General features: G+C 61.7%; 47 protein-coding genes and 4 tRNA genes (1 of these 51 only partly in view). 31 read left to right on the top strand and 20 right to left on the bottom strand.

The genetic code is table 11. The features are described 5' to 3' along the window. Positions 1-211: 211 nt before the first annotated feature. The gene (locus CQ012_RS16460) at positions 212-706 is read right to left on the bottom strand and encodes a hypothetical protein (RefSeq protein ID WP_219844377.1); all 495 of its coding nucleotides are present in this window, start codon (positions 704-706) and stop codon (positions 212-214) included. Between the two features lie 266 nt (positions 707-972). Between CQ012_RS16460 and CQ012_RS16455 the strand changes: the two genes are divergently transcribed. From CQ012_RS16455 to CQ012_RS16425, 7 genes are all read left to right on the top strand, one after another. Beyond that, complete coding sequence (locus tag CQ012_RS16455) at positions 973-1,530, top strand: dihydrofolate reductase family protein (RefSeq protein ID WP_105662675.1); 558 nt, start codon at positions 973-975, stop codon at positions 1,528-1,530. Between the two features lie 210 nt (positions 1,531-1,740). Beyond that, the gene (locus tag CQ012_RS16450; protein ID WP_105662674.1) at positions 1,741-2,610 is read left to right on the top strand and encodes a glycerophosphodiester phosphodiesterase; all 870 of its coding nucleotides are present in this window, start codon (positions 1,741-1,743) and stop codon (positions 2,608-2,610) included. Between the two features lie 5 nt (positions 2,611-2,615). After that, entirely contained in the window at positions 2,616-3,302 is a 687-nt protein-coding gene (locus CQ012_RS16445; protein ID WP_105662673.1) for an alanyl-tRNA editing protein, read from the top strand. Continuing rightward, positions 3,283-4,014 (top strand): AzlC family ABC transporter permease, encoded by a 732-nt coding sequence (locus tag CQ012_RS16440; protein WP_286134236.1) that lies wholly within the window; start codon positions 3,283-3,285, stop codon positions 4,012-4,014. The genes CQ012_RS16445 and CQ012_RS16440 overlap by 20 nt, the downstream gene beginning before the upstream one ends. After that, positions 4,011-4,328, top strand: a complete 318-nt coding sequence (locus CQ012_RS16435) for an AzlD domain-containing protein (protein ID WP_105657874.1) — start codon at positions 4,011-4,013, stop codon at positions 4,326-4,328. Before CQ012_RS16440 ends, CQ012_RS16435 begins: the two co-directional genes overlap by 4 nt. 53 nt (positions 4,329-4,381) lie before the next feature. Then, positions 4,382-4,702 (top strand): thiamine-binding protein, encoded by a 321-nt coding sequence (locus tag CQ012_RS16430; RefSeq protein WP_105662672.1) that lies wholly within the window; start codon positions 4,382-4,384, stop codon positions 4,700-4,702. Beyond that, entirely contained in the window at positions 4,699-5,388 is a 690-nt protein-coding gene (locus CQ012_RS16425; protein WP_105662671.1) for an O-methyltransferase, read from the top strand. The genes CQ012_RS16430 and CQ012_RS16425 overlap by 4 nt, the downstream gene beginning before the upstream one ends. Here CQ012_RS16425 and CQ012_RS16420 read toward each other — a convergent pair. Further along, the gene (locus CQ012_RS16420) at positions 5,385-5,765 is read right to left on the bottom strand and encodes a hypothetical protein (RefSeq protein WP_105657877.1); all 381 of its coding nucleotides are present in this window, start codon (positions 5,763-5,765) and stop codon (positions 5,385-5,387) included. The genes CQ012_RS16425 and CQ012_RS16420 overlap by 4 nt on opposite strands. A 152-nt stretch (positions 5,766-5,917) precedes the next feature. On the opposite strand from CQ012_RS16420, the gene CQ012_RS16415 reads away from it, so the two are divergent. Further along, a complete protein-coding gene (locus CQ012_RS16415; RefSeq protein WP_286134237.1) occupies positions 5,918-6,424 on the top strand; it encodes a GNAT family N-acetyltransferase in 507 nt (168 codons plus the stop codon). Beyond that, a complete protein-coding gene (locus tag CQ012_RS16410; RefSeq protein WP_286134706.1) occupies positions 6,417-7,244 on the top strand; it encodes a spermidine synthase in 828 nt (275 codons plus the stop codon). Before CQ012_RS16415 ends, CQ012_RS16410 begins: the two co-directional genes overlap by 8 nt. On the opposite strand, the gene CQ012_RS16405 is transcribed toward CQ012_RS16410, so the two are convergent. Next, complete coding sequence (locus tag CQ012_RS16405; protein WP_181149090.1) at positions 7,241-7,750, bottom strand: DUF2087 domain-containing protein; 510 nt, start codon at positions 7,748-7,750, stop codon at positions 7,241-7,243. The two genes, CQ012_RS16410 and CQ012_RS16405, sit on opposite strands and share 4 nt — an antisense overlap. Before the next feature lie 92 nt (positions 7,751-7,842). Beyond that, positions 7,843-9,294 carry an NCS2 family permease gene (locus CQ012_RS16400; RefSeq protein ID WP_181148871.1) on the bottom strand — a complete coding sequence of 484 codons (1,452 nt, stop codon included), beginning with the start codon at positions 9,292-9,294 and terminating at the stop codon, positions 7,843-7,845. A 169-nt stretch (positions 9,295-9,463) separates the two neighbouring features. On the opposite strand from CQ012_RS16400, the gene CQ012_RS16395 reads away from it, so the two are divergent. After that, a complete protein-coding gene (locus tag CQ012_RS16395; RefSeq protein WP_105657882.1) occupies positions 9,464-10,441 on the top strand; it encodes a universal stress protein in 978 nt (325 codons plus the stop codon). Between the two features lie 78 nt (positions 10,442-10,519). Here CQ012_RS16395 and CQ012_RS16390 read toward each other — a convergent pair whose 3' ends face one another. Both CQ012_RS16390 and CQ012_RS16385 read right to left on the bottom strand, forming a co-directional pair. Further along, positions 10,520-12,214: an NlpC/P60 family protein gene (locus tag CQ012_RS16390; RefSeq protein ID WP_146112984.1), complete on the bottom strand. Its 1,695-nt coding sequence runs from the start codon at positions 12,212-12,214 to the stop codon at positions 10,520-10,522. A gap of 778 nt (positions 12,215-12,992) precedes the next feature. Beyond that, on the bottom strand, positions 12,993-13,364 hold the full coding sequence (locus tag CQ012_RS16385) for a metallopeptidase family protein (RefSeq protein WP_105662666.1): 372 nt from the start codon (positions 13,362-13,364) through the stop codon (positions 12,993-12,995). Between the two features lie 138 nt (positions 13,365-13,502). Here CQ012_RS16385 and CQ012_RS16380 point away from each other — a divergent pair. The 4 genes from CQ012_RS16380 to CQ012_RS16365 all read left to right on the top strand — a co-directional run bounded on the left by CQ012_RS16380 (position 13,503) and on the right by CQ012_RS16365 (position 13,961). Further along, a tRNA-Glu gene (locus tag CQ012_RS16380) sits at positions 13,503-13,575 on the top strand. Between the two features lie 55 nt (positions 13,576-13,630). Then, positions 13,631-13,704: transfer RNA gene (locus tag CQ012_RS16375), tRNA-Asp, on the top strand. A 49-nt stretch (positions 13,705-13,753) separates the two neighbouring features. Continuing rightward, a tRNA-Phe gene (locus CQ012_RS16370) sits at positions 13,754-13,826 on the top strand. Positions 13,827-13,887: 61 nt separating this feature from the next. Continuing rightward, positions 13,888-13,961, top strand: a tRNA-Asp gene (locus CQ012_RS16365). Between the two features lie 52 nt (positions 13,962-14,013). Here CQ012_RS16365 and CQ012_RS16360 read toward each other — a convergent pair. Both CQ012_RS16360 and CQ012_RS16355 read right to left on the bottom strand, forming a co-directional pair. Continuing rightward, on the bottom strand, positions 14,014-14,868 hold the full coding sequence (locus CQ012_RS16360) for a DUF8083 family protein (RefSeq protein WP_286134704.1): 855 nt from the start codon (positions 14,866-14,868) through the stop codon (positions 14,014-14,016). Positions 14,869-14,870: 2 nt separating this feature from the next. Further along, positions 14,871-15,671 (bottom strand): exodeoxyribonuclease III, encoded by an 801-nt coding sequence (locus tag CQ012_RS16355; RefSeq protein ID WP_105657885.1) that lies wholly within the window; start codon positions 15,669-15,671, stop codon positions 14,871-14,873. A gap of 105 nt (positions 15,672-15,776) precedes the next feature. Between CQ012_RS16355 and CQ012_RS16350 the strand changes: the two genes are divergently transcribed. Together CQ012_RS16350 and mmsB are read left to right on the top strand one after the other, a co-directional pair. Next, entirely contained in the window at positions 15,777-16,829 is a 1,053-nt protein-coding gene (locus CQ012_RS16350) for a 3-hydroxyisobutyryl-CoA hydrolase (protein WP_105662665.1), read from the top strand. Then, positions 16,826-17,722: a 3-hydroxyisobutyrate dehydrogenase gene (mmsB, locus tag CQ012_RS16345; RefSeq protein ID WP_105662664.1), complete on the top strand. Its 897-nt coding sequence runs from the start codon at positions 16,826-16,828 to the stop codon at positions 17,720-17,722. Before CQ012_RS16350 ends, mmsB begins: the two co-directional genes overlap by 4 nt. Here the strand turns inward: mmsB and CQ012_RS16340 are convergent. Further along, positions 17,717-18,220 (bottom strand): MarR family winged helix-turn-helix transcriptional regulator, encoded by a 504-nt coding sequence (locus CQ012_RS16340; protein WP_105658003.1) that lies wholly within the window; start codon positions 18,218-18,220, stop codon positions 17,717-17,719. The genes mmsB and CQ012_RS16340 overlap by 6 nt on opposite strands. Positions 18,221-18,292: 72 nt before the next feature. Between CQ012_RS16340 and CQ012_RS16335 the strand changes: the two genes are divergently transcribed. From CQ012_RS16335 to CQ012_RS16320, 4 genes are all read left to right on the top strand, one after another. Beyond that, positions 18,293-19,435, top strand: coding sequence for an acyl-CoA dehydrogenase family protein (locus CQ012_RS16335; RefSeq protein WP_105662663.1), 1,143 nt, complete (start codon positions 18,293-18,295; stop codon positions 19,433-19,435). A 116-nt stretch (positions 19,436-19,551) separates the two neighbouring features. Then, positions 19,552-19,755, top strand: a complete 204-nt coding sequence (locus tag CQ012_RS16330; RefSeq protein ID WP_105657889.1) for a hypothetical protein — start codon at positions 19,552-19,554, stop codon at positions 19,753-19,755. Continuing rightward, positions 19,752-20,192, top strand: a complete 441-nt coding sequence (locus CQ012_RS16325; protein WP_105662662.1) for a hypothetical protein — start codon at positions 19,752-19,754, stop codon at positions 20,190-20,192. The genes CQ012_RS16330 and CQ012_RS16325 overlap by 4 nt, the downstream gene beginning before the upstream one ends. Continuing rightward, the gene (locus tag CQ012_RS16320; RefSeq protein ID WP_105657891.1) at positions 20,189-20,488 is read left to right on the top strand and encodes a winged helix-turn-helix domain-containing protein; all 300 of its coding nucleotides are present in this window, start codon (positions 20,189-20,191) and stop codon (positions 20,486-20,488) included. Before CQ012_RS16325 ends, CQ012_RS16320 begins: the two co-directional genes overlap by 4 nt. Before the next feature lie 3 nt (positions 20,489-20,491). On the opposite strand, the gene nadE is transcribed toward CQ012_RS16320, so the two are convergent. Next, the gene (gene nadE, locus CQ012_RS16315) at positions 20,492-21,316 is read right to left on the bottom strand and encodes an NAD(+) synthase (RefSeq protein ID WP_105662661.1); all 825 of its coding nucleotides are present in this window, start codon (positions 21,314-21,316) and stop codon (positions 20,492-20,494) included. Between the two features lie 92 nt (positions 21,317-21,408). Beyond that, positions 21,409-21,846 (bottom strand): MarR family winged helix-turn-helix transcriptional regulator, encoded by a 438-nt coding sequence (locus tag CQ012_RS16310; protein ID WP_105657893.1) that lies wholly within the window; start codon positions 21,844-21,846, stop codon positions 21,409-21,411. 39 nt (positions 21,847-21,885) lie between these two features. Here CQ012_RS16310 and pyrE point away from each other — a divergent pair, with 39 nt between their 5' ends. Continuing rightward, entirely contained in the window at positions 21,886-22,443 is a 558-nt protein-coding gene (gene pyrE / locus CQ012_RS16305) for an orotate phosphoribosyltransferase (RefSeq protein ID WP_181149089.1), read from the top strand. A gap of 81 nt (positions 22,444-22,524) precedes the next feature. Here pyrE and CQ012_RS16300 read toward each other — a convergent pair whose 3' ends face one another. Further along, the gene (locus tag CQ012_RS16300) at positions 22,525-23,595 is read right to left on the bottom strand and encodes a LacI family DNA-binding transcriptional regulator (protein WP_105662659.1); all 1,071 of its coding nucleotides are present in this window, start codon (positions 23,593-23,595) and stop codon (positions 22,525-22,527) included. 216 nt (positions 23,596-23,811) lie between these two features. On the opposite strand from CQ012_RS16300, the gene CQ012_RS16295 reads away from it, so the two are divergent. The 4 genes from CQ012_RS16295 to CQ012_RS16280 are packed head-to-tail and all read left to right on the top strand — an operon-like array spanning position 23,812 to position 29,416. Next, positions 23,812-25,110 (top strand): ABC transporter substrate-binding protein, encoded by a 1,299-nt coding sequence (locus CQ012_RS16295; protein ID WP_105662658.1) that lies wholly within the window; start codon positions 23,812-23,814, stop codon positions 25,108-25,110. Between the two features lie 8 nt (positions 25,111-25,118). Then, entirely contained in the window at positions 25,119-26,156 is a 1,038-nt protein-coding gene (locus tag CQ012_RS16290) for a carbohydrate ABC transporter permease (RefSeq protein WP_105658004.1), read from the top strand. Then, on the top strand, positions 26,153-27,040 hold the full coding sequence (locus CQ012_RS16285; protein WP_105662657.1) for a carbohydrate ABC transporter permease: 888 nt from the start codon (positions 26,153-26,155) through the stop codon (positions 27,038-27,040). Before CQ012_RS16290 ends, CQ012_RS16285 begins: the two co-directional genes overlap by 4 nt. A gap of 45 nt (positions 27,041-27,085) precedes the next feature. After that, complete coding sequence (locus tag CQ012_RS16280; RefSeq protein ID WP_105662656.1) at positions 27,086-29,416, top strand: glycoside hydrolase family 3 N-terminal domain-containing protein; 2,331 nt, start codon at positions 27,086-27,088, stop codon at positions 29,414-29,416. Positions 29,417-29,419: 3 nt separating this feature from the next. On the opposite strand, the gene CQ012_RS16275 is transcribed toward CQ012_RS16280, so the two are convergent. From CQ012_RS16275 to CQ012_RS16260, 4 genes are all read right to left on the bottom strand, one after another. Then, positions 29,420-30,145 (bottom strand): ABC transporter permease, encoded by a 726-nt coding sequence (locus CQ012_RS16275; RefSeq protein WP_105662655.1) that lies wholly within the window; start codon positions 30,143-30,145, stop codon positions 29,420-29,422. Further along, a complete protein-coding gene (locus CQ012_RS16270) occupies positions 30,142-30,867 on the bottom strand; it encodes an ABC transporter ATP-binding protein (protein ID WP_105662654.1) in 726 nt (241 codons plus the stop codon). The genes CQ012_RS16275 and CQ012_RS16270 overlap by 4 nt, the downstream gene beginning before the upstream one ends. A gap of 35 nt (positions 30,868-30,902) precedes the next feature. Beyond that, a complete protein-coding gene (locus CQ012_RS16265) occupies positions 30,903-31,541 on the bottom strand; it encodes a TetR/AcrR family transcriptional regulator (protein ID WP_181149088.1) in 639 nt (212 codons plus the stop codon). 79 nt (positions 31,542-31,620) lie between these two features. After that, positions 31,621-32,463 (bottom strand): HAD-IIA family hydrolase, encoded by an 843-nt coding sequence (locus tag CQ012_RS16260; RefSeq protein ID WP_105662652.1) that lies wholly within the window; start codon positions 32,461-32,463, stop codon positions 31,621-31,623. Between the two features lie 139 nt (positions 32,464-32,602). Here CQ012_RS16260 and CQ012_RS16255 point away from each other — a divergent pair, with 139 nt between their 5' ends. From CQ012_RS16255 to CQ012_RS16230, 6 genes are all read left to right on the top strand, one after another. Further along, positions 32,603-33,259: a TrmH family RNA methyltransferase gene (locus CQ012_RS16255; RefSeq protein ID WP_105662651.1), complete on the top strand. Its 657-nt coding sequence runs from the start codon at positions 32,603-32,605 to the stop codon at positions 33,257-33,259. A gap of 105 nt (positions 33,260-33,364) precedes the next feature. Next, entirely contained in the window at positions 33,365-34,741 is a 1,377-nt protein-coding gene (locus tag CQ012_RS16250; RefSeq protein ID WP_146112983.1) for a peptidoglycan DD-metalloendopeptidase family protein, read from the top strand. 196 nt (positions 34,742-34,937) lie between these two features. Further along, entirely contained in the window at positions 34,938-35,960 is a 1,023-nt protein-coding gene (gene fbaA, locus CQ012_RS16245) for a class II fructose-bisphosphate aldolase (RefSeq protein ID WP_105657905.1), read from the top strand. 2 nt (positions 35,961-35,962) lie between these two features. After that, positions 35,963-36,379: a DUF3151 domain-containing protein gene (locus tag CQ012_RS16240; protein WP_105657906.1), complete on the top strand. Its 417-nt coding sequence runs from the start codon at positions 35,963-35,965 to the stop codon at positions 36,377-36,379. Positions 36,380-36,665: 286 nt separating this feature from the next. Next, positions 36,666-37,334 carry a DUF4956 domain-containing protein gene (locus tag CQ012_RS16235; protein ID WP_105657907.1) on the top strand — a complete coding sequence of 223 codons (669 nt, stop codon included), beginning with the start codon at positions 36,666-36,668 and terminating at the stop codon, positions 37,332-37,334. Beyond that, on the top strand, positions 37,334-38,152 hold the full coding sequence (locus CQ012_RS16230; RefSeq protein WP_105657908.1) for a polyphosphate polymerase domain-containing protein: 819 nt from the start codon (positions 37,334-37,336) through the stop codon (positions 38,150-38,152). Before CQ012_RS16235 ends, CQ012_RS16230 begins: the two co-directional genes overlap by 1 nt. An 18-nt stretch (positions 38,153-38,170) precedes the next feature. On the opposite strand, the gene CQ012_RS16225 is transcribed toward CQ012_RS16230, so the two are convergent. The 4 genes from CQ012_RS16225 to CQ012_RS16210 all read right to left on the bottom strand — a co-directional run. Then, a complete protein-coding gene (locus CQ012_RS16225; RefSeq protein ID WP_105657909.1) occupies positions 38,171-38,839 on the bottom strand; it encodes a response regulator transcription factor in 669 nt (222 codons plus the stop codon). Next, the gene (locus CQ012_RS16220; protein ID WP_286134703.1) at positions 38,836-40,287 is read right to left on the bottom strand and encodes a sensor histidine kinase; all 1,452 of its coding nucleotides are present in this window, start codon (positions 40,285-40,287) and stop codon (positions 38,836-38,838) included. Before CQ012_RS16220 ends, CQ012_RS16225 begins: the two co-directional genes overlap by 4 nt. Continuing rightward, on the bottom strand, positions 40,277-40,702 hold the full coding sequence (locus tag CQ012_RS16215) for a hypothetical protein (protein ID WP_105662648.1): 426 nt from the start codon (positions 40,700-40,702) through the stop codon (positions 40,277-40,279). The genes CQ012_RS16220 and CQ012_RS16215 overlap by 11 nt, the downstream gene beginning before the upstream one ends. A gap of 72 nt (positions 40,703-40,774) precedes the next feature. Further along, positions 40,775-40,868, bottom strand: partial view of an Lrp/AsnC family transcriptional regulator gene (locus CQ012_RS16210; RefSeq protein WP_105662647.1) — the 3' end only. Its footprint extends 392 nt past the window's final position; the window shows 94 of its 486 coding nt (coding positions 393-486); its start codon lies beyond the right edge, outside the window; its stop codon occupies positions 40,775-40,777.

The raw sequence follows: 40,868 nt of genomic DNA, 5'->3' as shown, positions 1-40,868 counted from the left end.
GGTCACCGCCGGACTTAACTTGAGTAGATGGTTTGAGGCCCTGGTACCGTTTGGTGCCGGGGCCTCACCTGTTTAACCCGTGCAGGGGCCAGGCATGAAAGCCTGGCCCCTGCACTTGTTTAAGCACTGTTCCTGTTGGCTTGCGGCCTGCCTATTATCGAAGCATCGCAATCGCTTTGAACCGCTTCAAGCAGTCCAAGGAGTGAGAAGACTAGTGGGCTGCTTCTTCGGCTTCAATTATTGACGCGAGTACCAGGTCTTCGATGGTGAGCATCACGGTGCTATCCGACCGGTCAAATAGCTGCAGGGTGATGCTCCGGCCATTACAGCGCCACATGCCCACCGACTGATCTTCGTCGTCCCAAGGGCGCTCAGGAGTGCCATACAGTTGGGAAAGCTGCGCCTGCAGGGCTTCGTAGCCATACTGGGCCACCGGGTCCTGGGCGTTCAGCGATCCGTAGAGGTGGGTGCAGACGCTGAGGAATTGCTGACGGTAAGTATCCCAAAAACTCACCATTTTTCCTGGCAGGCCGAGGTCTAGGCTCATCATTTGATGTGGTGAATCGTGGTCTTCGGCATCAACGTTGTTTCCGGAAACGAATCCAAGGGCACCGAACAGGACTTCACGCTCGACTTCGGTCTTTGGCCAGGGGCCTTGGACCAGGCCCTGGACAATGGGCATGAGGTCGCGGGGACCAGGGGACAAACTTGGGGATGAGTCTGGTGGCGGCATACTGCGAGCCTACCTTTGACGCTTAGTCTCCCGGAAGATGAGTGTGAAATTGTGTTTCGCTTACAGGTTCTGCATCCAACGCAGATGCTGGGCGGACATCGCCGATGCGAACGGGCCTGTCTCTGCTTTCGCACCGGTTGCCTGATGATGCATCGTCGCTGCTTGACGTGGCTGGCCGGCAACCCTACAGTCAAGGCACCGGGGACCTGGTGGTGAGGCTATAGCTACAGGAGCTTGCGATGGGACAATTGACATTCAGCATCAACGTCACGCTGGATGGCTGTGTAGATCATCGCGAAGGCATCGCCGACGACGAATTGCACGACTACTTCACACGACTGATGAATGCGCACGGAGCGATGCTCTGGGGGCGTGCCACCTACGAGCTGATGGAAGATTACTGGCCGGCCGTCGCTCATGGAGATATCGCAGCGCCACCAGCGCTGCTTCGCTGGGCGCAGCAGCTGGAGGAGAAGCCCAAGTACGTTGTCTCAAGCACCCGCACCGCGTACTCGTGGAAGAATTCGCACTTGCTAAGCGGCGACCTACGCGCCTCGGTGCAGAAGCTGAAGGACCAGTACCCCAATGGAGTGCTGCTCGGTAGCGGCAAATTGGCAACGGTTCTGGACCGGATGGAACTTATCGACGAATACCACTTCCTAGTCCATCCAGTCATCGCCGGGCATGGACCAACCCTGCATGAGGCAGGATTGCAGGATTCCCGTCACCTCCAGTTGATATCAGCGCAGCCGCTGGCCAGCGGGGCAATCGCAGCCAGCTATCGGCGTGCAGGCTGATTCCCATGACGATGGCGATTTTGCCTTGGAATTCCGGGGCAGAATCAGGAAAGCGGACACCTTTTCTTGCCGGGTAACTTCGTGTTTTGCACGATGGCAGCAAGTGCTTGCATCCGCAGGCCGAAGCCACGAAAGCAGTCGAAGAAATAAGCGTCTTGGCAGAGGGCAATCTGCGTTGCCAAGGAGCGATGATCGCGTAGCGTAGGAATTATGGATACGCTTTTTTTCGCCCATCGTGGCAGCTCCCATAAATATTCGGAGAACACTCGTGCTGCCTATCTGCAGGCCATCGACGAAGGCGCCGATGGAATCGAATGCGACGTCCATCTGAGCAAAGACGGAATCGTCGTCTGCCACCACGATCCAACAGTCGACCGCACCTCTGATTCAGCCGGTCTGGTTGCCGGATTTACCTTGGCCCAGATGAAAGCCATGGACTTCACTGGAGTCGTTCCGAGCCTGGTCCCGGCCGAGTACGGGGCGGAGAATGAACAGCTCCTGAGCCTCGGCGAACTTTTCGAGCTCATTGAAGCACGCGGCAAGCCAATTGGCCTGGCTATCGAAATCAAGCATCCAAGCCCCTATGGCCACCTGCTCGAAAAGGGTGTGCTGCAGGTCTTGGCAGCCCATGGCTTCGACCCGCAGACGGGCACGGCCGGCTCGCAAGGGCAGATCGCGGTGACCCTGATGAGCTTTGAGCCGAATTCCCTGCGCTATCTGGCACGCACCGTCAGCACTTCACTATTGTGCCAGCTGATGACCGAGGTCAACCCGGACTATGTCCGGCAGCTCATTGATTCCGGCGACCTGGGGCGAGCAGGTGTCTACGATGTTCTTTACCGCTCCGTGCCTGAAGGAATCGAACTGATCAACGCAGGGGGAGCTGGCATCATTGGATCCGGGGTCGCCTGGACCCGAGCCAATGAGCATCTTGTGCGCCGATGGCTGGAACAAGGGCTGAAGGCGCGCATCTGGACGGTTGACCGTCCCGCGGATGCGCAATTCCTGGTGGACCTGGGTGTCGGGGAATTGACGAGCAACCGCCCGGCAGAACTGCGCAAAGAATTGGAGCTGAGCTAGGCCACATGAACACCGGAGAAATCGCACAGGTCAACCTGTACCTGCAGGACACGTACATTTTTGCTGCGGAGGCCCGAGTCATTGCAACGGGAAGCGGCGAAGACGGGCAGTGGATTGCCCTGAGCCCCAATATCTTCCATCCCCGTGGTGGAGGCCAGCCCGAAGACTCAGGCACCGTGGACGGGCTGCCTGTCTCAGTCCAGCGCGACGCGAATGCACTGGTGGTCTTGTACGGCGCCGGCGCCCGGCAGGTGGGTGATCAGGTCCTAGCTGAGATCGATGGCGAGCTGCGCCTTTCCCATGCCGCATTGCACACCGCAGGGCACGTCCTGGGCTTCGCTGGCGAAGACCGCGGCTGGCAGCACCAGGGCCACTCGCACTTCCCTGGGCAGTCGCGCCTCGACTTCGATCCGGCCAGCCTCGACCTGCCATTGGGCGATGAGAACGAACGGGCCGCCGCCAAGGCCTGGCTCCAAGGACGCGTCGATGAACTCATCGCTGGCGGCGGAGAAATCACAACGGCCACCGATGCTCAGGGCATCCGTACCGTGAGCATCGCCGGGGTGAATGCCGAACCTTGCGGTGGCACCCACGTGAAGCACCTGAACCAGCTGCAGCACGTCGAGATCGGCGACGCAAAGGTCAAGCGCGGTGTCTACAAGGTCAGGTACGATGCACGCCACGTCCGCTAGCTGGTTCACTCCGGCGACCAGGATGGGCCTTTCCATCGCGATCGCCACCGGGCTCTACGGCATTTCCTTCGGGGCCCTGTCCATTGCTGCAGGACTGGATCTGTGGCAAACCGTTGCCTTGAGCGCCTTGATGTTCACCGGCGGATCGCAGTTCGCCTTTATCGGCGTGATCTCAGGCGGAGGTGCTGCCTCGGCAGCGTTCTCCGCCGCTTCGCTGCTGGGAATCCGCAATGCCGTGTACGGGATGCAGATCAAGCAGGCATTGCGGCCTTTGGGACGGCATGTGCCCTGGATGGCCCAGGTGACCATCGATGAATCCACCGCAGTCAGCTTGGGGCAATCGGACCTGGCCGAGAAGCGCCGTGGTTTCTTCACCGCCGGGGTGGGCGTCTACGTCCTGTGGAATCTGTTCACCCTCGTCGGAGCCTTGCTCGGAGAACGCATGGGGGACCCCGCGGCTTGGGGGCTCGATGGCGCCGCGGTCGCCGCCTTCATCGGTTTGCTCTGGCCGCGCTTGAAGTCAGTTGAACCGGTCATGATCGCGATTGCGGCCGCAATCCTCACCGCGCTGGCTGTGCCGGTCACCGCGCCGGGCTTGCCGATTCTGGTAACCGCGGCCTGCGCTGCGATCTACGCGGTGGCCACCGGCCGCCGGACCCCGGCTGCGACCGAGCACGGCGATCTGGAAAGCATTGAGGAGGACCAGCCTTGAGCGAATTGAGCTGGTGGATTCTGGGAGCCTGCCTGACGGCCTACGCAATCAAGCTCTGCGGCTACTTTGTGCCACGCAAGGTTCTGGACTCGCCGACCATGTCCCATGTCGCGGCCACGCTGACCATTGCGTTGCTCGCCTCGTTGGTGACGGTCAACGCCTTCACCTCCGGGCAGGAACTGGTGATTGACGCCCGTATCGGTGCGCTCGCGGCGGCGATTATCGCCCTGGCTTTCAAGGCACCCTATCTTGTCGTCGTTGTCGTCGGTGCGCTGGCGGCCATCGTCTTGAGGGCGAGCGGACTAGCTGCCTAGATATTGCCTGCAAGGCGGATGACAAGCACAAGGCGTAGTGGGACAGTGGAAGCATGATTGTAGCTTTCTCCGTAGCCCCAAGTAACGACAACCCCAACGGTTCGGTCCACGATGCAGTGGCCGAAGCGGTTAAAATCGTCCGCGATTCTGGCCTCCCCAATCGCACCAGCTCCATGTTCACCGAGATCGAAGGTGAATGGGACGAAGTCATGGAGGTAGTCAAGCAAGCCACCATGGCCGTTGGCCGATTTGGTTCGCGCGTCTCGCTGGTGTTGAAAGCCGATATCCGCCCCGGTTACGACGGCGAGCTCGATGGCAAAATCCAACGCCTGGAGAAGGCTATTGAGGATAGCGAGGAGAACATGCCGTCATGATCCACCATTCTGCAGAGCACCATGCCGCAGCCGTCGATGAATATTTGGAACAGGCGCTGGGGCTGCGCGTTGATGCCTTGGAGGCAGGCCGGGAGCATTCCCATAGTTCCGGGCTTCCGAGGATTGAAGTCAGTCCTGCCCAGGGAAAGTTCCTCCAGCTGCTCACCGAGATCACAGGTGCCCGGAGGGTCCTCGAGATCGGAACCCTCGGGGGCTACTCCACCAGCTGGCTCGCCCGGGGCGTCGGTGCAGCTGGTACCGTCATCAGCTGCGAATTTGAACCCCTGCATGCCTCGATTGCGCGTGAGAACTTGCAGCGGGCAGGGCTTTCAGAACGTGTTGAAATCCGGTTGGGGGCCGCTCAGGGTTCCATGGATTCGCTGATTTCCAAACGCGTTGCACCATTTGACCTGATCTTCATAGATGCCGATAAGCGCAACAACGTGCCCTACCTGGAACGCGCACTGGAGCTGGCGCATTCAGGCACCGTGCTGGTGCTCGACAACGTGGTGCGCAGCGGCGCGGTCTTGGATGACCCATCCCGGAATGGGACGCAAGAAGCCGATGTTCGCGGAATCCAGGACTCTTTGCGGTGGTTGCGCGATGACCCGCGCGTATCAGCCACGGCGCTGCAGACTGTAGGCGTCAAGGGGTGGGACGGGTTCGCGCTAGCGCGAGTCCTCTAGCGCGTTGGATAGCGCTCGGGGCGCTCGAATTCGAGTTCCCCGGCTTCATCGTGCTTGAACGGCGGCGACTTCAGGATCAAGAAGTACACGCCCAATCCGCAGAGAATGCCCATCGGCGGTCCGACCCACAGGGCATAACCGGTATTGCGCACCAGCCCCGCAACTACCGGGCCAACCAGCATGGGAACGATGTAGTAGTAGTGGTCCGGTTCGGCCGGGCCCCAGAAGCGTTCGAACCTGGCCAGAATGCTGAAGCCGGCGGCTAGGAGAACGCAACCGAGCAAAATCACCCAGAAGGTCGAGGAAAGGCTGATGGTCAGGGTCAGGGAACCGACAAGGCCACCAGTCAAGGCAGCGTATTTTGTATTCCGGTTCAAGTCCGACCCTCCTTTGAGCCAAAAAGTTTACGACTACGTGAATATTTTTTCAAGCATTTGGACAGTCCGCAATACTACTTTAGTAGGAGGGGGCCTTGGTGCGTTGGAAGAAAATAGCGAAGTCACTGCCGTAGGCTAGAGAAGTGCCGCAAATGAACGACTACCGAATCCGACTGGCTACTGAACAAGACGTCCGCCCAGCGCTGCAAATGAAATTGCAAGCCTGGCGAGAAGCGTACGCCACACTTCGCGATGAGTCCTTTTTCGCCCACCATGAAGGCCAACTTGATGGCCAGACAGCCTGGTGGGAACGCGGGCTGGCATCCGGAGCGCAATTCTTCATCGCGGAAGACCGTGATGGCCGCATCATCGGGCTAGCCGGTGGAACTCCGGCCATCGAAGAAGACCAGGATGCCGGAGTGGACGTCGAATTGGGCATGCTCTATGTCCTGGAAGAGTACTACGGTACCGGACTGGGCCAGCACCTCTTCGATGTTGTCCTTGGACAGCACGACGCCCTGGTCTGGGTCCTGCAAGGCAACGAGAGGGCCCTGGCCTTCTTCGCGAAGCAGGGATTCACGCCTGATGGAACCAGTGAAGCCCTGACTGGCAGCTGGGATGGCTTAATCGAACAACGAATGGTGCGCGCGCGTGGCTAGGGATGCCAAGGAATCAATGCTCGGAGAGTATCCGATCGACACCGGAACGGCGATCATTGAAGCTGATCCCTACGGCGCCAGCCGCTATATCCTGAAGGTCAACGGCGTGCCCTCCTCCCATGTGGACCTGGAGGACCCGGCCTACCTCGATTTCGAGTACATGCGCTGGATGGAACCGGTCTTCGCCATCGGTTTCCCGGCCGGGCAATACGACGGGCGCGCCCGCAAGCTGCGCGTGCTCCACCTTGGCGGAGGTGGCTGCTCCATGGCCCGCTGGGTCGCGGCCAGCTATGAAAACGCCCGGCAGGTCGTGGTGGAGCTGGATGCCAAGCTGGCCGAGCTGGTGCGCGTCCACTTCGAGGTTCCGCGCGCTCCGCTGGTACGCCTGCGCGTGGGAGACGCAGCCCAGGTGCTGCCCACCTTGAGCGATGCGAGCCGCGATGTGATCATCCGCGATGTCTTCGCCGGGAGCACCACCCCGCGCGTGCTGACCACGGCGGACTACGCCCGCGAAACCCAGCGCGTGCTGGATGCCGGGGGCGTCTACATCATGAATTGCGGCGATACCGCGGACCTGTCCGGCGCCAAGGCGGAAGCCGCGACGCTGCTGGAGGTCTTCGAGCATGTGGCCATGATCGCCGACCCGCCGATGCTCAAGGGCCGGCGCTACGGGAACATCGTGTTCCTGGCCAGCGACGAACCGCTCAAGCTCGGCCCTGCATTCGAACGCAGCCTGCGCACTGCGCCGTTGCCGGCGCAGCTGGTTTCAGGGGCGGCAGTGCAGCGCTTCGCCACCGGGGCCGTGCCGATTACCGGCTAGCTCCCGGGGCCCATCCGGTATCCGCTCCCGTCTGCTGCGCGCTGCAGCAGGCCGTGGTCAACCATGTAGCGGCGCAGCAGCGCGACGTCCGGGTGGAATACCCGCAGCCGTTCATTGAGCTGCTCTTCGCGCAGTTCGTCCCCGGCTCCTATCACCGCATTGCGCAGGTAGACCAGCACTTCATGGCGGTCCGCTGGTTTCGCCGGGAGGCTATGCAGCTTGTGTTCGTCGAAGAAGCGGCGGATCCCGACGCGGTCGGCCTTCGCGGCCGAGGCCGAAGCCAAGGTCTTCTCCAGCAGTTCGTCGTTCAGCGCCCAGCCGGACCCCTCTTGGCGCAGAAGCCCGATGCTGGCCCAGCGCTCCAAGTCCTTGCGTTCGGACTTATTGGCCTGCTCGGGTACCCCGTGCCCGCTCAATACCGCCCCGAGAAGCCGGCGCATCGAGGGGTTCTTCAAGCCTGCGGCCACCTGGATCCACTGCCCAGCGGTGTTCTGCTGATCGCTCATAGTGCCCATCCTAGCCAGTTCCCGCCGGGCCGGAGGCAAAAAACGCCCCGCCATCGCCGGAGCAATGACGGGGCGCCTGGAGGGCTTCGGGGCTATTTGACCCCGGCCCACATCTCAATCAGTCCGATGCCGAAGAACAGCACGAAAGCCGCGGAAACAACCCACATCAGCGGGTGGATTTCCTTGGCGCGGCCCTGCGTGGCGCGGATGAAGACGTAGGAGATGAAGCCGGCACCGATGCCATTGGCGATCGAGTAGGTGAACGGCATCAGGGTGAAGGTCAGGAAGGCCGGCAGCGCGATGCCCCAGTCGTTCCAATCGATCTTGGAGACCTGGGTGATCATCATGAAACCGACCACGACCAGTGCCGGCGCCACGGCTTCGAAAGGCACCAGGTAGATCAGCGGGCTCAGGAACATCGCGACGATCATCAGCAGGCCGGTGACTACCGAGGCCAGGCCGGTACGGGCGCCCTCGCCGATGCCGGCACCGGACTCCACGAAGATCTGCGCCGAGGAGCTGGAGGTGCCGCCGCCGACGATCGCGCCGGCCGCATCCACCAGCAGGACCTTGTCCACGTTGGGGATCTGCCCGTTCTCGTCCATGGAACCCGCTTCGGAAGCTAGGCCCACCATGGTGCCCATGGCATCGAAGAAGATCGAGAGCAGGATGACGAAGGCCAGCAGCGAAGCGGCGGTGGCGCCGATCTTGCTGAAGGCGCCGAATACGCTGACCTGGCCGATCAGCGACAGGTCCGGAAGGGTCCACTCGGGCAGCGACGGAACCACCAGCGACCAGGTATTGGTCTCCATCGCGCCGATGTGGAAGACGGCTTCGAGGATGTTGGCAAGGATCGCCGAAACGACGATGCCGATCAGGATCGCGCCCTTGACCTTGCGCACCACCAGGGCCATGGTCAGCAGCAGGCCGACCACGAAGACCAGGATCGGCCAGCCCATCAGCTCTCCGTCGAAGCCCAGGCCCACCGGAACGGTGGTGTTCGCGGCATCCGGGAGGCGCTGGACGAAGCCGGCGTTGACCAGGCCGATCAGTGCGATGAACATGCCGATGCCCACCACGATGGCGGTTTTCAATCCGGCTGGAACCGCATTGAACACCGCGGTCCGGAACCCTGTGAGCACCAGGCCGAACATGACCACACCCGCAATGAGCACCAGGCCCATGACATCAGCCCAGGTCAGTTCCGGGTTGGTTGCCACGGTGATAGCGACGAAGGCGTTGACGCCCAAGCCGGTAGCCATGGCGAATGGGTGGCGGGCCCAGATGCCCATCAGGATGGTCAGGATGCCGGCGACAAATGCGGTCACCGCGGCAACGCGCTGGATGCCCAACTCGCCGCCCGAGGAATCGGCACCGGAAAGAACCAGCGGGTTGAGGACGACGATGTAGCTCATCGCGAAGAAGGTGGCGATGCCGCCGCGAACTTCGGTGGAGAACGTTGAACGCCGTTCCGAAATCTTGAAGTATCGGTCGATGCGCGCGGCCATAGCATTCCCGGACGCGGTTTGTGTGGAGGAGGACATGGAAAAATTCTATGACGTTTCGGGCGCTGATTCATATCGATCCGAGTGTCCAGTAGGCTGTACGCGAAAACTTTAGACCCAACTCACACCTAGAACTGCGGAAGCAAGTACATTGGTGGTAAGGGAAATCACATCCCGTTATATCTGAGGTAGTTGAGGAGCGAGTCTGATGAGTGACGAAGCACCAGTCGCAGCAGAGAAGATTGAAGGAATTGTCGTTGGCGTGGACGGATCCCAGCAGAGCAGATGCGCTTTGCGCTGGGCCGAACGCGAAGCGGTACGCCGCGGCAGCGTGTTGAATATCGTGTCCGCCTACACCATCCCGGTGTTCGCCGCGTCCTCCATGGACGCAGGCTACTCGACCCTGGATGACGACCTGATCCGCGGGGGAGCCGAGGACATTGTGCGCCAGGCCCGCGCAGAGCTTGAAGGCAGCACGGCGGCCATCCGCACCTATATCGAATCCGGCGACCCGTCCGGCGTGCTGCTGGACCTGAGCCAGGACGCCGAATTGGTAGTGGTCGGAACCCGTGGCCGCGGTGGCTTCGTTGGCCGCCTGCTCGGCTCGGTGTCCTCGGCACTGCCCGCGCACTCCAAGTGCCCGACCGTCGTGGTTCCGCTGGCCATGGCCAAGGAGCAGGAAGAGGCCGGTGCCGCCGCGGCGTCGAACCGCAACTGCATCGTGGTCGGCGTTGACGGTTCAGACCGCGCGCGTTCAGCGGTGCTGGCGGCCGCGGACGCGGCCATCGCCAGCGACCTGACGCTGCGCCTGATCTGCGCGGTGCCGCCGGTGGGGGCGGCGCTGGCATGGATGCCGGCGACCGTTGACCAGGAAGCCGTGCTGGAAGATGTGCGCTACCAGATGAGTGTGGGCTCCAAATGGCTTAAGTCGCACTATCCGTCGCTGAAGATGGAAACCGATGTGGTCTCCGGGCCTCCGGTCGAGGTGCTGATCCGCGAATCCGAGCATGCGGTACTGACCGTCACCGGCTCGCGGGGCCGCGGCGGCTTTACCGGGATGCTGCTTGGCTCAACCTCGCAGGGCGTTTTGCACCACTCCAAGGGCCCGGTGATGGTCGTGCCGGACTCGGATGACCCTCGCCTGGAGAACCGCAAGGACTTCGATACGCGGGCGCAGGAGCAGTGACCGCACGCCTGTAGCCAGAATGCAGGAAGGCCGCACACCCAAAAGGGTGTGCGGCCTTCGTGCTCGAGGGGGTGGCACTTAGTAGCGGGCTGCCTTCGGGTAGAGGTTGTTGACGTAGCTCAGTGGAGTCACCGAGATGCCGGCGTTCGGGTTGCGAGCGTGGACGACCTGGCCGTTGCCGATGTAGATGGCTACGTGGTAGAACGAGGAACCGCCGTTGGAAGACGAGAACACCAAGTCGCCTGGGCGCAGGTTGCTCAGCGACACGTACTGCGGGGCGCTAGCGAACTGCTGGGACGAAGTACGTGGCAGGCTGATGCCGGATTTGCCGAAAGCTCGCTGCGAGAAGCTCGAGCAGTCGAAAGCATCGGGACCGTTGGCACCGTAAACGTAGTACTTGCTGGGATCATCCGCGGTCTTCAAGGCCCAGGAAAACGCTGCTGAGTAGTTGCTGCCGGACTGCGGCGCGACTTCAGGCTTCGGCTCCGGCTTAGGTTCCGGCTTTGGCTCAGGCTTAGGCGCTGGCTTCGGGGTGACCTTCGGCTTGGGCTCCGGCTTTGGCTCAGGCTTGGGTGCCGGCTTCGGGGTAGCCTTCGGCTTCGGCTCGGCCTTTTTGGTGGGTTCCGGCTTCGGTTCGGCCTTTTTGGTGGGTTCCGGCTTCGGTTCGGCCTTCTTGGTTGGCTCTGGCTTCGGCTCGGCCTTCTTGGTTGGCTCCGGCTTCGGCTCGGCCTTTTTGGTCGGTTCCGGCTTCGGCTCGGCCTTTTTAGTTGGCTCCGGCTTCGGCGCTACGGGAGGCTCGACAGCTTCCGGTTCCTCTTCAACCTCCTCAGGCTCCGACTCGACCGTTTCCTCTTCAGGTTCGGCCTGCTCCAGCTCACGTGGCTTTTCAACCGAGAGCGGCTGAACGGAGTCTTGCTTCGTTTCGGGAACCTTGGCGGTTTCCTCTTCGGCGATGGCGTCCGCGAGAGCTTTTTCCTGCTCCTGCGTTTCGCGCTCTTCAACCGCCTGGCGAACCTCGGCCTCTTCCTTCTGCTTCAAGGTAGCGAGGTGGCCGATCAAGTCATCGCGCAGCTGCTTCTCAGGTGCGATAGCTGCTTCGTAGGTGGACAGGGTGCTGTTCGCGGTCGCTGCGGCTGCGTCATAGTTGGCTGCAGCTTCTTCGGCGGCGTTCTGTGCCGCATCAGCATATTCCTGCCAAGCCGAAACGAGGCCTTCGGCCTCGGTGGCGGTGTTGACGGACTGGACCTTCTGTTCGCTCAACGCGTCGATGGTAGCGGCCTTGTAGAACAGGTCGCCTTCCTGGTTGTCATCAAGGAGCAGGCTCAGGGTCGAGGTGCCTGCGCCATTGCGGTAGATATCCGAAGCGATAGCACCCAGATCGTTGCGGCTCTGCTCCAGGTAAGTCTTTGCGTACTCGAGCTGTTCTACAGCCTTCTCGGCCGCAGCGGTGCGCAGATCGCGCTCTTCGCCGGCGGTGAGCAGGGATTCCTGAGCCTGAGCGGCCTCAGTTTCAACGCGCTTCAGTTCGGCGCGGCTGGAAGCCAGGGAAGCTTCGATGCGCGCGATCATCGCGTTCGTCGAAGCCTTATCCTTCTTTGCGTCCTGGACCTCTGCGTCCGAAGGTAGCGCGGAAGCGCTAGGTGCGGCAGCGATGGCCACAGACTGAGGAAGCAGAGCTGAAGTAGATGCGGAAGCGGGCAAAGCGCCTGCAATGCAGGACACCGCTAGGGCTAGGGTGCTTGCAGCAACACCGAGCGTGTGGCGAGTAGCCATATCGTTCCTCACTAAGTACTTGGATGACGCGGAGTGCGTGAGTCGTGACCTTCACCGATGAGTAGGTCACGATTCGGATAAGACTCCAAATAGCACATTAGGCCAATTAAGACACGCTTGGCAACACTGTTCACATCAGTCACATGAATCCCATTCGTGTAATTCGCCTGGGTATTCGGCGGTGATCTGCGAAGATAGTGGCATTTGGGATCTGTGTGGCTGATCAAGAGTGGCTGGGAAATTACTCAGACATATATCTCGCCTCGTTACCAAGGTATCGATTGTCATGAAGCTTGGGTAACGTGCCGGAGGGGAATGTGCGGCTGCAAAAAGGTTTGCCTTTAAAAGGGAAAGGTACTCCGGGAGGGCGCAAAGCTCTGCTTCGCTGGGTCTGCCTCGGAGGCGCCGGCTCCAATGGCGAAATCCTTTTGAGGGGGTGCGGTGCCGTGCTCCCAATCGGGATCACCTCGCTGCCCTTGGTGGCGGAGGGGCCCAGAGTCGCTGGGTGGACAAGGGCAAGGGGCATGCCAGGTTCCTCCGGCTGGCTGCACCTGATCACGCCCGGATAAAGCAGCCGCCAGCGGGGCAACGGGAAACCGACCGGCGCGCGAATCGTTGAGAGCCGGCTTTTGGGCGGCTTGCCCGCCGGTCGACTGGACCCGGATGGCGATTCCAAGCGCCATGCCTGTGCTTTGGGTCTCTTTCGACCTCGACTCGACCACTGCATTCGAGTATTTTTGTGAGGCAGATCTCAAAAGAAGATTCTGCGGATTTGGGGCTATGACCACCCTAAATCGTGCAATTTCGCGTCGTCGATTCCGAAGTGATGGGCCACTTCGTGCATCACTGTAATCCCAATTTCCCGCACTACATCTTCACGTGTTTCGCAGGCTCGAAGCGTCGGATTCTTGAAGATCGTTATGCGGTCGGGAAGTGCGCCCGTGCCCCAGTCCAGGTCCCGTTCCGTGAGTGCAATGCCCTCGTATAACCCCAGAATTTCAGGGTTTTCTGATTCTCCTGGAAGCGGCTCATACTCGTCTTCGATGAAGAAAATGACGTTGTCCATCATGGCGAATGCAGCCTCCGGAATGGCGTCGATGGCCTGCTCGACCAGGGTCTGGAATTCGTCGTCATCCATCTCAAAAAGCATGCTTCCAGACTAGGCCCGCGCACCCGATTTGGCATGGGTGAAACTCGTCCAGGTGCCGATTTTGCAAAAGCAAAAAACACTGCGTATAGTTATTGGAGTCCGCTACGGAGAAGCAAGAAACCGAAGCGAACAACTTAGGCCCCCATCGTCTAGCGGCCTAGGACACTGCCCTTTCACGGCAGCGGCACGGGTTCGAATCCCGTTGGGGGTACAAACAACCATTATGTGGTTGTCAGATGGAGAAATCCATTGGCTTGCGAAAGCAAGGCCCTGTAGCGCAGTTGGTTAGCGCGCCGCCCTGTCACGGCGGAGGTCGCGGGTTCAAGTCCCGTCAGGGTCGCTCAATTTACTATTTCAATAGTAGATTTGGTGTCCACTTAGTGGTACCAGGCTCTGTAGCTCAGTTGGTAGAGCGTTCGACTGAAAATCGAAAGGTCACCGGATCGACGCCGGTCGGAGCCACGCAGGCCCTCGGTTTATCCCGGGGGTTTTACTGTGTGACTTGAATTTATTCAAAGCACTAGGCCCTGTAGCGCAGTTGGTTAGCGCGCCGCCCTGTCACGGCGGAGGTCGCGGGTTCAAGTCCCGTCAGGGTCGCACACTAAACAGAAGCTCCGGATTCCGGGGCTTTTGCTGTATCCAGGGGCAGTTAGTTCGCGCGGCCAAGATGCCGCGGACCAATCCAGCGATTGCTCAGCCGGCGGTATGCGGCGGCGGCGCTAGTCATGTCCTCGTCTTCCAACGCCTGAATGCCGTGCATCAAGTCGTTCGCGGAATCATCGGGCCACACAATTTCTGCCAACAGGCCATAATCCAGTTCAATGACCGATCTGTTGTCGAAGGATTCCAGCCATCCGCCAAGGCTGCCCAGCTCCTCGAAGAGCTGCGACTGCGGCGCATGGGATGCCAGCGCTTGGACTGCCCAAGCCAGGCGGTCAATGGCCTGTTCGAAAGTGGCGTACATGCGAACCGTCTTCAGCTGCTCACCGCTGTGAACCAGCTCGTGCTCGTCGTCCTCGCGGAAGAGGGCAAACCAGCCCAGCGGGATGCCCCATGAAGAGGTCCTCGTGTGCAGATGGGTCAGGTCATTGGCCAGGCGGTCGGCATCAACGCGTTGTGCGTTAGCTTGCCGCGCTGCCGGCGGTACCAGCAGGTCGAAAACCTCGGCCCGCATGGCTTCTTCGGCTTGTTCGGCAGCGAGCAGGCTGCGTGCCTGCAATTGCCCCGGGCAATAGCGCGTGTGCTCGGCCCCTTGGTAGTCCAAGGACTTCACGCTGCGGAAGAATTCCGGCTCATTATGCGGGAACGGGTCGGAGACATGGCGCAGGGTGCGGCTCCACAGCCGCTCGTTCTCGAAGTCATCCCACTGCTCCGCGGTGCGCCGCGGGGTACGCAGGATGATGGACTGGGCCCAATCCTCGAAAGCATCCAGCGGCTCGTAGACGCGCAGGTGCGCTGTAGCTGCGGTCAGCTCTGCGGCGGGCCCAATCATCTTTGCCGCCATGACTAGTCGGCCAGCTCCACGATGACCGGGGCGTGGTCGCTGGCGCCCTTGCCCTTGCGTTCTTCGCGGTCAATGCTTGCGCCGGTTACGCGTGCGGTGAGCGCAGGCGAGGTGAGCGAGAAATCGATGCGCATGCCTTCGCCCTTCGGGAAACGCAACTGCGTGTAATCCCAGTAGGTGTATTCGCCTTCGGTGTGCGGGCGCACGACATCGGTGAAGCCCAGCTCCTCGAAGGCAGCGAAGGAGGCGCGCTCTGGCGCCGAGACGTGGGTCAACTTGTTCTCGAGGAAGAAGTCGATATCCCACACGTCTTCGTCCTTTGGCGCGATGTTCCAATCGCCCATCAAGGCAATCTGCGCCTCGGGGTTTTCCGCCAGCCATCGGGCGGATTCCTGCTTGAGCACATCCAGCCAGTTCAGCTTGTAGCCCATGTGCTCATCATCCAACGCGCGTCCGTTGGGTACATACAGGCTCCAGACACGCACTCCGCCACAGGTTGCCGCGATGGCGCGAGGCTCCTGGATCGGATTCTTGCCGGCCTTGCCGAATTCCGGCTGCCCGGGGAAGGTGCGCTCAACATCCTCGAGGCCAACGCGAGAAGCGATGGCAACGCCATTCCACTGGTTGACTCCGAAGTGCGCTACCTCGTAATCGTTGTTCTCGAACAGTTCCCAGGGGAAATTGTCGTCTTTGCACTTAGTTTCCTGGATAGCCAGGACATCTACATCGGTACGTCGCAGCCAGTCCTCAACACGGTCGGCGCGGGCTCGCAGCGAGTTCACATTCCAGGTTGCAATCTTCACTAGTTCAACCTATCAAGTTTGCTGTCTTGTGCCACTTCAATTTAGTTGGAAGTCCGAGTATATTCGACACTAGTAGGTGACCTCAATCACTCAAAGGAGAGTCTGTTGCCTGAGATTCTGACCGAACGCCGGGGGCACCTGGGGCTCATTACGCTGAACCGGCCGAAGGCCCTGAACGCCCTCAACGCGGACATGTGCCGCGACTTCCTCGACGTGCTGCTGGAATGGCGCGATGACCCGGATATCGCTCAGGTAGCGGTTATGGGCGCAGGGGAGCGCGGCCTGTGCGCCGGCGGGGATATCGTGGCGATCTACCGGGATATCTTGGACCGCAGCGGTGCTTCGGCTGACTTCTGGCGCATTGAATACCAGCTCAACGTCCTGATCGACGAGTACCCCAAGCCGTACATTGCGCTCATGGACGGAATCGTCCTTGGCGGCGGCATCGGCATCTCGGCGCATGGCAGCCATCGCATAGTTACCGAAACCAGCCGTTGCGGCATGCCGGAAGTCGGTATCGGATTCTTCCCGGACGTAGGCGGAACGCATTTGCTGGCGCGTGCCCCGCATGCGGCCGGACGATTGGCGGCATTGACTGGAATGAAATTCGGCGCGGCCGACACCATCGCTTTGGGCCTGGCCGACTCGTATGTGCCCGAGGCCCGGATCCCCGACGTGCTCGCAGACCTCGAGGTCCAGCCGGCCGCGTCGGTGCTGGCCAGCTATGCCGAGACTCCGGAGCCTGGCTTCCTGCACGAAGAATGGGTGCAGGCCTTCGGCGAGGCAAGCACCCCAGCGGTCATGCGTGCACTGGAGCTGCACGAGTACCCGCAAGCCCAAGAGGCGTTGAAGGCATTGGGCGCCGCCTGCCCGAGCTCGGTGCGCTTGGCCGAAGAACTGATCCACCTGGCTGGAGCGGATTTGAGAAAAGACCTGCAGCGAGAGTATCGGGCTGCCGTTCACCGGCTTGATGACCCCGATTTCGCCGAGGGTATTCGCGCCGCAGTCATCGACAAGGACCGCACCCCGCAATGGACGGAAGCAGTCCCGGGGCTAAGCCCGGGCCAGCGCACGCAACGGCATTTGGAGCCCCTGTTCGGGTCAGAACTAACTTTCGCACTGCTCGGTGAAGATCTAGCGGAAAAGAGCCACTCATGAACGCAAAACCAGTTATCGGATTCCTGGGCATGGGCCATATGGGATTGCCCATGGCCATCAACCTGCACAAGGCAGGCTACCGGATCAAGGGCTTCGACGTGGTTCCTGATGCGGTGCAGGCCGCCCGAGAAGCAGGCATCGGCACCGTGGCTACCGGAGCCGAGGCGGCCGCCGGCGTGGACATCGTCATCACGATGTTCCCTTCGGGCAAGCACGTGCTCGATGCCTACCGCGAATACCTGCTCGATAGCGCCAAGCCCAATACGCTGTTCCTGGAGTGCTCCACCATCGACGTAGCGCAGGCCCGTGAAGCGGCGCAGCTTGCGGTCTCCGCGGGGCATCGAAGCGCCGACGCTCCGGTGTCCGGGGGCGTGGTCGGGGCAGAAGCGGGGACTTTGACGTTCATGCTCGGTGCGCAGGCCGAAGATCTCGGAGAGATCACCCCGCTGCTGGAGCACATGGGCAAGCGGATCGTGCACTGCGGCGGGTACGGCGCAGGCCAGGCCGCCAAGGTCTGCAACAACATGCTGCTGGGCATCTCGATGATTGGCGCTGCCGAGGCCTTCGTGCTCGGAGAACGGCTGGGCTTGGAGCACCAGGCGCTCTTCGATGTCATTTCCTCCGCGTCGGGGCAATGCTGGTCGGTCACCACCAATTGCCCGGTGCCCGGACCTGTGCCTGCTTCCCCTGCCAATCGCGATTACCAGCCAGGATTTGCCGCAGCGCTGATGGCCAAGGACCTCGGCCTGGCAGCTAGCGCGCTGGAGCATACGAGTACCGATGCCCAGCTCGGCTCCCTGGCCGCAGCGCTGTACCGCAAGTTCAGCGATGAGGGCGATGCGGGAACCGATTTTTCCGGGATCATCAACGCGATCCGCGACGGATCGCTATAGGAAGTCCCCGGAGGCCTTGCGGAATCGGGCCAGGATCTCGAAAATCTCGGTGGCGTCGGTGCCGGAGAGATCGCTCTGGGCAAAGAGCTTTTCGTTCAGATCGCCGCGGGCCGCTGGCAGCACTTGCTGGCCTGCGGCCGTGAGTTCCAAAAGGCGGGTGCGGCCGTCGGTCGGGTGCGGGATGCGCCGCACCAAACCGGTAGCTTCCAGGCGGTCTACCGAATTGGTCAGGCTGGTGGCGTGGACCTGCAGGAGCTGGCTGGCTTGGCTCATGGGCAGGGAGCCGCGCTTGGAGAAACCGAGCAAGGCGAGTACTTCGAATCGCGCAAAGGTCAGCCCGTGCGGCTTGAGGATGGCATCGGCTCGCTGCAGGTAAATCGATGCCGTGCGCATCACCGCGGTAATTGCGGCCATGGAGTCGGCCTCGGCTGACCATCCATGGGAAATCCATTGTTCCCTGGCTTGCGCGATTGGATCGCGTGAGAGCGGAGAAGTCATGTGCATACCCCCAAAAGAAGACTTAGTCCAACAATATACTTGGACATCCTATGGTTTGGAAGGAATCCCCGGATGGACCTCTTGAATGTGGCCGGAGAACTAAGTGGAACCGAACGGCAGCGACTGCTTGGAATCAGGCAGGTAGCGCAGCATCAGGTGCGCAAGCAGTCCGTTGGCTATTGGGACCGCGAAGAATTTCCGACCGAGCTGATCGGAAAACTGGCCGAACTCGGACTGGGCGGATTGCAGCTGGGGGACAGCTCGCATCTGCTGCGGGGGCTGATCCATGCAGAACTCGCCCGCGCCGATATTTCAATCTCATCCGTGGTCGGCATCCACAACGAACTGGTGCTCGGGATGATCCGCGATTTGGGGTCGGAGGAGCAGCGCGCGCAATGGCTGGGCAAGCTCGCCGGCTTTGAAGCCTACGGCGCATTTGCGCTGACCGAACCGGAACATGGATCGGATATCGCCGGCGGCATACGGAGCACCGCGCAGCGCGACGGGGACCAGTACGTTCTGAACGGGGCCAAGCGGTGGATCGGCATGGGCACCTTCAGCGATTTCGCGCTGGTCTGGGCCAAGGACGAGGAAACTTCGCAGGTCGGGGCCTACCTCGTTGAAGCGGACCGCCCTGGATATAGCGCCTCCAAGATCGAACACAAGATCGGGCTGCGCAGCATGCAGAATGCGGATATTCGGCTGGAGAATGTGCGGATTCCCGTCGCGAATAAGCTTCCAGGGGTGACCAGCTTCGCTGCGGCAAACCAGCTATTGATGCAATCTCGCGCGTGGGTGGGGTGGCAGGCTGTCGGCGCGATGATGGCAACGCTCGACATCTGCAGCGAGTACGTCGCGCAGCGCCAGCAGTTCGGGCAGCCGCTGGCCGCTTTCCAGTTGATTCAGCAGCCCCTGGCCGAAATTGCAGGCAACCTGAGCGCCTGCCTTTCCATGATGGGCGATATTGCCCGCAAGCAAGAGCGCGCGGAATTGCACATGGTGGATGCGGCAATGGCGAAGTCGACTGCCACCCGCCTGGCGCGGGATTCGGCCGCCTTGGGCCGAGCGATGCTTGGCGGCAATGGCATTGTGAGCGATTTCGAAATGGCCAAGGTCTTCTGCGATGTCGAGATTCTCCATACCTATGAAGGCACCTATGAAATCAATTCGCTGATTGTGGGACGTGCCCTGACCGGAGTCAGTGCCTTCGTGTAGCCGGGGCATCCGTCCGTTGGAATCTTTCCAGCTAATTCATAACAAGTACTTTCCAAAGTGGAAAGTACTTGTTATGGTTGGGGAACTCGGAAGATCAAAGCCAAAGGAGCAGGACAATGAAGATTCCATTCAGCACCTGGTACACCATCATCACCGTTGCGGCAGGTCTGGCCTTCGCGGCAATGGCCATGACCGCCTATGCCACGGGCAACAACTCCCTGATCTTCATTGGCATGGGCTTCTTCATGGCAATTTGCATGACCATGACGTCCGTCTACGCACAGCGCCAGCAGAAGGCTCGCAAGGCGGCCAGCAAATGAGTTCCGGCAAGAAAATGAGCCCTGAAGAGCAACTGGCCGCCCTGGGGTTGGCGCAGCAGGGAATGCAGCGTGCCGCCGGGTACGGAGCCAAATTGCTGGGCACCTATTGCATCATCTTGGGAGTGCTCATGGGCGGCCTGGCCGCACTGCTGCAGGTCTTTCGTCCCGATGCGGATTTTATCGGCTTCATCGTCATCATGGCGTTGTTCTGCGTATCCGTTGCAGCAATGTCCTTGGCTTACGGGAAGCTCTACCGCTCGCTGCCGCGCGGGCATTCCAAGATGTATCTTCGGGGGTTCATTGCGAGCATGGTGCTTTATGCGGTGGCAGTGGCCTTGCTCGGGGCGGGACCCATGGGCTGGGGCGCCATCGCGTTGATCTGGATTATCGTTGCCGCGCCGTTGTTCCTGACCGGAATTGCGATGGTGCGCAAGTGAATGCCCATGCTCGCGAACGGCTCAACGACGACTTCTCCAACCCGGTACGGCTTTCACTGATGGGCTCCTTGCAAGCCGTGGACGAAGCCGATTTCAAATCCTTGAAAGAAGCCATCGGCATTTCGGATTCGGTGCTTTCCCGGCATCTGAGCGCACTGGAAGCCGGCGGTTACGTGCAGATCAAGAAAGGGTATGTGGGCAAAAGGCCACGTACCTGGGCGAAGCTGACTTCAGCTGGGCAGGAGGCCTTTGCGCAACATGTCCAGGCGCTGAAGGAAATCACCGGCTTGGGGTAATCCTCAAGCGCGCCACCATTTATCCCAGTAGGTGGCCGGTACGGTGCGCTTGTGCCGGGATCCCACGAAGCGCCTTTCGATGACCTCGGCTGCCGCAGGGTCAATCTCGCGGCCTTCGAGGTAGTCATCAATCTGCGGATAGGTCAGGCCAAGTTCCTCTTCATCTGCGCGCAGCGGCTGGCCGTCCAGCAGGTCCGCGGTAGGCTCCTTGGCCCACAGCAGCTCAGGAGCCTGCAGCTCGCGCAGCAGTGCCTGGTTCTGGCGCTTATTCAGCCCGGCCAGGGGCAGGAGGTCCGCTCCGCCATCGCCGAACTTGGTGAAGAAGCCGGTGATCGATTCGGCCGCGTGATCGGTGCCCAGGACCAGCATCCCGCGGTCCCCAGCCATGGCGTACTGCATGATCATCCGGGTGCGGGCCTTGAGGTTGCCGCGGTTGAAATCGCTCAGCGCCGGGTGGCCCGCATCGGCCAGGGCTTCATCGAAAGCGGCGACAGGCTTTTGGATGTTCACCTCGAACTGCTCGTCGGCAGCCACGAAATCCATGGCCGCTTCCGCATCGGCCGCATCCTTCTGCACGCCATGCGGCAGGCGCACCGACACGAAGCGCGCCTCGCCGCCGGATTCGCGCACCTCTTCAACGGCCAACTGGGCCAAGCGCCCAGCCAGCGTCGAATCGATGCCGCCGGAGATGCCCAGCACGAAACCCCGGGCACCGGTAGCGGCCAGATAGTCCTTGAGGAAATCGATACGACGGCGAATTTCGTCGGCCGCGTCGATTTCCGGGCGCACGCCCAGCTCTTCAATGATCTTTGCTTGCAGTTCACGCATGCTTCTAATCCTAGGCATGAGCCCTCGCCGTGCGGTACCGCTGCACAGGCTGGGAACGAAAGTTAATCTGTTCTCAACAAATCCCGGAGGTCCTATTCGGAATCCTGGTCCGGGTTCCAGCCGAGATTGCGCGCGATCTTCTCCAAGGCCTCGACCACCGCGTCATATTCGGAACCGTCCAGATCCTGGCCGAACTGGGTGCGGATCTTTTCCACGAGCTCACTGAGCTTGAGCAACGAGGTGTGGCCCCGATCGGTGATGGAATACTCGCCGTTGATTGCCGTAACCCAGCCGGATTCGATCAACTCGGCAAGGTGCTCTCTCAATGATTGCGGTTCATCCGGCGAGGCGAAGAACGGGGAAAGCCCGGCGTCCAGTTGCGCCTCGGTGGCAGGTTGCTGCTCCAGCAGGTTGAGCACCTGCCATTGCCTGCGTGTCACACCGTGCTCTTCCAAAGTCGCTGCAAACTGCTCGTCAATCAGCGAATCCACCAATTTCAGCCAGTAACCCAAGGGGCGTTTTGCGTTCATGGAATCAGCCTAGCCATGATGCCGACTAGAATCGAGGGTATGAGCGAAACCAGCGCCCGTGAGCGACTAAAAGAACTGATCCAAGAACTAGCCATTGTGCGCGGCAAGGTCACCTTGTCCTCGGGCAAGGAAGCTGATTACTACATCGATCTGCGCCGTGTAACCCTGCACCAGGAAGCATCGGGCTTGGTTGGCGAAGTCATGCTTGGCTTGCTGGACGAGGCCAAGCTGGAATTCACCAATGTGGGCGGCTTGACCATGGGCGCTGACCCGGTAGGCACCGCCATCATGCACACCGCCCGGGCCAAGGACCGCGCCATCGACGCTTTCGTGGTCCGCAAGGCGCAGAAGTCCTACGGCATGGGCCGCCAGGTCGAGGGCCCGAGCGTCGAAGGCCGCGATGTCATCGTGCTCGAGGATACTTCCACCACCGGCGGTTCGGCGCTGACCGCTGTCGAGGGCGTGCGCAAGGCCGGCGGCAACGTGATTGCCGTGGCCGTGATCGTTGACCGCGACACCGGAGCCAAGGAACGCATCGAAGAAGAAGCCGGCGTACCGTACCTGTTCGCCTACGGCAAGAACGAGCTGGGCCTGTAGCCGGCAAGCGATTCCCTGTACAGCACCTCGTTGCCCACCGGTGAATTCCCGGTGCGCGGCGGGGTGCTCTGCTTTTCCCGGCTAGCTGGTGCGTGCGGGGCCCGTGGTCTCGCGCGGGACGAGCACGGCAGGCAGGTGGCCGGGGGAGCGGACGTCCTCGCCCGCAAGCAGGCCCAGCAGCATGTTCACCGCCTGGGCGCCCATCTCATGCAGCGGCTGGCGCACGGTGCTTAGCGGGGGAGAGGACTGTGCCGCGGCCGGGATGTCATCGAAGCCGATGATCGAAAGATCGCCGGGAACCTGCAGCCCGCGCTCGCCGGCCACCTGCAAGGCGGCCAGGGCCGAGAGGTCATTGGCCGCGAAGATTGCCGTGGGCGGCTGGGGCAGGTCCAGCAGGTCATGGGCGGCCTGCACCGCGGCATCATGCTGGTAATCGCCATCGTGCGACAGCTGCCCATCGAATTCCACGCCGGCCTCTTCCAGCGCTTGGCGGTAGCCCTGCTCGCGCAGGTGCGCGGAAGCCAGGTCCCCGCGCCCGCGGATGTGCCCGATGCGGCGATGGCCCAGATCCAGCAGGTGCCGGGTGGCCGTATAGGCCCCGGAATGGTTGTCCACGTCGATGGCGATCGGCATTTCCGGACCGGCATGCGGGTCAATAGCGACGACCGGCACCGAGCTGTGCGGGACTTCTACGGTGGGGGTGACGATGATGGCGCCGTCGATCAGCGTTCCGCCCAAGCGGGACAGGGAGCGGCGTTCCCAGCCGGCATGCCCTTCGGGGGAAAGATTGCCCGCGTAGGCCATTAAATCGTATTGGGTTCCGCGCAGGGTCGCGGAGATGCCGTTGAGCAGGCCCAGCGAGAAGGGCTCGAACTCCGCCACCAGGATGCCGATGATGTTGGTGCGGGTGCTGCGCAGCGAGGAGGCGACCAGCGAGGTCTCGTAGCCCAGTTCGCTGATGACCTGGTGGACCTTGGCGATGGTGGCCGGGGCGACCCCGTAGCGGCCGTTGACGACCTTCGAGACGGTGGAGACGGAGACCTGCGCAGCGCGCGCTACGTCGTTGATGGTCACGCGTGCGCTGGAAGGCTCGCCGGGGCTCTGCGGCTGCTGGGCATTGGCGATCCCGGGGATTCCGGTCTGAGGGGTCATCACTTCACTAACAGTAGCGCAAAATACTCCGGAATTCCGTGACTTCACGGGGGCATGACGACCGATTGCGGATCTTTCGACAACGTTTTCGCAATGGATTTCGAAAACGTTATCGAAAACGATTGACATGACCTGCGTCACGGTGCAATTCTTGGTGGAGCCAATCGCCTGCCGTCCGATGCCGGCAGGTCTTCATCACAGCTGAGGAGCACGAGCATGTTATCCAAGATCCGAGGTGCGCAGATTCTGGCGCTGGCCGCCACGACTGCCCTGCTGGCCACCGGCTGCGCCGCCGATGCAGGCCAGGAAGGGACGCCGGCAGACGGAACCACCACCATCACCTGGTGGCACAACTCCAATAACGGCGACGGCAAGGCCTACTACGAACAGGTTGCAGCCGACTTTGAAGCCGCCCATGAAGGGGTGGAGGTCGAAGTCAGCGCAATGCAGCACGAGGACATGCTCACCAAGCTCGATGCGGCCTTCCAGAGCGGCGACGCCCCGGATGTCTACATGGAACGTGGTGGCGGGGAGCTTGCAGCCCACGTGGCCGCCGGGCTGACCAAGGACCTGACCGAGGCGGCCTCCGAGGAAATCGCCTTCCTCGGCGAGAACGCCGGCGGCTGGCAGCTCGATGGCAAGACCTACGCCTTGCCGTTCTCGCTGGGCGGCGCGGGGTTCTGGTACAACAAGGCGCTGTTCAAGGAAGCGGGCATCGACTCGGCCCCGCAGACCTTCGATGAACTGATTGCGGCCACCGGGAAGCTGAAGCAGGCAGGCATCGACCCGATTTCCATCGGCGCCGGCGACAAATGGCCGGCAGCCCACTACTGGTACTACGCGGCAGTGCGCGAATGCTCCCAGCAGACCCTGGCCGATTCGGTCGCCAATCTCGATTTCAGCGACCAATGCTTCACCAAGGCCGGGGAAGACGTGGACCAGCTGATCAAATCCGAGCCATTCAACCCGGGCTTCCTCTCTACCCCGGCGCAGTCCGGCCCCACCTCCGCTTCGGGCCTGCTGGCCACCGGAAAGGTAGCCATGGAATTGGCTGGCCACTGGGAGCCAGGGGTCATGCAGGGCCTGACCGAAGAAGGCACTGGCATGGGGGAAGACACCGGATGGTTCCCCTTCCCTGCCATTGAGGGCGGCCAGGGCGACCCGGCCGCGCAGCTTGGCGGAGGCGACGCCTGGGCAGTTTCCGAAGGCGCCCCCGACGCGGCGGTGGACTTCGTGAAGCACATGCTCTCCGACGAGGTCCAGCGCGGTTTCGCCGAGCTGGACATGGGCCTGCCGACCAACCCGGCGGCCAAGGACGCGATCTCGGATCCGGCATTGGCTTCGCTGATGGACGTGCGCGACAAGGCGCCATATTTCCAGCTGTACTTCGACACCTCGTTCGGCGCCTCCATTGGCGGGGCCATGAACGACGAGATCGCCCTGCTCTTCGCCGGCAAATCCGACGCGCAGAAGATCGTCGACGCCAGCCAAGATGCCGCTGACCTGGAGAAGTGATCCACGCCGTGGCCCCAGAAGTAACCTACGCAGCCAGTCCGCCAGCCAGCGGTGGCCCAGGGCTTTCCGAAAGGCGGCGTTCCACGCCAAGCGGACTGCCGCCTGCCGGTGCCAAGCGCACGCGCAAGCCCGCGCAGCGGCGCAAGAACCTGGAGATCCTGTTCTTCGTCAGCCCGGCATTGCTGCTGATCGCGGTCTTCATGCTGGTCCCCATCATCCAGGCCGTGCGCTTCTCGATGTACAACTGGAAGGGCTTCGGCCCGCTGGTGGACTTCGTGGGCTTCAAGAATTACGTCCGGGTGCTGGGCAACGAGGTGTTCACCGATGCCCTGGTCCATAACCTGGTCATCATCGGCGGCTCCATCGCCCTGCAGCTGCCGATCGGCCTGGGCATCGCCCTGCTGCTGAACCGGAAGATGAAGATCCAGTCCCTGCTGCGCACCATCATCTTCGTGCCCTACGTGCTGTCCGAAGTCATCGCCGGGGTGGTCTGGTTCCAGCTGCTGCAGCCGCAGTACGGGGTGATCGACACCATCTTGTCCAAGCTGGGAATCCAGGGGCCGGCCCAGGGCTGGCTGGGCACGCCGGAACTCGCTTTGTGGACCGTGCTGGCAGTGCTGACCTGGAAGTACCTTGGCCTGGCGGTGATCCTGTTCCTTGCCGGGCTGCAGGGGGTGCCGTCCGAGCTCTACGAAGCGGCGGAAATCGACGGCGCCTCCTGGTGGCAGATCCAGCGCAAGATCACCATCCCGCTGCTGGGCCCCACCCTGCGCACCTGGGGCTTCTTGTCCATGATCGGCTCGCTGCAGCTCTTCGACATGGTCTGGATCCTCACCGGCGGCGGACCGGCCAACGCCACCACCACGATGGCCAGCTTCCTGGTTTCGGAAGGAACCAAGCGCCAGAACTTCGGGATCGCCGCGGCCGCCTCGGTCATCTTGTTCATCGTCGCCCTGGTTCTGGCCATCTCCTACCAGCAGTTCATCCTCAAGCGGGATTCGCAGCCCGATGATGAGCGCACGAAGCGGAAGAAGGCCAAAGCATGAGCGCCACCCTGGCTACCAGGCCCCAGCACACCCCCGCCCAGGCAAAACGCGCCAAGCAGCGCAACGGCCGGCAAGGCGGAAACGTCCTGGTCTACGCCATCGCCTTGGCGGTTGTCGCGATCACCCTGGGCCCGGTCCTCTACGGGGTGCTCGGCGGGTTTCGCACCAACGCGCAGCTGGCCGAGAACCCGGCAGGCCTTCCCGAGCCGTGGGTGCTGGAGAACTACGCCGGCGTGCTGAAGAACCCGGATTTCTGGCAGTACGCGCTGAACTCCACGATGATCGCGGTGATCACCACCATCGTCGTGGTGGTCTTCGGCATCATGGCTGCCTACCCGCTGGCCCGCTACACGTTCCGCCTGCGCGAGCCGATCTTCATGGTCTTCGTGCTTGGCTTGCTGTTCCCGGCCACCGTGGCGATTGTTCCGCTGTTCATCCTGATTACCCGGGACCTGGACATGGGCAACACCTGGTGGGGCGTCGCCCTGCCGCAGGCGGCCTTCGCGCTGCCCATGACCGTGGTCATCCTGCGCCCCTTCCTGATGGCGCTGCCCCAGGAGCTGGAAGAAGCCGCCCAGCTCGATGGCGCCAGCCGCATCGGCTTCTTCTGGAGGATCCTGCTGCCATTGTCCGGGCCGGGCATGGTCACCGTCGGCGTACTGGCCTTCGTCGGCTCGTGGAATGCCTACCTGCTGCCGTTGCTGCTGCTGCAAGGGGATATGCGCACCTTGCCGCTGGGCGTCGCCGACTACTCCAGCGAGCACTCGGCCGACACCGCCGGCGTCTTCGCGTTCACCGCGCTGGCGATGATCCCGGCACTGATCTTCTTCCTGGCCATGCAGAAGCGCATCGTCAATGGACTGCAGGGCGCAGTCAAGGGCTGATCCGCCCCCGCAAGCAATCGAAATCTTTGAAGACAAGGAACTGCCATGAAAACCGTCGAGCAAACCTGGCACGACATCTCACTTCCTGCCGAACAGCGCGTCGCCGCGCTCATGGATGAAATGACCCTGGAAGAGAAAGCCGGGCAGCTGGGCTCGTTCTGGATCCGCCCGGAGGAAGAAAACCAGGACGGGGAAGGCAACGTCGCGCCGATGGCCGACACCTTCACCGCAGGCCCCAGCTTCGAAACCGCCATCAAGGACGGCTTGGGGCATATCACCCGCGCCTTCGGCACCATCCCGCTGGCCCCCGCCGAAGGCCGCGAACGCCTGGTCGAGCTGCAAGAACAGGTCATTGCCGCGAACCGCTTGGGCATCCCGGCCATCGCCCACGAGGAATGCCTGACCGGATTCACCACCCTTGGCGCGACCTGCTACCCGGCGTCCATTGCCTGGGGCGCCACCTTCAACCCGGACCTCATTGGCGGCATGGCCCGGCGCATCGGCGCCGACATGCTGAAGATGGGAGTGCACCAGGGCCTGTCCCCGGTCTTGGACGTCACCCGCGACTACCGCTGGGGCCGGGTGGAAGAGACCATGGGCGAAGACCCCCACCTGGTTGGGGAGCTGGGCGTAGCCTACGTGCGCGGCCTGCAGGACTCGGGGGTGCACGCCACCTTGAAGCACTTCGCCGGCTACGCGGCCTCGCAAGCCGGGCGCAACCACGCGCCGGTCTCCATGGGCCCCCGGGCGCTGGAAGACACGGTGTTCCCGCCGTTCGAACGCGCGGTTCGCGAGGGTGGAGTGAAGTCCGTGATGAACTCCTATGCGGACGTGGATGGCGAAGCGCCCGCTGGCAGCCACCGGCTGCTCACCGAAGTGCTGCGGGGCCGCTGGGGCTTCGCGGGAACCGTCGTGGCGGACTACTGGTCCGTCAGCTTCCTGCACAGCATGCACGAAGTGGCAGAAGACGAGGACGCCGCGGGCCGGCTGTCCCTGGAAGCCGGCATGGACGTTGAGCTCCCGGAGACCACCGCCTTCGCCAACCTGGCCCAGGCGGTCCGCGCCGGAGCGCTGGAGCAGGAAGTCCTGGACACCGCGGTGCGCCGCGTGCTGGCCCAGAAACTGCAGATGGGCCTGCTGGATCCGGGCTGGAACCCGCGCCAGGCCTGGCTGGGCGATGACGTGGAACTGGATTCGGCCGATAACCGTGCCCATGCCCGGAAAATGGCCGAGGAATCGATCATCCTGCTGCGCAACGAGCAGATCCTGCCCTTGGCCAGCCCGGCACGCTTGGCGGTCATCGGGCCCAGCGCCTCCCAGCCGCGCACCCACCTGGGCTGCTACTCCTTCACCAATCATGTCTACTCGCGCTTCGCCGAGCAGCAGGACTACGGCGTGCCGATGGCCTCGATCCTCGAAGCCTTGCAGCAGGCTCCCGCGCTCACCGGATCGCAGATCGAGTATGCCCGTGGCGTGGACTTCACCGATCTGGATGATTCGGGCATCGCCCAGGCGGTCCAGGCCGCCCGCAACGCCGAAGTCGCGGTGGTTGCCGTTGGCGACCTCGCCGGGCTCTTCGGCCGTGGCACCTCGGGGGAGGGCTGCGACGTCGTCGACCTGCGCCTGCCCGGGCGGCAGGGGGATCTGGTGGAAGCCGTGCTGGCCACGGGCACCCCGACGGTTCTGGTGCTGGTCACCGGGCGTCCGTATTCGCTGGGGCAATTCGCTGATCGCACCGCGGCGATCATCCAGTGCTTCATGCCCGGGATGGAAGGCGGGCCGGCACTGGCTGGCGTGCTGACCGGCGAGGTCAACCCCTCGGGCAAGCTGCCGGTGCAGATCCCCGACCATATCGGCGGGCAGCCGGGCACCTACCTGGCTTCCAAGCTGGCCTGGCATTCAGAAGGCGTAACCAACCTCGATCCGCGTCCGCTCTACCCCTTCGGCTACGGCAGCTCCTACACCAGCTTCGAGATCTCCGGTCTGGAACTGCCGGAAACTGAAATCGCTGCCGACGGCACCATTCGGGTCAGTGCCACCGTGGCCAATACCGGAGCGCGCTCCGGCGCCGAAGTGGTGCAGCTGTACCTGGCTGACGCGGTGTCGCAGGTGGTGCGCCCGCGCCGCTGGCTAGCCGGCTTCGCCAAGGTGCAGCTTGAGGCAGGGGAGTCGAAGCGCGTGGCTTTCACCGTGCATGCGGACCGGACCTCGTTCACCGGGCTGTCCGGGAAGCGCATTGTGGAACCGGGCAAGTTCACCGCGCTGGTGGGAACCAGCAGCGAGGACCTGCCACTGCAGGCCGAGTTCCGGATCACCGGGAAGGTGCGCGAAGTGGCCGAGGGCCGCGTGCTGGACACCCCGGTGGACATCGCGTAGCCGCTAGGCGGTGCGCCGCCGCAGGGTCAGGGAACCGACGATCAGCGCGGCGGCGATCCAGGCGGCGATGACCAGCATGCTGCTTGCCGTCGCCGAATCCACTGTTCCCGCCGCGGCATCCGAGAGGGCGTCGATGGCGTGGGACAGCGGAAGCCAGTCGCCGATGGCCTCCAGCGCGCCGGGCAGCTGCTCGCGGGTCAGGATGATTCCGGACAGCAGGAACTGCGGGATGACCAGCGCCGGCATGAACTGAACCACCTGGAATTCGGTGCGTGCGAAGGCGCTGGCCATCAGGCCGAGGCTGATGCCCAGCAGCGCGTCGAGGGCGGCCACCGCGAACAGCAGCCAGAAACTGCCTTCGATCTCCAAGCCGCAAACCCAGATGGCGAAACTGACCGCGATCATGGTCTGGAGGATCGCAACCAGGGTGAACGCCAGCGCGTAGCCGAAGATGAATTCGCCCTTGGCCAGCGGCATGCTCAGCAAGCGCTCAAGGGTTCCGCTGCGCCGCTCGCGCAGTGTTGCGATGCTGGTTACCAGGAACATGACCACGAAGGGGAACAAGGCGATCATAGCCGGGCCAATGCGGCTGAAGGCCGGGGTGTCGGTGAAGATCCATGCGATCAGGCCGATCAGCAGGCTGGGCACGATGAGCATCAAGGCAATGGTCCGCGGGTCATGGCGCACCTGGGCCAGGACCCTCCCGGCGGTGGCGAGTGTCCGTTTCATGGCTGGTTCCCTTTTGCCGCGATCAGGGCAACGAAGGCATTTTCGGGATTGTCTGCACCGGTTGACTCCATCAATGCAGCCGGGCTCATCTGGCCGAGCAGCTTCCCCTCGCGCAGCAGCAGGATTTCATCGCAACGCATGGCTTCGTCCATGACATGGCTGGAGACGACAAGGCACAGGCCGGTGGCCGCCAACTGCGAGAACATCGCCCACAGATCCGCACGCAGCACCGGGTCCAAACCCACCGTGGGTTCATCCAGGATGACAATTTCCGGCGAGCCGAGCAGCGCGATGGCCAAGGACACCCGATTGCGCTGTCCGCCGGACAGGCCCATGGCCAGCCGGCTAGCCTGGTCCGCCAGGTCCGTGGCTTCGAGGACTCGATCCACTTCTGCTGGGGGCTGGCCGAGGATCTTGGCGAAGTAGGCGATGTTCTGCCGGACGCTCAAATCGTCATAGACGCTGGCTGCCTGGGTCATATAGCCGACCCGGTTGCGCAGGGACTTGTGCCCGGCGGGCTTTCCGAGAACGGAGACTGTTCCGCTGCTGATGACCTGGTTGCCCACGATGCTTCGCAGCAAGGTGCTCTTGCCGCTGCCGCTGGGGCCGAGCAAGCCGATGATCCGTCCCGGCGCGAGCTGGAATTCCACGTGGTCCAGGACCAATGCCCTTCCGCGTCTGACGTCGAGCCGCTGCACATCGACACAAGCCGTTTTATTCATCACATAATGAATTAGGGACCTCTGCCAGCAGCATGTCAATGGTTCAACGCAGGCAATTGGCCGGTGAGGTAGCGCTGGATGGTGGGGGCCACCAGCTCGATAACCTGCTCATCATCCATGGAGGCCAAAGGCTCCAAGCCAATGATGTAGCGCGCGACAATCAGGCCGACAATTTGGCTGGCCACCAGGGCTACCCTCGGCTCGGCGCTTTCTTCCGGCAAACGCGCACCCAAGCGCGAGAAGATCTGCTCTTGCAGGAATGGACGGAGGACTTTCGCCGCGCTGCTGCTGGAGACCAAGCCCCGGATCGTTGCCGTTGCAGCCGTGCGGAAAGCCGGCTTGCGCCAGGTAGCGAGCAATGCGCGAGTCAGCGCCTCGCCCATCTCCTCCAACGGCGCTGTTGCCGCCTCGGCGATGATTTCCCCTGGGTTGACGGGGATGCGCATGGTCTGGACAAACAAGTCGCTCTTGTCCTTGAAATAGTGGTGAACCAGTGCTGGATCCACCCCGGCTCGGCGCGCTACCGACCGGAGGCTGGCTGCCTCGTATCCGGCACGGGAGAACTCCTTGGACGCGGCTTTGAGGATCGCCGCTCTAGTTGTCCCCGTGGTGCTGCCTTTGGGCCGTCCACGCTTCCGCGCGCTCGGGACCTCGTTCGGTACTTGCTCGGTCACGGTTTCAGCATACTTCCGGAATCTTGCGTCAACGCAGCAAGGCCGGGCAAAAGCCCGGCCTTGCTGAATCCGCTAGCTGCTACTTCTTGGCTGCAGGCGCTTCCGCTGCAGCGGTACCCTTGGCGAGTTCCGCGTGCAGATTCGCCACGGATGGGAACTGCAGGTCCGGGCGGAACGGGAAGGTGTCCATGTCCTCGCGGGCGGTGATGCCGGTGTAGACCAATGCGGTCAGCAGTCCGGCTTCCATGCCCGCAACGATATCGGTGTCCATGCGGTCGCCGATCATTGCGGTGGTTTCCGAGTGCGCATCGATTCGGTTCAGGGCAGAACGGAACATCATTGGGTTCGGCTTGCCCACCACGTATGGCTCGCGGTTGGTTGCACGCGAGATCAAGGCCGCGATCGCACCGGTGGCTGGCATAATGCCTTCGGTGGACGGCCCGGTAGCGTCCGGGTTGGTGGCGATGAACTTCGCCCCGCCTTCGATCAGGCGGATGGCCTTGGTGATGGCTTCGAAAGAGTAGGTGCGGGTTTCGCCCAGCACGACGTAGTCAGGGTTCTGGTCGGTCATGATGAACCCCGCATCATGCAGGGCAGTGGTCAAACCGGCTTCGCCAATGACGAAGGTGCGGCCGCCGGGGCGCTGGCGAGCCAGGAACTCTGCAGTGGCCATCGCGGAGGTCCAGATGTTTTCCTCCGGGACGTCCAGGCCCGAGGCCAATAGGCGGGCACGCAGATCGCGCGGGGTGTAGATGGAGTTATTGGTCAGGACCAGGAAGCGCAGGTTGTTGTCGCGCCAGTAGCTCAGCATCTCGGCGGCGCCCTTGATGGCCTGGTTCTCGTGAACCAATACGCCGTCCATGTCCGTGAGCCAGCATTTGATGTCGTGGACAGTTCGCGTACCGCGGATTGAAGTTGTCACGAGGCGTGGATCCTCCCTAGGGAAATATTTGGTGGGAGCTATCGGCACTGAAAGTATCCCGTTCTATTAAGAGATTACACAGGCGCACGCAAATGCGCCGTGAACAAGGGCGCGAACATAACGAACTAGGCTTAATACTGTGAACGAAGAAACGCATGAACCAGTTAATGACCCGAGCGCGCAGCATGTGATCGGAGTAGGCCCCTGGGAGGGGGAACTGCCAACCGACGGAAAATACGATCCCCAGTTGCTTGCCGAGGGCGACCGGCGCAACGTCGCGGACAAGTACCGCTACTGGACGATGGACGCCATCATTGCTGATCTTGACGAACGCCGCCACGATTTCCATATCGCCATTGAAAACTGGCAGCACGATATGAACATCGGCACCGTGGTACGCAGCGCAAACGCTTTCCTGGCCAAAGAAGTCCATATCATCGGCCGTCGCCGCTGGAATCGACGAGGCGCCATGGTTACTGATCGTTACCAGCACGTACGCCACCATGCAACGGTGGAGGAGTTCGTTGCCTGGGCTGAGGGCGAGGGGCTGACGATTCTGGGAATCGATATCTTCCCGGACTCCGTTCCACTGGAGACCTACGACCTGCCGAAGGACTGCGTGCTGGTCTTCGGGCAGGAAGGTCCGGGACTCAGCCCGGAAGTCCACGTTGCGGCCAAGGACACCTTGTCCATCGAGCAGTTCGGCTCGACTCGTTCAATCAACGCGGCATCCGCAGCCGGGATTGCCATGCATGCGTGGGTACGCAGGCACGTGTTTGGGCAAAAAGTAGGTTAACAAGAAATTTAATACTGACGAGTTTAGTCGAGCATCTGGATTAGTTATCATTTTCCGCCTACTCTGGGTTTTAGTTATGAAAACGTGATCTGGGAGAGGGCGGTCGTGAAACGACGTCATCAAGTAAACCGTGACTTGCTGTTGCCCGGGCTGCCTCGACGCAGAAGGCCATTGGTTATATGGTCCACTTCTATCGTCGCCGCGCTCGGACTGACGGGAGCCCTGGCGATCCCGATCATGGCTCAGGCCGGTGACTCCAGGCAGGGCGATATCCCTGTAGGCATCGATGCTGTGGCAGATCCATCAATGTTCAACGGACCGGTCTACGTCAGTGCAGATGCGCCGCTGAACTCATTTGGCGGTTCCGGCAAGGAGCTGGCTATTGACGGCCGTCCCGTTGGAATGCTTGATGGCGCTGACGCGGGCTCAGAAGCGTCCGGCAATGACAACGAATCCTCAGCTCTGCTTGCGGGCATGGTCGGCGAGCTCGGCAAATTGCCTGGCGACCTGCAACTGATGCACCCGGTCAAGACCCGCAGTATTTCCAGCCCTTATGGCTGGCGTGCCAACCCTACCGGTCCTGGCAACCAGATCCACATTGGCCAGGACTACCCTATTTCCTGCGGCTCGCCGGTCTACGCTTCTGAAGCTGGAACGGTGACCGTATCGGCATGGGCTGGGCACTCCGGCATGCGCGTGACTATCGACCACGGCAGCAATGTCCAGACTGGCTACAGCCACAATTCGAAGTTGATTGCCAAGGTGGGGCAGCGAGTCGAGCAGGGTGAACTGATCGCCCTGGCTGGCACTACCGGCAACTCGACCGGTTGCCACGTGCACTTCGAGGTCATCATCGACGGCCGTTGGCATGATCCGCGCAACTACCTGCCAACCATTCCGGGCCAGCGCCAGGCGATGATTAATTCGCAGCGGCTGACAGTCAATGCGGGCAGTGCTCCCAAGGGCAACGGCTCCCGCGTTCCTGATAAGGCTCCAAGCGGCCCGGATCCAGACGTCATTGTCCCCGAGGATGACACTCCAAGCATTCCACGGCCGAAGCCAAGCCCATCGGAATCACAGCGCCCGTCGCCGAGCGAGAGTGAAAGCCCGAGCGGTTCGCAGTCTCCAGATGGTTCACAGAGCCCGGACGGTTCGAAGAGCCCTGATAGCTCGAAGAGCCCAGATAGTTCCAAGAGCCCTGACGATTCGAAGAGTCCAGGCGCTACGGACGGACCCGAAGATCCGGATGCCACTGATGAGGTGGAGGCTCCAACTCCAGAGCCAACGAAGCCAGAAGAAGAAGCCGTTACGGATACTCCAACCGGCTCAGCTTCTGCACCAAAGACGGATTCGTCGAAGTCGGCCTCGACCGGAACTGAAACTCCGGCGGCTTCCAAGAGCTCTGCATCAGTGCCCAGCACCACGACCAAGACACAGCTAGCTCCGTCGGGAAGCACCTCTGTAAGCGCAACAACCGAATAGAGAACGTAAAAAGCCAGCGGCCAACCATAATGAGACAAGCTCTCATCTGGGTTGGCCGTTTGCTTTGCGGTAAACCGCGGAATTCCCCGTGTCACGATACGAGATTTAGGGCTTAGTTAGTGACATAGCCGATAGGATGGATGGCGAACCGCCGTCAATGGAGACGCGTAACCTCGCTAATCACCAGGAGTGAAGCATGCCTATCGCAACCCCCGATAAGTACAATGCAATGATCGATGCTGCCAAGGCAGGCGGCTACGCCTTCCCAGCAGTGAACGTGACCAGCTCGCAGACTCTGAACGCCGCAATTCGCGGCTTCGCAGAGGCTGAATCCGACGGCATCATCCAGGTCTCCACCGGCGGCGCCGCATACTGGTCTGGTGCATCCATCAAGGATATGGTTACCGGCTCGCTGGGCTTCGCGGCCTTCGCGCGCCAGGTTGCCAAGAACTACGGCGTGAACATCGCCTTGCATACCGACCACTGCCCAGCGGACAAGCTGGACGGTTTCGTGTTGCCGCTGCTGGCCGCTTCGGAGGCTGAAGTCGCTGCAGGCCGCGATCCATTCTTCAACTCCCACATGTGGGACGGCTCGGCTGAGACCCTCGAAGAGAACCTGCGTATTGCTGCTGAACTGCTGCCACGCACCGCTGCCGCGAAGCAGATCCTCGAAGTTGAAATTGGTGCCGTGGGCGGCGAAGAAGATGGCGTCGAGAACGCGATCAACGACAAGCTGTACAGCACCGTCGAAGATGCCTTGGCTACCATCGAGGCTTTGGGCGCCGGTGAAAAGGGACGCTACATCACCGCGCTGACCTTCGGCAACGTCCACGGCGTTTACAAGCCAGGCAACGTAAAGCTGCGCCCAGAGATCCTGAAGGATATCCAGGCCCAGGTTGGTGCCAAAATCGGCAAGGCTAACCCATTCGATCTCGTATTCCACGGCGGATCGGGCTCCTCCGAGCAGGAAATCGCTGACGCTGTTGCCTACGGCGTGATCAAGATGAACATCGACACCGACACCCAGTACGCATTCACCCGTCCGGTCGCAGGCCACATGCTGGGCAACTACGATGGCGTGCTGAAGATCGACGGCGAAGTTGGCAACAAGAAGACCTATGACCCGCGCGTTTGGGGCGCCAAGGCTGAAGAGTCCATGGCTGCCCGCATCGTTGAAGCTGCCCAGCAGCTAGGCTCGGCCGGAAAGTCGCTGAAGTAACCATGGTCGGAGAAAACCTGCTGGGTATCCCGGAAACCCTGCTTCCGGAAGAAACCGAAGTGCTGGCACGCTATGAAGCCGGTGATGAAGCCACGGACTTGGCGGCAAAGTTCCCTGCCTCGTCACTGGTTTGGGCGCTGCTTGCCAACGAAGCGCACAGTGAGGGCCGCATCGTGGAGTCGTACGCGTTCGCACGAGTTGGCTACCACCGAGGCTTGGACTCGCTGCGCAAAGCCGGCTGGCGCGGACAGGGCCCTGTGCCTTGGCGCCATGAGCCAAACCGAGGCTTCCTTCGCTCGCTCTATGCGCTGGGCCGTGCGGCCGCAGCCATCGGCGAGACTGAAGAAGTCGACCGCATCGGCAAGTTCCTGAACGATTCGGATTCGACGGCCAAGGCTGAAATCGAAGCTGGCAAGTAAGCGATACTCCAACAGCTAACGGCGGCTATTCTCGCAAAGAGAATAGCCGCCGTTAGCTGTTTAACGCTTCGAGGGCATGCTCAAGAAGTAAGAGAACTCGGGTGCGCGGAAGCTGAGTAAAACCAGCCAGACGGCACACTCTCCGTCAGCAGAAGGCAAACATGCAAGTCAAGACCTATTCAGTAACATGAGGGCGTTCTCATGTTGTTCTACTTTTGGACTCATTTAGTTCACCTAAAGTTCATAAAGAAGGGATCATCACTTCAAACTTTTGAAAGGGATAGCAATGTTGTCATTCTGGACGGGACTAGCCTCAAACGTCATCGGCATTACGGTTCTGGTGTACTTCGTATACTTCCGCCGCCACTTCCGCCGCGACCTCGTGCTCGCATATATCGCCTTGAGCATGGGAATCTTCGCGGTCACCTTGCTGCTTTCAGGCAGCGGCGCAGGCATGGGGCTGGGGCTGGGGCTCTTCGGCATCCTCTCAATCATTCGCCTTCGCTCAGACACGCTGACCCAGGAAGAAGTCGCCTACTACTTCATTTCGCTGGCCATTGGTTTGGTCAACGGCCTGCACCCGGACCCGGCATGGCTGGCTCCAGCGGCCACCGCGGCCCTGGTTCTGGTGATGTTCCTTGCTGACCACCCGAGCTTCGCTCCGCGCACCGAGCGCCAGACCGTGACCCTGGAACGTGCCTACCCGAAGAAGGCGGATCTGCAGGCTGCATTGGAAGAACTGCTGGATGCCAAGGTGCTGCGAACCGTAGTTGTCGAGCTGGACATGGTTCGCGATCTGACCATCGTTGATGTCCGCTTCCGTACCAACGCTGCCGGCAGCAAGTCCAATGCCAAGTCCAGCGCATCCGAGAGCTTCTCCGGCACTTATGAATTGGCGAACAGCCAGTCCGCACCGGCAGCGCAGAACGGAGCCAAGCAGGAGACGTGGTCCTGATGACTGCGCTTGCAACCAAGAGCGCGGACGTCGTTGCCTCCCAGGCGCGCGCGGCTCTTGAAGAAGCCGTCATCGGCCGGGAGCCGATCAGTCTCGAAGACGTGATCTCCGAAGCGGCGCTGCAGACCCGAGTCGACAAGAAGTTCCTGTTGGCCCCAGAGGAGTTCACGGCATTATCCGAGCGCTTGGGCGATCAATTCAAGATCATGCAGATCGATGGCCTGCGCACCTTCCGCTACGAATCGGTGTATTTCGATACCGAGGACTACGACCAGTACCGCGCCCACCGCCAGGGGCGGCGACGGCGATACAAGGTGCGCTCGCGCACTTATGCTGACACCGGGCTGTCGATGTTCGAGATCAAGACCAAGGGGCTTCGCGGCTCGACGGTGAAGCATCGCGTCGAGCAGGATCTGGACAGCGCCGGCGAGCTGACCGAAGAGAACCTCGAGTTCCTGGAATCGGTCCTGCGCAGCGAGTACGGGCAGGACGTGCCCCAACTGCAACCTGTGCTGGACAGTGCCTACCGGCGTGCAACTTTCGTGAACCCCATCGATGGCGAACGGCTGACCTGCGACGTTGAACTGGAATACGCCAACGGCGATTCGAGGGTTGACGGACCGGACCTGGTTGTCGTGGAGACCAAGTCCGCTGATGGCCGGGGCGCGTCGGACCAGGCCTTGGCCGAGCTGGGCATCCGAGAGGTATCGATGTCCAAGTATTGCATCGGCATTGCACTGCTGAACCCGCAGCTGCCGGCCAATCGCTGGAGCCGTTTGCTCCAGCAGAGCTTCGTTCCGGACCCGACGTTGCGCTAGATTCCGTGCAGGATTCGGCTAGCGCTCGGAGGCGAGTCGGTAGCCGAATCCGCGTACCGTCTCAAAACGTTCCGAGCCGAGCTTGTTGCGCAGGTAGCGGACATACACATCCACCACGTTGGACCCTGGATCGAAATCATAGCCCCAGACCCGGGAAAGCAACTGCTCGCGGCTCAGCACCTGGCCGGGGTTGCGCAAGAAGGCTTCGGCCAGCGCGAATTCACGCGCGGAAAGGTCGACTTCGCGCTCATTGACCGTCACCCGGCGGCGCAGCAGGTCCATGTTCAAGTCTTCGTGGGCCAGTGAGGAAACCTCGGGTGCGTTGTCCTCGGCGCGCAGGCGCAAGCGCACCCGCGCTAGCAACTCATCGAAGTGGAATGGCTTGGCCATGTAGTCATCGGCACCGTTCTGCAGGCCGGCTACCGTGTCTTCCACGCTGCCGCGTGCGGTCAGGATGATCACCGGAGTATCGATCTGCGCGGCGCGCAGACGCCGCAATACCGAGAAGCCGTCTTCATCCGGCAGGCCGAGGTCGAGGATGATCAGCTCATGGTCACCGTCAATGGCCTGGGTGAAGCCATCATGCCCGGTTTCTGCGATGGATGAGGTCAGTCCCGCAGCACGCAGCCCCTTGGCTACGAACGAACTGATTCGCGGTTCATCTTCAATGATCAGTATCTGGCTCATGCTTCCTTGCTTCCAGTCGTCAACGGCATGTCAATGTAGAACGTCGAACCCTTGCCATGTTCCGAGTTCACCCACACGCGTCCGCCGTGGGTCTCCGCTATGGCCTGCACGATGTTCAGCCCCAGGCCGGACCCCGAAGAACGAACAGAGTTCTGGCCCCGTCCAAAGCGCTCGAAAATACGTTCAAGATCTTCAGCCTGGATGCCCACGCCCGCATCGGATACCCACCAGCGCAAGGTGGTGTTGCCATGCCCATCGCGCACGATCTCGTTGCCCAAGCCGATACGGCTATCCGCAGCAGAGAACTTCACCGCGTTGGCGCAGAGCTGCAGCATGGCCTGGGTGGTCCGGACCGGGTCGAGAGCCACGGTGGCCTCGGTGCGGTAGTCCACGCGCCACTGGCGCGGACCCAGGCCACGGGCTTTGTCGAGGATGTCGTCAAGCAGCTTGCCGACTTCTGCCGGTTCCACCTGGAGGAAATCCGTGCGGTTGGACTTTGCCAGGGTGACTAGGTCATTGATGAGCAAGGACATGCGCCCGAGCTCGTCCATGGCGATATCGCGGCTCTGGGCAACGTCGTCCGGATCGTTGGGATCCATCAATTCCAGATGCCCGTTGATGATAGTCACCGGCGTGCGCAGTTCGTGCCCGACATCATCGAGCAGCTGGCGCTGGGAGCTGAGCGCGCCTTCAAGGCGATCCAGCATTTCGTTGACGGTGACCGTCAATTCGGCGAATTCGTCATTTCCGGAAACTTCAATGCGCTGGGATACGTCGGTCTCCGAGATCTGCTGCGCGGTAGTTTGCAGGCGGCGGATCGGGTCGAGCATTCGGCCAACCACAAGCCAGGCGGCCAGCGCGGCCACGAGCATGACCGAGGCGCCGACGGCACCATAGATCATGAAGTTGCGGTCGTTGGCGATGGCCTCGGCAGAGTAGTCGTAGGCCAGCACGAACGCGCCATGCTCGTGGTCTGCAGGAAGGCTAACCGGAACAACGACGGCACGGTAGGTCGTGATGTCCGTGTCGACAGTTCCCAAACGGATATGGTTGGCGTCCTGGATGCTTCTGGCCCATTCGAGGAATTCCGGATCATCTTCCAGGCGGGTGTTGACGATATCCGGTGCGGTCCAACGCACCTCGTCACCGACCAGGGAGAGCATGCCCTGCTTCGGGGAGGGCAAGGTGCGCTGCATTGCTATGTAGAGCAGGTCTTCAGCGTGCTTGAAGCGTTCCATGGTGCGCGGATCAACACCGGTTTCGGTAAGAACTTCGAATTCCTTGACGGTGCGAGTCAATGACTCATCCAAGCGCTCATTGAGTTCGTGGCGTTGTACGCCGAAGCTTGCCGTACCCGCTGCCAGCAAGGCCAAGCCAACCAGGAGCATCATCCCGGTCAGAACTCGGGCCCGGATGGACCACCGGCGTTCCGGCGCTCTAGTCGTCATCGTCGTCGTCATAGTCTTCGTAGTCGTCATCGTCGTCATCGTCGTCGTACTGGGTGCCCGAAGGAGGCAGCGGGACAACGGTCTTCTTTGGCGGTGCTGGTGCTGGAGGTTTCGGCTTGGGCTTCGGTGTCGGGGTAGCGCTGGGCTTAGGCTTTTCCGAGGTTTTCGGCTTGGCAGAGGTGCTCGGGCTGGAGGACGGCTTTTGGGATTCAGCCGCCGAGGAAGAAGGTGAAGAGGAAGGAGTGCTAGGTGTGCCGATTGTCGGGGAAGGAGTCACTTCTTCGAAGATGAACCCTTCACCGAGGTCCCGGTCCGCCGGGCCTTCCAAGGCTTGGCTGATTCCGAACGCGCCAAGAAATACGACTGCGATTACAGCGATTGTCGCAAAGACGCGGCGCAAAGCTTCCTTTCCCATGTTTTTCATTGTGGCTGAAATAAATGAGATATAGATGAGAGACGCCGTTAGATGACAAAAAGCCTGTCTCGGCTAGGCCAGGTGCTCGAAGATAATTACCGTCTGGGTGGATGAGAACGCGCGGTTGGAGCCCAAGTGCGCGGCCACGAATGCCCGTAGGTCTTCG

The organism is Arthrobacter sp. MYb214 (assembly GCF_002979865.1).
Lineage (GTDB): Bacteria > Actinomycetota > Actinomycetes > Actinomycetales > Micrococcaceae > Glutamicibacter.
The sequence above is the reverse complement of the archived record's forward strand: the minus strand, read 5'-3'. Positions and strand labels throughout refer to the sequence as shown.

Excerpts from the sequence above, each read along its gene's own strand:
- CQ012_RS16455 (WP_105662675.1), top strand. The coding sequence starts at position 973 with ATGGGACAATTGACATTCAGCATCAACGTCACGCTGGATGGCTGTGTA.
- CQ012_RS16450 (WP_105662674.1), top strand. The coding sequence starts at position 1,741 with ATGGATACGCTTTTTTTCGCCCATCGTGGCAGCTCCCATAAATATTCG.
- CQ012_RS16445 (WP_105662673.1), top strand. The coding sequence starts at position 2,616 with ATGAACACCGGAGAAATCGCACAGGTCAACCTGTACCTGCAGGACACG.
- CQ012_RS16440 (WP_286134236.1), top strand. The coding sequence starts at position 3,283 with ATGCACGCCACGTCCGCTAGCTGGTTCACTCCGGCGACCAGGATGGGC.
- CQ012_RS16430 (WP_105662672.1), top strand. The coding sequence starts at position 4,382 with ATGATTGTAGCTTTCTCCGTAGCCCCAAGTAACGACAACCCCAACGGT.
- CQ012_RS16425 (WP_105662671.1), top strand. The coding sequence starts at position 4,699 with ATGATCCACCATTCTGCAGAGCACCATGCCGCAGCCGTCGATGAATAT.
- CQ012_RS16415 (WP_286134237.1), top strand. The coding sequence starts at position 5,918 with ATGAACGACTACCGAATCCGACTGGCTACTGAACAAGACGTCCGCCCA.
- CQ012_RS16405 (WP_181149090.1), bottom strand. The coding sequence starts at position 7,750 with ATGAGCGATCAGCAGAACACCGCTGGGCAGTGGATCCAGGTGGCCGCA.
- CQ012_RS16400 (WP_181148871.1), bottom strand. The coding sequence starts at position 9,294 with ATGTCCTCCTCCACACAAACCGCGTCCGGGAATGCTATGGCCGCGCGC.
- CQ012_RS16395 (WP_105657882.1), top strand. The coding sequence starts at position 9,464 with ATGAGTGACGAAGCACCAGTCGCAGCAGAGAAGATTGAAGGAATTGTC.
- CQ012_RS16390 (WP_146112984.1), bottom strand. The coding sequence starts at position 12,214 with ATGGCTACTCGCCACACGCTCGGTGTTGCTGCAAGCACCCTAGCCCTA.
- CQ012_RS16385 (WP_105662666.1), bottom strand. The coding sequence starts at position 13,364 with ATGCTTTTTGAGATGGATGACGACGAATTCCAGACCCTGGTCGAGCAG.
- CQ012_RS16360 (WP_286134704.1), bottom strand. The coding sequence starts at position 14,868 with ATGGCGGCAAAGATGATTGGGCCCGCCGCAGAGCTGACCGCAGCTACA.
- mmsB (WP_105662664.1), top strand. The coding sequence starts at position 16,826 with ATGAACGCAAAACCAGTTATCGGATTCCTGGGCATGGGCCATATGGGA.
- CQ012_RS16340 (WP_105658003.1), bottom strand. The coding sequence starts at position 18,220 with ATGACTTCTCCGCTCTCACGCGATCCAATCGCGCAAGCCAGGGAACAA.
- CQ012_RS16335 (WP_105662663.1), top strand. The coding sequence starts at position 18,293 with ATGGACCTCTTGAATGTGGCCGGAGAACTAAGTGGAACCGAACGGCAG.
- CQ012_RS16330 (WP_105657889.1), top strand. The coding sequence starts at position 19,552 with ATGAAGATTCCATTCAGCACCTGGTACACCATCATCACCGTTGCGGCA.
- CQ012_RS16325 (WP_105662662.1), top strand. The coding sequence starts at position 19,752 with ATGAGTTCCGGCAAGAAAATGAGCCCTGAAGAGCAACTGGCCGCCCTG.
- nadE (WP_105662661.1), bottom strand. The coding sequence starts at position 21,316 with ATGCGTGAACTGCAAGCAAAGATCATTGAAGAGCTGGGCGTGCGCCCG.
- CQ012_RS16310 (WP_105657893.1), bottom strand. The coding sequence starts at position 21,846 with ATGAACGCAAAACGCCCCTTGGGTTACTGGCTGAAATTGGTGGATTCG.
- pyrE (WP_181149089.1), top strand. The coding sequence starts at position 21,886 with ATGAGCGAAACCAGCGCCCGTGAGCGACTAAAAGAACTGATCCAAGAA.
- CQ012_RS16300 (WP_105662659.1), bottom strand. The coding sequence starts at position 23,595 with ATGACCCCTCAGACCGGAATCCCCGGGATCGCCAATGCCCAGCAGCCG.
- CQ012_RS16295 (WP_105662658.1), top strand. The coding sequence starts at position 23,812 with ATGTTATCCAAGATCCGAGGTGCGCAGATTCTGGCGCTGGCCGCCACG.
- CQ012_RS16285 (WP_105662657.1), top strand. The coding sequence starts at position 26,153 with ATGAGCGCCACCCTGGCTACCAGGCCCCAGCACACCCCCGCCCAGGCA.
- CQ012_RS16280 (WP_105662656.1), top strand. The coding sequence starts at position 27,086 with ATGAAAACCGTCGAGCAAACCTGGCACGACATCTCACTTCCTGCCGAA.
- CQ012_RS16275 (WP_105662655.1), bottom strand. The coding sequence starts at position 30,145 with ATGAAACGGACACTCGCCACCGCCGGGAGGGTCCTGGCCCAGGTGCGC.
- CQ012_RS16270 (WP_105662654.1), bottom strand. The coding sequence starts at position 30,867 with ATGAATAAAACGGCTTGTGTCGATGTGCAGCGGCTCGACGTCAGACGC.
- fbaA (WP_105657905.1), top strand. The coding sequence starts at position 34,938 with ATGCCTATCGCAACCCCCGATAAGTACAATGCAATGATCGATGCTGCC.
- CQ012_RS16240 (WP_105657906.1), top strand. The coding sequence starts at position 35,963 with ATGGTCGGAGAAAACCTGCTGGGTATCCCGGAAACCCTGCTTCCGGAA.
- CQ012_RS16235 (WP_105657907.1), top strand. The coding sequence starts at position 36,666 with ATGTTGTCATTCTGGACGGGACTAGCCTCAAACGTCATCGGCATTACG.
- CQ012_RS16230 (WP_105657908.1), top strand. The coding sequence starts at position 37,334 with ATGACTGCGCTTGCAACCAAGAGCGCGGACGTCGTTGCCTCCCAGGCG.
- CQ012_RS16225 (WP_105657909.1), bottom strand. The coding sequence starts at position 38,839 with ATGAGCCAGATACTGATCATTGAAGATGAACCGCGAATCAGTTCGTTC.
- CQ012_RS16220 (WP_286134703.1), bottom strand. The coding sequence starts at position 40,287 with ATGACGACTAGAGCGCCGGAACGCCGGTGGTCCATCCGGGCCCGAGTT.
- CQ012_RS16215 (WP_105662648.1), bottom strand. The coding sequence starts at position 40,702 with ATGGGAAAGGAAGCTTTGCGCCGCGTCTTTGCGACAATCGCTGTAATC.